Here is a 57,671-nt window from a genome sequence, read left to right as displayed (position 1 = left end):
CGATCGAAGTGGCCGACAACCAGGAAGTCTTCGTTGAACTGGCGTATTATCACCAGGAATCGAAGCGTTTCGGCGTGCCTTCCTACGCGCAGAACGCCGGAAATGCGACGATGCCGGCGGCCAACCCTTACAACGTTTTCCGGGTTCCGGTCATTTTCCTGGGCCGCGCCATCGGAGCGCAGGGCTTCCCGGGCGGGTACGATTACCGCGTCATGCGCGACACGGTGGACAATCAGCATTACGTGCTTGGCGCGCGCGGCGACCTGTTCGCGGGATGGAAATACACGGCCAACGTGTCTTACTCCGGTTCGCACACGATCGCGCGCGACAAAGATACCGACATGAATCTGTTTCAAGCCGCGCTGAACGGATTTGGTGGGCCAAACTGCAATTACCTGTTCAACGGAGCAGGCGGCGGAGCCGTTGCGGGCGCGGGCAACTGCCTTTATTACAGCCCTTTGCAGGGCAACCTCCAACAAATGGATCCGACGCTGATCCACAATCTTCAGACCGACGTCTATTTCGATTTCAAGCGCGAATATTATCTGGCCGAAGCGGTCGTGAACGGAACGCTGGCGACGATAGGCGGCCATAATCTGGACGTCGCCATTGGCGGACAATACCGCCGCGAAAACTCGACAGCGCAGTATTCCGATCTGCTGTTAAGCGGCTTCGGCGGGTTCCTTGGCAAGCGGCTTAACACGAGTTTCCGGCGCAACGTAAAAAGCGGCTTCATCGAAGCGAACTACGAAGTCATCGATGGGCTCAACGTAAATGCCGCCGCGCGGTACGAAGATTACGGCGGCTTCAACACGACCGCGCCCAAGCTTGCCATCAACTGGCGGATCATTCCCGAAATCAGCGTTCGCGGATCAGCTAGCCGGGCGTTCCAGGCGCCGACTATTTCCAATGGTAGCAACAGCCTGATATCAACCGGAGTCGGCAACGTTACCGATCCGACCAAGTCACCGCCTGACACGACCTTCCGGACAATTCAGACCTTCGGAAACCCGGGCCTGCAGCCGCAGACCGCGGACGTCTATAACATTGGGGCGACCGTGCTGCCGGTGCCGCGGGCGCGCCTGTCGGTCGATTACTGGAGCTACAAATACAAGAACCAGATCCAGTTGCAGAGCGCTCAGGCAGTCGTCAACGCTTCCCCCAACGGCCCCGCCGTGATCCGCGATTCCAGCGGCAACATCCAGGCAGTACAGGTGACGTCGTTCAACGCACCCAGCGGGACGCAGACGTCGGGCATCGATTTTGCCGCGGCCTATTCGTTCGATATGGGCGAACTGGAGATCGGCCTGCGCAGCAACCTGACCTACCTGCTCAAATACGACATCGACATCGGTTCGACCACGCCGGGGGCAGCGTCGATCGTCTACAACGGCGTCGGCTTTCGTAACCAGTTCGTGCAGTCTCCCCTGTCTTCGTCGGCCGCGCCGCGCTGGCGCGCCGTGTCGGGCATTGATTTTGGCTACGGACGGCACAGCCTTTCTACGACGTGGCGCTACACGTCCGGGGTGGTCGATGACCAGGGGCTTAGCCTGAACACTTCAGGCACCGGATCGATCATCCCCGCCACCGCTACCAGCAAGATCAAAGCGTTTTCAGTGTTCGACGTCCAATATTCGGTCAAGCTTGGTCAGGACGACAAGTACGAACTGGCTGTGGGCATGATCAACGCCTTCGATACGGCTCCCGGGTTCGCCCGTTTCAATGGCTACCTGCCCAGCATAGCCGATCCTTTTGGCCGCCAGATTTATGCGCGGATCCAAGCGAAGTTCTAATCGACAGCGTATCTGCAGGCCGTCAATTCTGTGTTGACGGCCGCGCAAACAAGATCGGACGGGTCATGATAATTACAGACCGATGGGCCGGCGGCACGGCAGCATCCGCCCTAATCCTTTTTTTTGCCGCTCCAGTCGCGGCACAGACACAGGCGGATGTGGCCGCAGCGGAAAGGCGCGCAGAAGCGACTGTGCGCGCGATGACGGCAGCCGAAAAGACGGTGATGACCCACGGAATCATGGCCCTGCCGTTGACCGCCAATTCGCCGCCAATCCCCGCCGACGCCGTTCCGGGCGCGGGTTACATTCCTGGCATTCCTCGGCTTGGCGTGCCGGCTTTGCGAGAAACCGACGCCAGCTTGGGCGTTGCCTACGCTGGCGGCCTGCGCAAGGATAACGCGACGGCGCTACCGTCGGGACTGGCGATGGCATCATCTTGGAATCCCGCCCTTGTCGAACAAGGTGGCCGGATGATCGGGGCTGAAGCCCGCTCAAAAGGCTATAACGTGATGCTCGCCGGCGGCGTCAACCTGATGCGCGACCCCCGAAACGGCCGCAATTTCGAATATCTCGGTGAGGATCCATTGCTTGCCGGCACGTTGGTCGGCCATGCCATTCGTGGGATCCAATCCAACAAGATAATAGCGACCATCAAACACTTGGCTCTCAACGGCCAGGAAACCGGTCGACACTTCGCTGACGTCAGGATCAGCGAGGATAACGCCCGCGAAAGCGATCTGTTGGCCTTCGAGCTTGGGTTGGAGATCGGCGCGCCCGGTTCGGTTATGTGCGCCTATAACCGCGTAAACGGTGAACAGGCCTGTTCGAGCGATTGGCTTCTGAACCGTGTTCTCAAGCAGGATTGGGGCTTCAAGGGCTTCGTGATGTCGGATTGGGGTGCCGTCCCAAACATCGAGGCAGCACTCAAGGGTCTCGATCAGCAATCGGGAGAGCAACTGGATACTGCGGTTTTCTTCGGTGACAAGCTCGCTCAAGCTGCCAGTGGGAGTGCCACGTGGTCACGCCGCCTAGATGATATGAACAAGCGGATCCTGACCTCGATCTACGCCAGCGAACTCGACAGCAATCCGGCCATGCCGGGCGGGGTGATCGACTATGCCGCCAACGCCAAGATTGCCGAAGAGGTTGCGCGGCAAGGGATCGTCCTGCTGCAAAACCGTGGCAACGCGCTCCCTTTGGGGAAGACTGCCCGAAACATTCTGGTCATCGGCGGCCTTGCCACCACCGGTGTGCTTTCGGGTGCCGGCTCAAGCCAGGTCATCGGTGACGGCGGCCCCGCCGCATCGATCCCGGTAGGCGGTACGGGTCCGTTCGCCGGCTTCATGAACATTGTCTATCATCGTTCATCACCTTTCGCGGCGATCCAAGCGAAGGCCCCGGATGCAACCGTCCGTTTCCGCAACGGGCGGTCCCTCTCCGAAGCCGCCGCGGCCGCGAAGGCGGCGGACGTCGTAATCGTTTTTGCCAACCAGTGGTCGGGGGAAGGATTTGACCAGGCGGACCTGTCGCTGCCTGACGGGCAGGATAGCCTGATCTCCGCAGTTGCTGACGCCAACCGAAACACGATCGTCGTTCTGCAGACTGGTGGCCCTGTACTTATGCCCTGGCTCGAAAAGACGGCAGCGGTGGTCGAAGCTTGGTTTCCGGGTATTCGTGGCGGAGAGGCGATCGCCTCAGTCTTGTTCGGAGAAACAAATCCTTCCGGGCGTTTGCCGATAACCTTTCCCAGCAGTGAAGCGCATTTGCCCCGTCCGAAGCTTGACGGCTTCGCTTGGCTTGAGCCCGACTTTATCGGGCGCAAGCCTGTCGGCGCAGGTCCGTTGCCAGTGGATTACGACATAGAGGGATCGGACCTGGGTTACAGGTGGAACGCACGGCAGGGACATAAGGCCCTTTTCCCGTTCGGTTTTGGCTTGAGCTACACGACCTTTGAAACCAGCGACCTCAAGATGGATGGCATGACCGCTTCGTTCACGTTGCGGAACACCGGAAATCGCGATGGGACATCTGTGGCTCAACTTTACCTCACAGACACGCCAGTCGGACAGAGGCAGAGGCTGGTTGCGTTTGAGCGGGTCGGATTGTCAGCGGGCGAAACACGCAGGATCTCGATGATGATTGAACCCAGGACAGTCGGCGAGTTTGAATCTGGTAACTGGGTGATCAGTAAGGGCAAATACAGCTTTGCTCTGGGTGCGAATGCGGAGGATCTTGGAAAACCGGTCACACTAAGACTGAACCGCAAAGTTTGGAGATAGGATACTTCGGGCTCTGCGAAACTAACCGGGCACTTGCAGGCGGCGACTGATACCCGCGAATCCCGATAGCTGCAGCCACCGTGCCGGTGGCGCAGCTAAGGAAAAGGTCTGTAATTTCGAAGTTGCCATCGTTCGGAACGGAGACGTTAGTCGTCAAACCGTCGTGACGGCAGTTGGGTATGTCGGCAGTCGCTGACATAGCCGACGTTCATGTCGCTTCAGTCCGAGCTCGAAACCGGACATCATTCCGAGCGGCACGATTTGACGGCTCCTGGGCCGGAAACCGACTGGCAGCTTTCAGTGCGAGAAAATGGGAAAGCAGCCTCTCAAGTGGGCGAAGGTTTCTAGAATTTACTAGTCAGCAGTTCGTTTCCATTAGCATGAATACGGGCCTGCAAGCTCCATCACCCGGCTCTGCTACTCCCACGAGATCACGCCGTCCGCCGAACGCCAGCTCGCTGGCCGGATCATTTTCTCATGGGCGATTCGGACTGACCTTATCTCCGCCTCGATCTCGCGCCGCCAATGCGCGAGGAAATCGAACAGCACCGGAAAATCCGGTGCTGCATCGTATTCCTGCCAGGCATAAATCTGCAGGAGCGAGGGGTAATCCGGCATGAAATAGCAGATTTCTGCCGTGGTCAGCCCGTATCCTTCCAGCTGAACCAGGAAAGCGCGGTCGGTCATTGCAGTGTGGGCTGGCTGTCTGGGCCGTCGAGCGAGCGCAGTGCCGCGAATACATCGTCAACGGAAACCGGAGCTTTGAGTTCGGGAGGCTGGCGCATTGCAGGATGATTTTCGACGGCATGCCGATCGGACGCCCAGGAAGCCAGGATGGCTCGCTTCACTTCGGGCTCAAGCGAGGGATGATGCGCTACATCGAACGGATGCAGGTAGCGCGCGAATGGTTGCGACATAGGAACATCCTCCTTTCTGCCTTGCCGCTGATCACTCACTGCGGATTGCTCCGCTCACCATATTTTGTGAGTCCATTTCAGACCGTCAAGACCCTGATAAGGCGTACGGAAAGTGCCCATTGGCAGTCGCAATCGGCGAGTGCCAAAAAATTTGGTTTGGACCTCTTGAAGCCGTTTTCAGCAAAACTAGATCGCGCACTGCCTCCTGCCGATCATCCGGGGGAGGCGCTGTAACTCATTTCGCTTTGTAATGGAGGTTATGCATGCATTTCCGACCTTTGCACGATCGCGTGCTGGTTCGCCGCATCGAGGCCGAAGAAAAGACGGCCGGCGGCATTATCATCCCCGACACCGCCAAGGAAAAGCCGATGGAAGGCGAAGTCGTCGCCGTGGGCCCTGGTGCGCGTGACGATTCCGGGAAGCTGGTGGAACCCGCCGTCAAGGCAGGCGACCGCGTCCTGTTCGGCAAGTGGTCCGGCACCGAAGTGCGGATTGATGGCGAGGACCTGCTCATCATGAAGGAGAGCGACATTCTCGGCATCATCGAAACCACCGCCGAATTCAAGAAGGCGGCGTAAGCAATCTACCCAATCTTCAGTTCAATCGAAAGAAGAGAAAGGAGCAGGCCAAAATGGCTGCGAAGGAAGTAAAGTTTGCGTCTGACGCGCGTGATCGCATGCTGCGCGGCGTGGATACGCTTGCAAATGCGGTCAAGGTAACTCTCGGCCCCAAGGGGCGCAACGTGGTGATCGAGAAGAGCTTCGGCGCTCCCCGCATCACCAAGGATGGCGTCACCGTTGCCAAGGAAATCGAACTCAAGGACAAGTTCGAAAACATGGGCGCGCAGATGCTGCGCGAAGTCGCCAGCAAGCAGAACGACAAGGCGGGTGACGGCACGACCACCGCCACCGTTCTGGCCCAAGCCATCGTGCGCGAAGGTGCCAAGGCGGTTGCTGCCGGCATGAACCCGATGGACCTGAAGCGCGGTATCGACCTCGCCGTCGGCACCGTGGTCAAGGACCTCGAAAGCCATGCTAAGAAGGTGTCGGCCAACAGCGAGATCGCGCAGGTCGCAACCATTTCCGCCAATGGCGACGAAACCGTCGGCCGCATCCTTGCCGAAGCGATGGAGAAGGTCGGCAATGAAGGCGTGATCACGGTCGAGGAAGCCAAGAGCCTTGATACCGAGCTCGAAACGGTCGAGGGCATGCAGTTCGACCGCGGCTACCTCTCGCCCTATTTCGTGACCAATGCCGAAAAGCTGAAGGTGGAACTCGAGGATCCGTACATCCTCATTCACGAGAAGAAGCTGTCGAACCTGCAGGCGCTGATCCCGCTGCTCGAACAGGTCGTGCAGTCGGGCAAGCCGTTGCTGATCATCGCGGAGGACGTCGAAGGCGAAGCCCTTGCTACCCTTGTGGTCAACAAGTTGCGCGGTGGCCTGAAGGTCGCGGCCGTCAAGGCACCCGGCTTCGGCGATCGCCGCAAAGCCATGCTGGAGGATATTGCCATCCTTACCGCCGGCAATGTGGTCAGCGAGGAACTTGGTACAAAGCTCGAGAACGTCACGATCGGCATGCTCGGCCGGGCCAAGAAGGTCATCATCGACAAGGACAACACTACCATCGTCGATGGTGCCGGCAACAAGGCCGACATCGACGCCCGGGTCAGCCAGATCCGTGCCCAGATCGAGACCACGACCAGCGACTACGACCGCGAAAAGCTGCAGGAACGCGTGGCGAAGCTGGCTGGCGGCGTCGCCGTCATCCGTGTCGGTGGTGCCACCGAGGTCGAGGTCAAGGAGCGCAAGGACCGCGTCGACGATGCGCTGCACGCGACCCGTGCCGCTGTCGAGGAAGGCATCCTGCCGGGTGGCGGTATCGCCCTGCTGCGTGCGCTCAAGTCGCTCGAAGGGCTCAAGGCCGCCAATGACGACCAGCAGTCGGGTATCGACATCGTGCGCCGCGCGCTGCGCGCACCGGCTCGCCAGATCGCCGAAAATGCGGGCGAGGACGGTGCCTATATCGTTGGCAAGCTGCTCGAAGGTGACGATTACAACCACGGCTTCAACGCCGCGACCGGCGAATACGAAGACCTTGTGAAGTCGGGCGTAATCGATCCGGCGAAGGTCGTTCGCACGGCGCTGCAGGATGCAGCTTCAGTCGCCTCGCTGCTGATCACCACCGAGGCATTGGTGGCGGAACTGCCTAAGGACAACGCGCCTGCCCCGATGCCGGCGATGGACTTCTAATCGCGAGAGGAGAGCGCGGTATCGTACCGCGCTCTCCAATCCGCGAACACCAGGCAGTTAGCAATGCCAGTTCGGCACCTGCTCACGCGGCCTGACACCGGGCAGGTTCTGAACGGGGCTTAACGGATCAATCGGTCGAATGAGAGAGGAGGAGTCTATGGCCGACAGGTATCTGGAGTATCTTTCACGCGAACATGCACGGCTGGAGGATAAAATCCGGCAGGAAAGCAAACGACCCCGGCCTGACGAAGTTTTGATTGCCCGCCTTAAGAAGTTGAAACTGGCGCTCAAGGACCAGATGCAATCCTGGGCTGGCACTCGCCCGAGTCCCGATCGGCAGACCGCGTAAAAAGGGGCTGGGCTTACTCATTTTTTCTCCTGGAAGAGGACCAGGCGTGCCTGTGTCGGTGCGCCTGGTCCTTGTTTGCAAGATACTGAAAGAACGATTGAAAAACCTTTTTTCGGGAAATCTTGAAACCGATTGAGCGGCTTCTAATTCTATCAGTGCCGGATGCCATAATGGGTCCGGCTGGACAGAGGGCGTCGGCTCTTGGTTCCCGGCGTCTCTCATGCCCAGATTGCTCAACAAGGAGGATTTGGAAATGAGAACTGCATTTGATTTGACCCCCTATCGCCGCTCGACCGTCGGCTTTGATCGCCTGTTCGATGCGCTCGAAAACAGCTTCCGCGCCGAGACGCAGGACAGCTATCCGCCGTTCGACATCGTTCGCACCGGCGAAGACAGCTACCGGATCACCCTTGCGGTGGCCGGATTCCGTCCGGACGAGATCGACATCACCGCACAGCAAAACCAGCTCGTTATCACTGGTCAGAAGACCGAAAAGGACGAGGAAGGTGTCGAGTTCGTGCATCGCGGTATCGCGGCCCGCGCGTTCGAGCGCCGGTTCCAGCTAGCCGATTATGTCGAGGTGCGCGAGGCCAGCTATGAACACGGCATGTTGACGATCTCGCTCCAGCGGATCGTCCCGGAATCGCTCAAGCCGCGCAAGATCTCCATCGGAAGCCGCGAGCATGTCAACGACGACACGCCGCAGCTGACCGAAGACAAGGCGGCCTAAGCCGCAATAATGCTCGGCGGGGTGAGTGTGCGCACCTGCCTCGCTTGATGGGCTGTGCCCCAACCAGTCGGATGAAAGAAGGAATGTCGAGATGGCTATTCGCGATCTCATTCCCTGGAAGATCCAGGGCCAGGACATCGTTCCCCGGCAGGAGGAGCGGGTCGATCATCCGGTGATGTCGCTTCACCGGGATATCAATCGCTTGTTCGACGATATGTTTCGCGGGTTTTCCATGCCCTCGCTGCCGTCCATCGGACGCAGCATTGGCTGGCCGCGTGTGGAGTTGTCGGAGAACGACAAGGAAATCCGTGTCATGGCCGAACTGCCGGGCATGGAGGAAAAAGACATCGAAATCAGCCTAGACGATCATCAACTGGTGATCCGGGGTGAGAAGAAGTCCGAGACCAGCGACGAGGAACGCGGCTATTCCGAACGCAGCTACGGCCGCTTCGAGCGCCGCATCGGTCTTCCCTCGCAGATTGACGAAGACAAGGTCGAGGCCGCTTTCCGCAACGGCGTTCTGACCGTTAGAATTCCGCGTACCTCAGAAGCGGCAAAAGGCCGCAAGACGATCCCGATCAACGCCAGTTAATGGCAGCCAAGAGGGCCGGTCCTGCCCATGGGACCGGCCCTTCTTTGTGCATCAACTTCCCGGTTCGAGTTCGAGCCTGACCGTTCGCACCTCGCCGCCGCGCATCAACGTCAGTTCAACGCTTTGCCCGACCCGAAAGTCGTCAAGGCGGGCGAGCAGGTCGCCGACCCGCGAAACAGGTTTGCCGTTCATAGCGGTAACGATGTCCCCGGGAGCCACGCCGCGCCTTGTGCGCTGCGCTGCGACCAGACCGGCGCGCTCGGCTACCGACCCGGGATCGACCCGCAGGACAAAAACACCCTCGATCCCTGAAGCGCGCTTGAGCCGGTCGTTGATATCGTCGTCGCTTTCGAGGCCAAGGCTGGGCCGCGTATAGCGCCCCTCGGAAATGAGCTGCGGCACAACGCGCATCACCGTGTCGACCGGCACAGCAAAGCCGATTCCTGCCGATGCCCCGGAGGGACTGTATATCGCGGTATTGATCCCGATTAGTCGGCCAGCGGAGTCGAGTAGCGGGCCACCCGAATTTCCCGGATTGATTGCGGCATCGGTCTGGATCAGGTGCCGAATGTCGGGGCCGTTTTCGTTCGGCAGCGAACGATCCAGTGCCGAGACAATGCCCTTGGTCAAGGTCCAGTCCAGGCCGAACGGATTTCCGATCGCGAAGACATTCTGTCCGACCTGCAGGTCGCTGCTCGTGCCTATGGGCACCCGGGCAGGCGCAGTGAAGCCTGCACCGCCAATTTTTAGGACAGCAAGATCGTGTTGTGGGCTCACACCGACCAGAGTGGCGGAAAACTGGCGCCCGTCGGCAAGCTGTATTTGTGCTTCGGATGCACCCTCGATGACATGGAAATTGGTCACAATATGGCCGGCTCCATCCCATACGAGACCGGAGCCAGATCCGCGCGGCACGCTGTAGACATTACGTGTCCAGAAATCGGCAACTCGCTGCCGTGTCGATATGAAGACAACGGACTCTCGGGCATTGCGGAACAGGTCGATAGTGGCGCGTTCATCTGCGCCAAGGTCTCCGCGCGGAGTGACCATGCGTGGCTCGGCCACCGGACCCAATTGGCTGAAGAGTAACGATGCTGTTGCAGCTAGAAGCAGGGCGTTCATTATGATCAAAACCACTATCCACGGACGCGAATTTGACATTGGCTTCGTCAACGTTTGTCTCATCACGGATAAATAGCGCCGGTTGTGCCAGGATCAACGCAATGCCTCGTCATTATTCGATCGACAAGAATGTCGGCAAACCAACCATAATCGGACATTGGCGGTGCGCATAACCAGGGCAAAGCTGCCTGTCCGCTTTCAGGCATCGTTTGGGAGAGCCTGAACGTCCGACATGGGGCGCGTGGCTGCCATCGGACATGGCCGCGACGAAGGGCAGCTATACGCAAACTGCGCCCTAAGACCTGCCGTTCCGGGGCTTTGTCAGACCAATGAGGCACCTGCTAGCGGAAGATGGCTCTGTCTGACCAAGGAGGCACCTGCTAGCGGCGGCTGATGCCCCGCAAATCTCGAGCGTTGCCGCCTAGCCCGTTTCGCCGGTTCAACTCCTCGCCTGAGGTTATCCGCTTGGTGGTTCTGATGTACGTGCGGTTCCCGTTATCACTTCGCAACGTCGAGGACCTGCTATTCGAACGCGGTATCGACATCTGCCACGAGACGGTGCGGTTCTGGTGGAATCGGTTCGGGCCGCTGTTCGCTGCGGACATCCGGCGCCAGCGGGTCAGCCGGATGCGGGGCTACCGGCACTGGAAGTGGCATCTCGATGAGATGTACGTCAAAGTGAACGGCGAGATGGTTTACCTGTGGCGGGCTGTTGACCACGAGGGCGAGGTCCTCGAGAGCTACATCACCAAGACCCGCGACAAGGCCGCGGCTCTGCGGTTCATGAAGAAGACGCTGAAGCGGCACGGCTCGCCCGAGGCGATCACCACTGATGGCCTCGGGTCGTACAAAGCGGCGATGAAGCTACTCGGGAACACGAATAAGCAGGAGCTGGGGAGGTGGGCGAATAACCGCGCAGAATGCAGTCACCTGCCTGTTCGAAGGCGAGAGCGAGCCATGCTCCGGTTCCGAAGGATGAAGACCCTGCAGAAGTTCACCGCGGTCCACGCCTCCTTCACCAACCACTTCAACCAGGAACGGCACCTCGTCGATCGACAGACCTACAAGCAGAGACGCTCGGCCGCCCTGGCCGAGTGGCAAAACCTGTTCGCCTAGGTTGTCGGTGGGTAGGGCAAACTGCGCCAAGTGGAGACCAGTTCGCATTAGACTGACAGCACCGTCGGAAGCTACCCGGGAAAGCCCCTTTGCCAGCGTTCACAGCGCTTCCAAGGCCTGCTCCAGTTCCGCCAATCGGAATGGCTTTGTAAGTTGCGGCACATCGAGGTCGATGTCCCTGGCCGCGTATCCTGTGACGAGCAGGATCGGCACCTGACTTCCCGATTCCCGGATCCGCTGGATCAATTCCGCGCCGGTCATGCCAGGCATGGTGTAATCCGTGATCACTGCTTTGATGCCTGTCCGGCTTGCAAGAAGCGTCAGCGCCTCGGCCCCGCTATTTGCTTCAAGAACCTCGTGGCCCAGTTCTTCCAGCATATCTGCTGTGCCCATGCGCACCAGCGGCTCATCATCAACGAGGAGGAAAAGTGACGACTGCGCGTTCAGATGAGATTCCATTTCGTTACCTGCGTTTTCGATTTGTTTTGATGTGGCGGGAAGGATCAGTTCTGCCGTTGTCCCCTGACCAGCTGAGCTTGTCAGATTGAATGCGCCTCCAGTCTGCGCTGCGAAGCCATGAACCATGCTGAGACCCAGGCCGGTCCCCTTTCCAACTTCCTTCGTTGAAAAGAAGGGCTCGATAGCCTTGGCCAAGGTTTCGGCATCCATGCCGATCCCGGTGTCTATGATTGCAATTGAAACAAAACCCTGATCGTTGGAGGGCAGTCGGGTCGCCGAACCAGCAAATTTCGTGGCCACGATTTTCAGTTGTCCCCCACCGGTCATCGCATCCTTGGCATTGATGCAAAGGTTTAGAATCGCGAGTTCCAGCTGATTTGCGTCAACAAGAATTGCCGGCAAGCCGTCGCTGACTTCGATCGACACGCCCACTGTTGAACCGACCGAGCTGGCGATCAGGTCGGCCATGCCGTGAAGGAGGTCATGCACGTCGACTGCGGTCGTGACCAAGGCCTGTTTACGAGCAAAGCCAAGCATTCGACTGACAAGCGTCTTCGCACGTTCAGCCGACTGCAGAGCCCGGTCGAGCGCGCGCCCTGATCGATCTTCCTTGCCGTGCCTGCGCTGAAGCAGATCCAGTGCGCTGATGATTGGCGCAAGCAAGTTGTTCATGTCGTGTGCAAGGCCGCCTGTCAGCTGCCCGAGGGTTTCGAGTTTCTGAGCCTCACGCAGTTGAACTGTAGCGCTCTCTCGTTGTGCGACAGCCTCGTCGACCCTTCGCTCCAAAGTCGCATTCAGTACCCTAAGTTGATTTTCCGCGATCGCTCGTTCGGTTACATCCTGGAAGAGCACAGCCACTTCGCGGCGGCTGGGAGGCTCGATACGAAAGGCAGAGAGTTCTAGATGTCGGCCCGTCGCGACCAGTTCCTGCTGAAAACGAATCGGAACCCCCGTGAGAAGGACCTCCCGATACGTGGCAACCCAGGAAGCGGCTTCATCTGGAACCATCTCCCGAACTTTCTGGCCGACGACATTTGGAATTCCTGCATGCCGTTCATAGGCGGGATTGGCTTCCACATGGACATAGTCGCTTAAAGGTCCGTCCGCGCCGTCAAGGAAGCGAATGACGCAGAAACCTTCGTCCATTGTATCGAAAAGAGTATGATAGCGTGTCTCACTTTCGTGCAATTCCACGAGCCGCGCACGTGCGTCGTACTGCTTTCGGCGGGCTCGAATTGCCGATTGGGCGAGGCTAATCAGCGTTGTTGGATGGAACGGCCGCTCAACGAAGGTGACGCTTCCAAGGGTTTCGAGATATCGGCCAGCTGATGGGTTTCGCTCTAGGCCTCCCCCCCGAACAGTCAGCAAGATCGTCGGTAAATCAGACCATTCCGGTTGCGCGCGTATCCAGTTGTCGAGATCCCTCAAATCCTTGCCGAATAGCGCTTCCTCCGCAATTACTGAAAATCCGGCGCCTTCTTCAAGGCCTGCAACTAATTCACCAAGGCTTGAACAGACGGTTGTGCGGATACCCTTCTCGCTGAGCATCTGAGCAGCAAGATCGGCATCCCGCCCCGTTGGGGCAAGGATCAAGGCTCGTTCTGAAAACTCGGGGATCATGCAGAGGGATCGGCTAGTAGCATTCCTGCCGGGTCAATGAGTGTCGGTACACCGCGGAGTACCCCCTGAAATTGGGTGAGAGGCTCGCCCAGCGTCAATCCATTCGCATTGATCCGGAACTCGCGTATCGTGTCTTCGTGCGAACCCGTTCGCTTCTTAACAATGGATATTGCGCGACGTACGCGGCCAAGGGCTTCGAAGTATCGGAGCAGGATTACTGTGTCTGCCAAGTACGTCACATCCACGGGTGCCTTCATGTCCCCAACCAGCCCGTGCTGCGCAACCGTAAGAAAGGTGGAAACGCCTTTTCTATTAAGATACTGAAGCAACTCGTGCATGTGCAGGACTAACGCGTTTTCCTCAGGCATTGCTGCCTGAAAGCCGTTAAGGCTATCGATTACAACAGTCTGGGCACCTTTCAATTCAACGCATTCTCGAACCCGCTGCGAGAACTCTCCAGGTGTCATTTCTGCGGCGTCTATCTGTTCAATTATGAGCTGCCCGCAGTCGATCAGCCTTTGAAGATCGATGCCAAGACCAAGCGCCCTTTGTTTGAGCTGGCCAAGCTCCTCATCGAAAATAAATATGGCAGCAGTCTCGCCGCGAGCCACCGTGGCGTTCACAAAGGTCAGACCAAGAAGAGATTTTCCTGTCCCTGCCGGTCCCAGGATCAGGACACTGGAGCCTCGGTCTACGCCTCCGCCTAGCAAGGCGTTGAGTTGATTGCTGTCAGTAGCAATAGTGTCACGGGAAAAGTTCCCGTGATGCTCTAACGATACAAGTCTGGGGTAGACTTCAACGCCACCAGTCTTGATGGCGAAATCGTGGTACCCGCTACGGAAACGCCTTCCGCGGTATTTGACAACGCGTAGCCTTCTCCGTTCAGCCCCATAATCGCGAGACAATTCTTCCAGCTTAACCACGCCATGGGCTACGCTATGAACCGTCCGATCATTCTGCTCGGTTGTCATGTCATCCAGCATGAGAACGGTTGCATTTTGCTTTGCAAAATAATGTTTTAGGGCGAGGATTTGACGGCGATATCGCAGGGAGCCTTGCGCGAGCAGACGAATTTCCGACAAACTGTCCAAAACGACGCGGTCGGGCTGTGCACGCTCAAACGCCTCAAAAATTCGTTTCGTGGTTTCGCCAAGTTCGAGGTCAGAAGAATAGAGAAGGCTCTGCTGTTGTTCGTCGTCGAGCAAGCTTTCAGGGGGCACAAGTTCAAAAATATCTATGTTATCGAGTGACCACCCATGAGAAGTCGCACTCCCCCGTAATTCACTTTCAGTCTCTGATAAGGTTATAAAAAGCGTGCGTTCGCCCTTGGCGGCCCCATCGAGAAGATACTGCATCGCGATTGTTGTCTTGCCGGTTCCCGGACTTCCTTCGAGTAGGTAGACCCGTCCTCGATCAAGCCCACCCGACAATACGTCATCAAGACCGGCAATCCCCGTTTCCGCGTTGTGTCCTTCAATCAAACCACCGTTCATAGTCCCTCGGCCCCTTGGCAACATGCAGAACCGACATGGCGCGATCAAGTCGGTATACTGCAACGTACTGAAATATCACCTTTCTACCGTGTGAACTTTCATGCTGCTGAGCGCCGTTAGAAATGTGAACCGAGCGTTCCAACTACTAGACCGACCTAAAGTTCCTGGCCTCTTTCAGAGGGTGAGTAGGGGTCTCGTTACGCAAGCTAGGGGCTAATCAAGGAGCAGTTCGACCCGGACTGACAGCTCTTGCCGGCAGCATATTCAGCAGCAGAGGGAACCGAGCGCCGACCGGGAGATTTCTCAAGGTAACTCATCAGACTGAACCGGAGATTCTCATGGCCAAGAGGCCGCAGCCATCACCCGCCACCGTCAACACCCTTCGCGAGCATGCGCCCGGCTCCGGCAGGCACGAAGGCACGGTGGCCACCGGCAATGGCGGTGAAACCCATCAGCACATCGCGCATGACAGCGACCATGCCGACGCGCCCGCGCACCTGACCACCAATCACGGGGTGCGGATTTCGGATAACCAGAACAGCCTGAAGGCCGGCAGGCGCGGGCCGACGCTGCTTGAAGACTTCGTGCTGCGCGAAAAGATCTTTCACTTCGACCACGAACGCATTCCCGAGCGTATTGTCCACGCACGCGGTTCCGGCGCGCACGGCGTGTTCGAATGCACAGATCCCATTGCCGAGCTGACCAGCGCCGCGATCCTTTCGGAAAAAGGGGCAACCTGTCCGGTCTTCGTCCGCTTCTCGACCGTCGCGGGCGGTGCGGGCAGTATCGATACGCCGCGCGACGTGCGCGGCTTCGCAGTCAAGTTCTACACCGAGCAGGGCAACTGGGATCTGGTGGGCAACAACATCCCGGTCTTTTTCATCCAGGACGCGATCAAGTTCCCCGACTTGGTCCATTCGGTGAAGATGGAGGCCGATCGTGGCTATCCGCAGGCAGGCAGCGCGCATGATACGTTCTGGGACTTCATCGGCCTGATGCCTGAAGCGATGCACATGATCATGTGGGCCATGTCGGACCGCGGCATACCGCGCACCCTGCGCAATATCGAAGGCTTCGGCGTCCACACGTTTCGGCTGGTGAATGACAAGGGCCAGTCGCAGTTCGTGAAGTTCCACTGGAAGCCGGTGCTCGGCCTTGAATCGACCACCTGGGACGAGGCGGTGAAGATTGCCGGTGCCGATCCGGATTTCCACCGCCGCGACCTGTTCGAGGCCATCGATTCCGGAAATTTTCCGGCCTGGGATCTGGGTGTGCAGGTGTTTGACGAGGAGTGGGCCGGGCAGCAGCCATACGATGTGCTCGACGCGACCAAGCTGATTCCAGAGGAAGTTCTCCCGGTCCGCGTCGTTGGCCGGATGACTCTCAATCGCAATGTCGACAACTTCTTCGCCGAGACGGAGCAGGTCGCGTTCCTTCCGACCAACGTCGTCCCTGGCATAGACTTTTCGAACGATCCGCTGCTGCAGGGACGGCTGTTCTCCTACATGGACACGCAGAAGTCGCGTCTGGGCACGACCAACTTTCACCAGATTCCGATCAACGCCCCCAAATGCCCGTTCCACAACATGCAGCGTGACGGGCTGATGCAAACGCTCGTCCCCAAGGGCCGCGCCAATTACGAGCCCAACAGTCTTGCCGAGGCGGGTGAGGATGGCGGCCCGCGCGAATGCCCCGAAACGGGCTTTACCAGCTTCCAGGCGCGCGATGACAGTTATGCGGAAGACGGCAAGCTGCGGCTGCGCAGCGAAACCTTTGCCGACCATTACAGCCAGGCGCGCCTGTTCTACCGCTCGCAGACCGAGAACGAGCAGGCCCACATCGCCAGCGCGCTCGTCTTCGAATTGAGCAAGGTGACGCTCGAGCACGTGCGAACCCGTGTCCTGTCGCGCCTGCGCAACATCGACGAGGATCTGGCCAAACGCGTTGCCGCGGGTCTGGCAACGGAACTTCCGGCCGCTGCAAAGCCTGCGGTCAAGCCGATCGACATGGACGCCAGCCCTGCGCTGTCGATCCAGCAGCAATCCATGGACACCATGGAAGGGCGCAAGGTCGGGCTGCTCTATGCCGAGGGCTCCGACAAGGCGATGATCGAAAAGCTGAAGAAGGACATCGAGGCAAAGGGTGCCACTGTCTTCACTGTCGCGCCGAAGGTTGGCGAGATCAGGCTAAAGGGCGGCACGATGAAGGCCGACGGGCAGCTTGCCGGTTCGCCTTCGGTCTTGTTCGACGCGGTCGTTGCGACCATGCCGATGGATGCCGCCGAAAAGCTGTCGAAGGACGCTGGAGCGGTGCAATGGTTTGCCGACGCCTATGTCCACTGCAAGACGGTGGCCGGCTGCCCGGGGACGCAGAAGCATCTGTTCCCCAAGGCGAACGTCGAGCCAGGCGAAGGGGTTTGCCTACCCGAAGAGTTTGTCAGCGTCGGTACCAAACGCCACTGGGCCCGGGAGCCAACGGTACGGATGCTCGCGTGATGGGCGGGCAGGTGTAGTCAAAGTAGAGCCGCTGCGTCTTCTTGCGGTTGATCCTCCACGCCCTTCCGCCGCAACAAGATGTGCAGCCGGCGATAGCCGAACCGGCGGCGCTGCTGCGCAAGCTCGCGCAGCTTCGACCGAAGATCGGCATCATCATCCCGTTGCGACCGGTAGCGCATGCTCTTGCGGTCAGCGCCGATAACACGGCACGCCCGCCGCTCGCTCATCCCCAGAGCCATCTGGAGACGAGCGACCGCCTCTCGCTTCGCAGCGGGCGTCACCAACTTTTTTTGCGAGAAGGTCCTTCAGGCCGGCATTGTCCAGCATGGCTTCGTTCAGCAGCCGCTTCAGCTTGGCGTTCACGTCCTCGAGCGCCCTTAGCCGCTTCGCGTCCGACACCTCGAGCCCGCCATACTTGGCCTTCCAGTTGTAGATCGTCGCTTCCGACACGCCGTGCCGACGAGCAAGATCGCCGATCTCCGCACCCGCCTCAGCTTCCTTCAACACGCCAATGATCTGCCCATCCGTGAACCTCAGTCGCTTCATCTGTCCGTCCTTCCATCAGGCCGGGCTCTAATCCGTGCTGGTGGAAATCAGGGGGTCACGTCACGCCGGCGGCAATATGATCGCTGCCTTTTGGCCAGTTGCCACGGTTGCATGAAGCCCTGCTCTCTACGCAATCATGACTTCCGATAACTGCTGGAGGCTCAGCGGCTTGCGGAGGACCGGAATGTCCTCGGTGATTGTCAGGCGTGGATCGTCGGCGTTTCCTGTCATCAGCGCTCGCCGAGCCTCCGGGAGCAGTTCGCCGATCTTTTGCAGGGTCTTGATCCCGTCGAGGCCCGGCATTGCGAAGTCACTAAGTACGAAATCAACAGCCTCCCTATCGCGCTCGATGTCCGCTATCGCGGCATTGCCGCTGGCAAAATCGCGCACAGTTCCACCGGCATCGCGTAGCTGTTCGCCGAGAACAACACGGACTGCATCGTCGTCGTCGATCAAAACGAATGCCTTGCCCTTGATCCAGTCGAGGTTTTCGCCCGAGCCGTGAGCCGGAACGCCTTCGTTCACAGCGGATCTGGTCGCCGGCAGGATAAGTTCGATGCGTGTACCCTTGCCGACCTTGCTGTCGATGCGGATTTCCCCGCCAGACTGGTGGGCGAAGCCAGATACCATCGACAGGCCGAGGCCGGTGCCCTTGCCAGCTTCCTTGGTGGTGAAGAACGGTTCGATGACCTTGGTGAGGATGTCATCGGGTATGCCCGTCCCGGTGTCCGCGACGACGATGCTCAGCATCGGCTTGTCGGGGTCGGCTGTCTTTCCTTCGGAAATCGAGACCTGAATTGTGCCGCCATCCGGCATTGCATCGCGGGCGTTGATGATGAGGTTCATTACTGCTAGTTCCAGTTGGCCACGATCGACGAACAGGTTGTGGACCGCGTCGGGGCAATTCCAGACGACTTCGATCTTGCCGCCGAGGGTGTTGCTGACAAGCCCGGCCACCGATTCGCACAGGCTTGCCGGGTCGATACTGGTCGGGGTCAGATCCTGCTGGCGGGCAAATGCCATCATGCGCCTCACCAGTTCGGTCCCCTGCGTTGCAGCGTGGCGCATCTGATCGACTACAAGCTGCTCGCGCTCGCCCAATTCCAGCCTGCGCTCGAGGATGCTGATCCCGCCCAGCATGGCCGCGAGGAGATTGTTGAAATCGTGCGCGACGCCTCCCGTGAGCTGGCCCAATGCGTCGAGCTTTCCGGCATGGACCAACCGGGCCTCGAGTTCTTTACGCTCGGTAATATCGAGCAGCGACCCGGCCCAGCCATGGGCATTACCGCTGCCGGTTCGCACCCGCTGGTCGAGAATATGGTGGCGTGATCCGCGAGGTCCGATCCATCGGTATTCGACCACGACGCTCTCGTTACCAGGGTCGGCATCTTGTGATAGGCGCAGACGGTCGTCCGGGTGGACCCATTCCTGCCATTCGCGTTCTCCGGTGAGCACCGACTCCGCCTCGTCGCCGAGAAAATGAACAAGATCGCCGCCGCGGAACCGGCGAACCATCTCGCCATTGCGCTCGGTAATCTCGTAGATCGCCATCGGCAGTGCGCGCAGAATCGATGTCTGCCGCTTTTCGCTGGTTTCAAGCTGGCGCCGAGTGCGAAACAAATCGACGAACACGGCGACCTTTGATTTGATGACCACCGGATCGACCGGCTTAAATACGTAATCGACCGCGCCCATCTCGTAACCGCGCATCAGGTGCTCGGTTTCCTTGTTCACGGCAGACAAGAAGATGATCGGTGTCCGCGCGGTCTGCTCACGCTGGCGGATAAGCGCGGCGGTCTCGTATCCATCAAGATCAGGCATGAACACGTCGAGAAGGATGACGGCGAATTCCTCGCGCAGCAACTGTCGCAGGGCGTCGCGGCCAGAGATGGCGCAGACGACTTCGGCAATCGGCGCAAGGACTTCCGACAAGGCGAGCAGGTTGCGGTCGTCATCGTCGACGATCAGGATTTTCGCAGGGCTTTCACTGATGCCGGCTTGGCTCACGCAGCAACCCTCTTGGTGCGGCGACCATTGGGTTGCTTAAGCGCGGCCCTTTCGAACGTCACCCGTAAAAGCGCCATCAGAACGTCGACGTCGACCGGCTTGGCGACATAGTCGTCGGCTCCGGCTTCGAGGCATTTCTGGCGATCTCCGACCATGGCCTTGGCAGTTACCGCGACCAGCGGAATGTCGGCGATGCGCGGCTTGGACCTGATACGCTTAATCGTTTCGTAGCCGTCCATTTCGGGCATCATGATGTCGATCAGTGCGGCATTGATGTCGGGATGGCTTTCAAGCAGATCGATCGCCTCCTGACCGCGCTCCGCGTGCATGACGGCGGCACCGCGCGCTTCGAGCACGCTGGTTAGCGAATAGATGTTGCGGATGTCGTCATCGACGATGAGGATTTTCTTGCCGGCCAATTCGTTGGCCGGGAAGGCGACCTTCTTGCGGGCTTTCGCTGAGCCTTGCTTACGCGGTTTGCGTTGTGCCACGCCCCTGAAGAGTTCTGTCAGACGCTCGCGCTCGACAGGCTTTTCGATAACGTCGGTCGCACCCAAGCTGCGAGCGTCCTCGGCACGGTCCCCACCGGAAATGACGTAGATCGGGATCGCTGCGGTCTCAGAATCGCCGCGGAGCAGATCGAGCAGGACGAAACCGTCCATGTCGCTAAGACCCAGGTCAAGCGTGATGGCGGCAGGTTTGATCTTGCGGGCGAGCGCGGTCGCGCCGCTGCCGGTCGGCGAGATCACTCCCTTGAGTCCTTCCTCATGGACCATGTCGAGCAGGATCGACGCGAAGGCGGGGTCGTCCTCCACGATGAGGACGACGGCATCCTTGCCGAGGTTGCTGCGGTCGTCCGTCGGTTCTGCGACGGGGAGGGGCGCCGGAGCGATGCCAGCCACCGGATGCGACAACGCTGGCGCGCTGGCTGCGCGAAGGGGCAGGAACAGTGTGAACGTGGACCCCTCGCCTGACCTGGATTGAACCTGAAGCTCGCCACCGAGGAGACCGGCAATCTCGCGGCTGATTGAAAGGCCGAGTCCGGTGCCGCCATACTTGCGGCTGGTGGTTCCGTCGGCCTGCTGGAAGGCCTCAAAGATCAGCCGTTGTTTGTCGGATGGAATGCCGATCCCGGTGTCGCTCACGGAGATCGCCAGCGCTTCGGTCACATCTCGCAGGACTGGATGAGTTGTGTTCCATCCCGACGCTGCGATCCTGACATCGAGTTCGACCTTTCCGTGCGCGGTGAACTTGAACGCATTCGAGAGAAGATTGAGCACGACCTGCTGCAGTCGCTTCTCGTCCGTGTGAATCGAACCGGGCAATTCTGGTGAGAAATGCACTTCGAAATCGAGCCCTTTTTCCGAAGCTAGCTGGCGGAACGTGCGCTCCATGTGTTGCTGGAGCGCAGCGAGCGGCATGTCACCGAGTTCGATCGACACCGTGCCAGATTCGATCTTCGACAGATCCAGGATATCGTTGATAAGGTTCAGTAGGTCGCTTCCCGCGCCGTGGATAGTTCGCGCGAATTCGGTCTGTTTCTCGTTGAGGTTTCCGCCCTGGTTATCGGCCAGCAGCTTCGACAGGATTAGTAGCGAATTGAGCGGCGTACGCAGTTCGTGGCTCATGTTTGCGAGGAATTCGCTCTTGTATTTCGAAGTCAGAGCAAGCTGCTCGGCCTTTTCCTCGACCGCGCGACGGGCCATCTCAATCTCGAAGTTCTTCGCCTCGACCTGCTTCTTCTCGTTTTCGAGCAACTGCGCCTTTTCCTGCAGTTCCTCGTTGGTATTGTGCAGCTCTTCCTGTTTGATCGTCAGCTCGGATTGACGTGTCTGCAGTTCCTGGGTGAGGAGCTGCGATTCCTTAAGCAGTTCCTCGGTTCGCATGGTCGCGGCGATCGTGTTGAGTACGATGCCGACTGTTTCCATGAGCTGGGTCAGGAAGCTGTGGTGGGTCTCGTTGAACTCTTCGAAGGACGCGAGTTCGATGACCGCCTTGACCTCGTCCTCAAACAGGGCTGGAAGGATATTGACGTGAGCCGGGCGGCCTTCAACGAGGCCAGAGCCGATACGGATGTAATCGCCTGGGACATTATCGAGGCGCATCGGCCGCTTGTCAGCTGCCGCCTGGCCGATCAGGCCTTCGCGAAACGAAAAGCGCGACTTCATCTCGTCCGCATGGCCTGCGCCATAGCTGGCAACGAGATCGAGTGATCCACTTGGACCATCTGTATCGTTGGCGACGTAGAACACGCCGTACTGCGCGTTCACAAGCGGCGCGAGCTCGCTCATGATAAGGTTGGAGATCGTTGCGAGATCGCGCTCGCCCTGCAGCATGCGGCTGAAACGGGCGAGGTTGGTCTTGAGCCAGTCCTGCTCGGCGTTCTTGAGCGTCTGGTCTTTGAGGTTCACGATCATCTCGTTGATCGTGTCCTTGAGCGAGGCCATTTCCCCCGACGCCTCCACCGAAATGGACCGGGTAAGGTCGCCCTTGGTCACCGCGGTCGCGACCTCGGCGATCGAGCGCACCTGATTGGTGAGGTTCGCCGCCAACTGGTTCACGTTGTCGGTGAGGTCGCGCCAAAGCCCGGCGGCACCGGGCACGCGCGCCTGTCCGCCAAGTCGTCCCTCGACACCCACCTCGCGCGCCATGTTGGTCACCTGGTCGCCGAAGGTGGACAGAGTTTCGATCATGCCGTTGATGGTTTCGGCGAGGGCGGCGATTTCGCCCTTCGCGTCCACGGTCAACTTACGTTTGAGATCTCCCTGCGCGACCGCGGTCACAACGTCGGCGATACCGCGCACCTGATTGGTCAAGTTGGTCGCCATCAGGTTCACATTGTCGGTCAGATCCTTCCACGTGCCGCCCACGCCCGGCACTTCGGCCTGACCGCCCAGCTTGCCCTCGGTCCCGACCTCGCGCGCCACGCGGGTCACTTCGGATGCGAACGAGTTGAGCTGATCCACCATCACGTTGACAGTGTTCTTGAGCTCAAGGATTTCGCCCTTAACGTCGACGGTGATCTTCTTGGAAAGGTCTCCGCGCGCCACGGCGGTAGTCACTTCGGCGATGTTGCGCACCTGGCCGGTGAGGTTGTCGGCCATGAGATTAACGTTCTCGGTGAGGTCTTTCCATGTGCCACCAACGCCCGGCACGGTCGCCTGGCCGCCAAGCTTGCCCTCGGTGCCAACCTCGCGCGCCACGCGCGTCACTTCGGATGCGAAAGAATTGAGCTGGTCGACCATCGTGTTGATGGTGCCCTTGAGCTCGAGAATCTCGCCCTTCACATCGACCGTAATTTTCTTGGATAGGTCACCGCGCGCAACTGCGGTGGTCACTTCGGCGATGTTCCTCACCTGGCCGGTCAAGTTCGCGGCGAGTTCGTTCACATTGTTCGTGAGATTGGCCCAGGTACCTGCGACTCCGGGCACTTCGGCCTGTCCACCAAGCTTGCCTTCCGAGCCGACCTCGCGCGCGACGCGGGTCACTTCAGAGGCGAAGGAGTTAAGCTGATCGACCATCGTGTTGATCGTGTTTTTGAGCTCTGCGATCTCGCCCTTCACATCGACGGTGATCTTCTTGGAGAGATCCCCCAGCGCGACCGCGGTGGTCACTTCGGCGATGTTGCGCACCTGGCCCGTCAAGTTTGCGGCCAGTTCATTCACGTTATCGGTCAAGTCCTTCCACGTACCGCCGACACCTTCCACCCGCGCCTGACCGCCGAGGCGGCCTTCGGTGCCGACCTCGCGCGCGACGCGCGTCACTTCGGAGGCGAAGGAGTTGAGCTGGTCGACCATCGTGTTGATCGTGTTCTTAAGCTCCGCGATCTCTCCGCGCACTTCCACCGTGATTTTCTTGGACAGATCGCCGCGGGCCACGGCGGTCGTTACTTCTGCGATGTTGCGCACCTGGCCGGTCAGGTTGGCCGCCATCAGATTCACGTTGTCGGTCAGATCTGCCCAAGTGCCAGCAACGCCGGGCACTTCTGCTTGGCCCCCCAGCTTTCCCTCGGTACCCACTTCGCGCGCCACGCGGGTCACTTCGCTGGCAAAGGCGTTGAGCTGGTCGACCATCGTGTTGACGGTCACCTTCAACTCGAGGATTTCGCCCTTCACGTCGACGGTTATCTTTTTCGAAAGATCGCCGCGGGCCACCGCGGTCGTCACTTCGGCGATGTTGCGAACCTGGCCTGTAAGGTTCTCGGCCATAAGGTTTACATTCTCGGTCAGGTCGCGCCAGGTACCGGCCACGCCCTTCACCCGTGCCTGCCCACCGAGCTTGCCTTCAGTACCCACCTCGCGCGCCACGCGCGTCACTTCCGAGGCGAAAGAGCCGAGCTGGTCGACCATCGTATTGACGACCTTGCCAATTCGCAGGAATTCGCCCTTGAGGCCGCGGCCATCGATCTCGACCGACATGCGCTGCGACAGGTCGCCTTCGGCGACCGCGCCTATGACGCGGGCGACCTCGGTAATGGGCTGAACCATGTCGTCGACAAGTTCATTAACGGCGTTGAGCTTCATCTGCCAACCGCCAGCCGCACCTTTCACATTGGCGCGCTGGGTGATCTCGCCCTCCTTGCCCACCACCTTGGCGACGCGATTGAACTCGTCGGTGATCGTCTCGTTAAGTCCGACAACCTGATTGAACAGGACAGCGATTTCTTCATCGCGCGGATCGGTGGTATCCAGCGCGAGGCGGACGGTGAAATCGCCTTCTCGCAAACGTGTCAAAGCCGCGATGAGGCTTTCGCGCAGCTGCGCGCAATTTTCGACTTCCTGCGATGACGCCACTTCCCCATCTCCCTGGAGTGTTCGTCCGCACCAACCGGCGAGAATTCATTGCGAACGAATCCCAACGCGATTTTGGCAAGCGCGCGACCCCGATTGGAAAACCAGTTCGCACGGATTAAGTTCCGCTTCGCAGTTCCATCTGCCCCAAAAAACAGCGCAACCTACTCCTAGGCGTCAGCAATGGCTGAGGAGCGATGGCGGTGACATGCAACCGACCGGGACATCGAGGACTTCATTCCGTGGCAGATCTCTGCGCGCTGGGCTGACCGCTTTAACGTCCGAACTCCGCCAAGTGGAAACCAGTTCGCCTTAGACTGATGCTACCTGCGCGCCTGCTGCGTGCAGGGCAGCGATGTAGCCGAAGCACATTGCCGGGCCGAGGTTGATTCCCCCTGCCGGATAATGCCCGCCCATCAGACTGGCGGCGTCGGCTCCGGCGGCATAAAGTCCGGCGATTTCAGTGCCAGTCTGGTCGAGGACCTGCGCGGCGCCGTTGGTGCGCAGGCCTGCGAAACTGCCGAAGCTGCCCGGGATCACCTCAACCGCGTGAAAGGGGCCGTGCTCGATAGGAGCGACGTTGGGGTTGGGGCTGCGGTCCGGATCGCCCTGATAGCGGTTGTAGGGTGTTCCTCCGCGGCCGAATTCGGGATCCAGTCCCTCGCGCGCACCGCGGTTGTAGGCATCGACGGTATCGAGCAAAGCGCGCTCGATTCCGCAGAGCCGTGCCAACGCTTCGACAGATCGGGCCGATTTCAGGTATCCGGTTCTGCGCCAGTGGCTGGCTGGCACCGGATCGGGCTTCACGATGCCCAGGCCCCAGCGGCGTAGAAAACGGTCGTCGCAGACGAGCCAGGCGCGAGGCGCGTCGCCTTCGGCCGTTGCGGAAAACAGGGCGTCGATAAAATCGTGATAGCCGTTGGCTTCGTTCACGAAGCGGCGGCCGTTCTGGAGGACTGCGATCACGCCCGGTTTCCCGCGTTCGACAATGTGCGGGAAGACGCCGCAGGTTCCGTCCGGCCACGTCACGCGCGATACCGGGCACCAGGCGCCGGTTGCCGCCACCTCGGTCGAAAGCGTGCCGCCGATGGCCTGGGCGAGGGCGGCGCCGCTGCCGTCCGCTTCGGGCACGGTTAGCGTTTCGTGCAGGGCCGGGTGCGGAAACAATCGCGAACGCCAGTCCGCAGAAGAGGAAAAGCCGCCGGTCGCGAGGACCACGCCTTTGCGCGCGATGACCGTCGGGCGACCCTCGGCCGATGCCAGGCGAGCCCCCACGACCCGGCCATTCCGCGCGATCAAGTCGACCGCCGAAGTGCCGGTCAACCAGCGCACTGCATGCCGGTCGCCCAGTTCGAACAGCCGGGCAATGAGCGCCACGCCGTTCACGAGGTGCATGGCGCGTCCTGTGGTCAGCAAGTCGCGCAGGTGCAGCGCGACGCGCTTCGCGGCGTGAAACGCAGAGCCTGCCTTGCGCGTCGCGGTCAGGAAGGCCGCCAGATCGGGTCCGGCCTGGATCGGCATGCCGGCAAAGGCGGTTTCGCGCTTGGTTTCCCGTAACAGGGCGATGCGCTTGCCGAGCCGGCGGGCGTCGAACCGTGCCGCGATGAGCGAACGCCCGCCTGTACCCGCGCCGGGCCGATCCCCGTAGATGTCGCAGATCCGGTTACCCGCTTCGAACACGAACCCGTGCTCTGTCAGGAAATCGACCATGTCCGGTGCGGCGGAAAGAAACGCATCGATCCGCTCCGGGTCGAAGCGATTGCCGAGAACGTCGGCAAGATAGGAACGGGGCGCGTTGAGCGGTTCGTCGATCCCGGCGGCACGAGCAAGTGCGTTGCGCGGCAACCACATCCAGCCACCCGACCATGCGGTCGTTCCGCCCAGCACCGCTGCCCGTTCGGCAACGATCACGTCCAAGCCCTTGATCGCGCCGGTCACGGCTGCGCACAGTCCCGCGGCACCCGACCCGATGACCAGCAGATCGCATTCCAGGGCTTCAGGCATCGGCGTGCAGTAACGTGCGCGCTGCGTCGAACGCCATCCGGGCCCGCTCCTGCGCCGTCACGCCGGCGTCGCGGAGCCGGTCGGCCGGCACTTCCAGGCTTATCGGCAGACCTGGAAAACGTGCCAGGAGGGTCGGCAGATCAATATCGCCTTCGCCCGGGAACAGACGGTTCGATCGCGCCTCGTCGAGAATTGCATCAAGATCGGGCACTGGGCCCGCAATGTCGCAAAGCTGCAGGTACGCGACGTCAGGATCGCGGTCGGCAAGATCGGAAGGCGAACTGCCGGAACGAGCAAGGTGGAAGGCATCGATGAGCAGGGCGGCCCCGCGGACATCCTCTATCCGCGCCCGGGCGGCGGCAAGGTTCGGGCTGCAGGTCCAGGGCATGAACTCCAGACACGGCGTGACGCCGGCAGGGCGGGAAAGCTCGGCCAGCTTGGCGAGACTGGCGCTGCTGCGGACCGGATCGGGATCGTTGTCCGCGACGAGCAGCAGTCGGCAACCGAATTCTTGCGTGAAATCAATGACCGCCTGCATCGCGTCCCAGTCGATCGCATCGGTCAGGCGCACGATCTCGCAGTCAAGCACGCCGATGCCCTCGCCATCCAGCAGGGCGCGCAATTCTGATCGCAGGTGCCGATCGGACAGAATGGCAGTGTGCGGTTCGACCGGCGTCGCGGCCACCGGACGCAGGCCGACGTGGGAGTAACCGCAGCGCCGAGCGATCCGGACCTGTTCAAACGGACCCGCTTCGAGAACGGTCAACGCCGCAAGCGAAATCGCCCGTTCTGCAAAGTCAGGCACGGCAACGGCACAGCATCGTGGTGATCAGCTCTTCGCGCTGCCTTTCCACGAAGTCCTTGTCGGTCATGTCGATCGCGAAAACGGTCCCGAAGGTGTGCCGGTTACCGACGAAGAAGAAACTGAACGCACTAATCAGCAGGTGGAAGGTCAGCGCGTCGATGTCGCTGCGAAACAAACCCTCGGCGACCCCGCGATCCAGAATCCGCTTGGTTTTGGTCAGGACCAGGTGACGCTGGCCGGAATGGTCCATCGCCTTGGCATGACGCGCGTTGTCGAGATTTTCCGACATCAGGATCCGGATCGTGTCGGGATTGGCAAGGTGCACGTCGAAGGTGTTGCCGACCAGCAGGCGCAGCGCCTCCACAGGTTCGAGCAGATCGTAATCCACTGCGTTCTCGGCCGATCGAAACCCTTCGTAGGCGCGTTCGAGAACGGCCGAATAGAGACCGTCCTTGCTGCCGAAGTAGTAGTAGATCATGTGCTTGCTGGTGGCGGTGCGGGCGGCGATTTCCTCAACCCTGGCGCCGAACAGCCCTTTTTCCGCAAACTCCTCGGTCGCTGCCAGAAGGATTTCGTCACGCGTAGCGTCTGCGTCGCGAACCTTGTTGCGCCTGCGCCGCGGCGCTCGCCCGATAGATGCCTCTACTCCCATGTTGCAGGCGCTTTATCCAATGCGGCGGAACCTTTCAATAACATTCCAACCAGAATGTTTGTTGTTGACATACCAAACGGTCAGTTTATTAGGAGCGCGGTGATGCCGGCGCCTGACCGGCACGTTTTGAGGGGATAGCCAGATGGCCGATTATTCGCGCATTTCCATGATTTCGCTCAGCGTTGCGCTGGCCTCGGTGGCTACGCCATCGTGGGCGCAGACGGCTCCTGCAGGGGATTCGGCGGTTGAAGCGCCGACAGACGAACTTGCCCCCGGCGAGATCATCGTGACGGCGAACAAGCGCAACGAACGGCTTCAGGACGTGGCAGTTTCGGTGCAGGCAGTCGATGGCGAGACCCTGGCCAACCGGGCGATCACCACGCCCAAGGACTTTGGCCAGATCTCTCCGACGCTCAACTTCCAGGCTGCCGACGAGGCGCGCCTTTTCAACTTCTCGATCCGCGGCATCGGCACCGAAAGCTTCTCGGTCGGCGTCGAACCGTCGGTCTCGACGATCGTCGACGGCGTCGTCTACACCCGCGTCGGCTCGGTTTTCGACGGGCTGGGCGATCTGGAACGGGTCGAAGTCCTCAACGGGCCGCAAGGCACGCTTCAAGGCAAGAATGCGTCGGCCGGTGCGGTCGTGATCACCACCGCGGCGCCCAACCGCGATCGCTTCGCCGGAAAGGCCGAAGCGGGCATCGCCGAGCATGGCGAATACCTTGGCAACCTGATGCTGACCGGTCCGATTACCGATCAGCTCGCGTTCCGCGTCTTCGGTTACTACCACACCGAAGACGGCGTCGTCCGCGACATCAAGACCAACAAGACGATCAACAACTCCGAATCCTATGGCGTGCGCGCCAAGCTGCTGTGGGAGCCGATCGACGGTTCGACCATCACCCTGGCGGGCGACTGGAGCAAACGGACCGCTGACTGCTGCGGCGAACCGATCCGTATTGCCGCGGCATCGGGCAACGTCACGGCCGCCTTTACCGGCACGCCGGTCGGCCCGGACAACACCTTCGTCAACTTCGATACCCTGCAGGAAGGCTATCAGAAGAACCGCGGCGTCTCGCTGACCGGGGACTTCGGCATCGGCGACCATTCGCTGACGACGATCACCGCCTATCGCGTCTACAACGACTTCGCGATCCGCGACCGTGACGGCACCAACGCGCCTTTCGCGGGCGTCACCCCGACGGAACTGTTCCGCGCCACCAATCCCGGAATCACGCCGGCGGCGGCGCTGACCCTGATGGACAACCTGCTGATCAACCCGCTCAGCTTCTCGTGCCGCACGACCACGCGCAGCACGACCGAGCCGGTCTGCGGCGAAAGCCAGAGCTACGAGTTCAACAAGACCTTCACGCAGGAAGTCCGCCTGACCTCTCCGACCGGTGGTCTGATCGACTACGTCGCCGGGCTATTCTACTACAACGCCCTGACCGGCCGCGACCTGACCATTGCCGGGGTGCGCTCGAACATCGCGGGCAACGTGACCTTCCCGACGCCGACGACCGTGGTGGTCAGCCGCGACACGGCCTACGTTCTGGCCGACATGCAGGCGCGGGTTCGCAACATCAACTACGCCGCCTTCGCCAACGTCAATGTCCACCCGACCGATCAGCTGACCCTCACCGGCGGCATTCGATACGTGCGTGACGAGATCGAATTCGATCTGCACAAGGTTACCGGCCCCAACGGCGACCACATCGGTTCGCCCACCGGGGTGAATCCGGCCGGCCAGGTGGCGCCGGGTGCAAATGCCGGCACCCCGCAGTTCAACGCGTTCCGCAGCTATGGCAACGATCACGTGCTTGGCCGCGTAACCGCCAAGTACGAGTTCACGCCCGACGTCATGGCCTATGTGTCGTGGGCCCACGGCTACAAGGGGCCGGCGGTCGATGCCGACATCTTCGTGACCCAGGCCGGTTTCGACAATACGCCGGTCGCTCCGGAAACGTCGAAGGCCTGGGAAATCGGCGTCAAGTCGCAGTTCCTCGACCGCCGCGTCACGGTGAACCTCACCGGCTACAGCACGACCTTTTCGGGTTACCAGACCTCGTCGCAGGGCACTGACGGCTCGGGCCCGCCGGTCCTGCGCTCGGCCGGCAAGCTGTTCACCAAGGGCATCGAAGGCGAAATCGTCGTCCGTCCGATCGATGGGCTGCGACTGTCGGGCAACTTCCTGTTTTCCGACAACAAGTTCGGCGACCTGTTCCTCAGCGCGACCAACAACATCAAGGGCGGAAACCCGCTGAACGCGCCGGAGTCGAAGTGGACGATCGTCGGCAGCTACGATTGGATGATGGGTGATTTCGGGATCAACCTGAACGCCAACTACACCCATACCGGATCGACCCTGTTCACGAACCTGGCCGATGCTACCAACCCGAATTCGATCTGGATCCGCCATCCGTTCGGTGTCGCAAACGCCGCCCTCAACGTCACGCTCCCCGGCGAAAACATCAAGGTCGGCCTCTACGTGAAGAACCTGTTCGACGAACACTATGTTGCCAGCTTGCGCCGCATTTCCGGCTCGGTCGGGGGCGGTGGTGCCGTGGCGCAGGCCCTGCCTCGGGACTTCGACCGCTATGTCGGGGGCACCGTTTCGGTCAAGTTCTGAGCGGCAGGCTGAGGAGGTTCGCCATGACCCGGAACAAGCGTGAACTGCTTCGCGCGGGCATCCTTGGCGGCCTCCTCGGAGGGGTGGTGATCTGGATCTACGAGGCCATGGTATGGGTCGGGATCCAGCACCTCCTTCCGCTTGCCGGCATCCCGCGCAACGCCGTGGGATTGGTGTTTGGCAAGGCCGTCCAGGACCAACTCGGAGCGATCAGCTATGGTCTTGGGACCGCGATCCATTTCGGTTTCGCAGCCGTATGGGGGGCCTTGTTCGCGCTGGCCTGGCCCGGATTGCGCCGCCGCGGCTGGGAAGCGACCTTTGCCGCTCTGCTGATGGCGCCGCTGCTGTGGATCGTAATGCACGTGGCGATTGCCGTGGTCGGTGACGATCACCCCGACTATCTCGATCCGGTGGTCGTGATCGGCGGGTTTCTTTCGCACCTGTTCTACACGGTCCCGATGGCGTTGTGGGTCAAACGAACGACCGGCGAGGCCGAGACTTTCGGTAAGGTTCCACACTGACTGCGGGAGAGCCGCTCGCGACTCTCCCGCTCTTTTCCTGAATGGTGCAGTCACGGCGATGAGCGATATTGGCAGCCATGTGGTGGGACTGATCGGGCGCGGGATCGCTGCGAGCCGGTCGCCGCGCATCCACGAGGATGCAGGCCGCGGGCTGCAGATCCCGCTCGCCTATCGGCTCGTGGATTTCGCCGCCCTTGGGCTGGGTGACGAGGAGTTGCCCCGGATCGTATCGTTGCTGCGCGGCATCGGCTTTTCCGGCTGCAATGTGACCTTTCCCTTCAAGCAAGCGGCCTTGGCGCTGTGCGACAGCCTGAGCTCTGATGCTGCCACCCTGGGTGCGGTAAACACCTTGGTGTTCCGCGACGGAACGGTCCGCGGCGAGAATACCGACTGGGTCGGTTTCTCGTGGATGATCGAACGCGAAATAGGGGACGTCCGAGGCGCGATGGTGGCCCAGGTCGGAGCGGGCGGTGCCGGATCTGCGACGGCCTATGCCCTGGCTCACAAAGGCGTAAAGGAACTGAGGCTGTTCGATCCGGACAGCAACCGGTCGGCCGAACTTGCCAATCGGATCTCCACGGCGTTTCCGGAGTGCCGCCTGACAGTTGCCGATGACGCGGCCGAGGCAATCGCAGGGGCGGCGGGCGTCGTCAACGCAACCCCCATCGGCATGGCCAGCCTGCCGGGAGTGCCGTTCGATCCTGCCTTGATGCACGGGGACCAATGGCTCGCCGATATCATCTATTTCCCGTTGCAGACCCAGTTGCTTTCGGCCGCGAAGGCGAACGGGCAAAGGGTTGCCAACGGGGTGTCGATGGTTATCGGCCAGGCGGCCGAAGCCTTCCGGCACTTCACCGGACTAACGCCCGACCGCGAACACATGTTAGCCCGGATGCTCGGCGTTCTTGACGCCGAACAGCATCCAGGAGCAAGGACATGAAGACTTCCATCGCGACCGTTTCGCTCAGCGGAACACTTGTGGAGAAGCTGGCCAGCATCGCCGATCGCGGCTTCGACGGTGCGGAGATCTTCGAGAACGACCTGCTGTCGGCGCCGCAATCGTCGGCGGAGATTGGCCGCGTCATGGTGGATCTTGGCCTGGCATGCACGATCTTCCAGCCTTTCCGGGACTTCGAAGGGCTGCCACCGGAGCTGTCCGAACGCGCTCTTGAACGGATGCGCCGCAAGTTCGCGGTGATGGACGATCTCGGCACCGACCTTGTCCTGCTCTGTTCGAACTGTTCGCCAGAGGCGAGCGGCGAACGCAACCGGTTGGTCGACGACCTTGGGCGCATCGCGGATCTGGCGGGCAAGCATGGCAAGCGCATCGCCTACGAGGCGCTGGCCTGGGCGCCGCATACAAGCGATCACCGCGATGCCTGGTCGTTGGTCCGCGACGTGGATCATCCCTCGCTCGGGCTGTGCCTCGACAGCTTCCATTCGCTATCGCGCCAGATCCCATCGTCGAGCATAGGCGATATTCGCGGCGAGAAATTGTTCATCGTTCAACTGGCCGATGCTCCGCGGCTCGACATGGACCTGCTTAACTGGAGCCGGCATTTCCGCTGCATGCCGGGGCAGGGCGATTTCCCCCTGGCTGAGTTTGCCGCCGCGATCCGCCGTATCGGTTATGAAGGGTACTGGAGTCTCGAGATCTTCAATGATCGCTTCCGCGCCGGTTCCGCTGGACAGGTTGCCCGCGATGGCCTGCGCGGTCTGCGCGTGCTCGAAGACCAGTCCAAGCGCCTGGCCGGGCTGCCGCCCAGCCTTACGGCGCCGGTCGAACCGCAGCATGTCGAGTTCATCGAATTTGCGGCCAGCCATGCCGAAGCGCAGGAGTTTTCGCGCTATTTTGCCGCGCTGGGGTTTGTCGAGGTCGGACGGCACCGGTCGAAGTCGGTCGTCCGTTGGCGCCAGGGCGACATCAATCTTGTGATCAATTCCGAACCCGAAGGCCTCGCCCACTCCTTCGACATCGTCCACGGGGGGTCGGTTTGCGCCATCGGTCTTGCGGTGAACGACCAGCAGGCCGTGCTGGAGCGAGCTGGCGCCCTCGACGTGCAACGCTTCGAACAGCCCGTCGCGCCCGATGAATGGGCCATCCCGGCCGTGCGCGGCATCGGCGGCAGCCTGTTGTATCTCGTCGACGGATCATCGCGCGAGGCGATGTGGAATAGCGAGTTTCCGGAACCCGTCAGCGCAAGCCAGCCGCGGTCCGACCTCACCAGGGTCGATCACATCGCGCAGACGATGCAGTATGAGGAATTCCTCAGCTGGCTGCTTTACTACACCGCGCTGTTCGACATGACCAAGACCCCGCAGCTGGAGATCGCCGACCCCATGGGCATCGTCTACAGCCAGGCGGTCGAAACGCCGTCGCGCGGGGTTCGCTTCACGCTGAACGGATCGATGGCGGCGAACGCTCTGTCGAGCCGCTTCATTCACAATTATTTCGGCGCCGGTGTGCAGCATATCGCCTTTGCCAGCAGCGATGTGTTCGGCGCAGCCGAACGTGCCGCCGAGGCCGGCCTGCCGATGCTGGAGATCGGCCCCAACTACTACGCCGATATCGAGGCGCGCTTCGCGCTCGACCCCGCATTGGTCGAACGCATGGCCCGGCTTAACATCCTCTACGACCGCGATAAGGACGGCGAATACTTCCAGTTCTACAGCCGGGCGGTGGCCAAGCGCGTGTTCTTCGAAGTGGTCGAACGCCGCGGCTACGATGCATACGGCGCGACCAACGCCACCATCCGCCTCAACGCCCAATCACAACACCGCGAACCGGCGGGACTTTGACAGGATCCATACGATGGCAATCGCTCCTACCGTTTCTGCCGATGACACCCAGCAAGGGGAGTGGACGCGCGAGACGGCCATGATCGTGATCCTGTGCTTCATCCTCAACATGGTTGACGGGATGGATGTGCTTATCGTCTCGTACATCGCGCCGGGGCTGCAGAAATCGTGGGGCGTTTCGCCCGCCGAACTGTCGATCGTGTTCAGTGCCGGGCTGGCCGGCATGGCACTGGGTGGACTAGGCCTGGCACCGATGGCGGACCGGTTCGGGCGCAAGCGGATGATCATGGTGGCGATCGGTCTGATGGCGATCGCGATGTACATCAGCAGCCACGCGACTTCGGTGTCGCAATTGGCGGGGATCCGTTTCTTCGTGGGGATCGGGATTGGCACGGTGCTCGCCTGCATCGCGGCGATCGCGGCGCGCGTTGCGCCTCTCAAGCACCGCAACTTCGCCGTCGGCGTGCTGCAGGGTGGTTATCCGATCGGGGCGATGATCACCGGGTTCGTCGCGGCCTGGGCCCTGCCGATCTATGGCTGGGAAGCCATGCTGGTCGCTACCGCGGTCGTATCGGCGATCTTCGTGCCGATCGTCTATTTCGTCCTGCCCCATTCGGTCACCGCCGCGCCCGAAGGCGCCAAGCACACACTGGCGGAAACCGTCGCCGGTCATCGCCGCAAGGCCTCGCTGCTGCTGTGGATGACCACGATCTGCGGGTTCATGGCGCTTTATTTCATCACCAGCTGGATCACCAAGCTGGCGATCGAGGCCGGCCTGCCCGAGCGCAACGCCCTTATAGCCAGCTCGATCTACAATTTCGGGGCCTTTGCCGGCACCTTCGTCGGTAGCGTCGCTGCAACGCGCATGAGCGTTCATCGCCTCTGCGGCGCCTTGCTGGGTGCGGCCGCGATCGTCTTCCTGGTGTTTGGCGGCGTTGCGATGCCGCTGATCGGTGTGCTGATCACCGCCTTCCTGATGGGCATCACCCTGCAGGGCGGGTTCAACCTCGTCTATCCGATTGCGGCGCAGGTTTACCCCGATGCGGTGCGCGCCACGGGGATCGGCTGGGCCTTCGGGATCGGGCGGATCGGCGCCTTTACCGGGCCGATCGTGGGCGGCTGGGCGCTGTCGCAGAACTGGCCGCTGGTGGCCGTGTTCGGGATCTTCGTGGTGCCGCTGGCCATCGCGGCAATGGGCGCGCTGGCCGTCGGCAGGCTTCACCGCGCCAACTGATTGCGGCGCACAGGCGGCGGCGCCCGGCGCCGCCGCCACGGCATTTCAGGACCAGCCGTCCTGCCGGTCGAGATCGGCGGCCAGCTGCCCGATCACGCGATAACAATCGAACACCTGTTCGACTGAGGAATTGGGCTGACGGCCTTCCCGGATCGCGGCGATGAACTCGCGATCCTGAAGCTCGATCCCGTTGGTGGAGACGGTGACGCCGGCAAGGTCGATCGGCTCTTCCTTGCCGTTCACCAGGTCGTCGTAGCGCGCGATGTAGGTCGCTGTATCGCCGATGTAGCGGAAGAACGTGCCGAGCGGCCCGTCGTTGTTGAACGACAGCGACAGCGTGCAGATCGCGCCGCTTTCGCTCTTCAGCTGGATCGACATGTCCATCGCGATGCCAAGTTCAGGGTGTTTGGGCCCTTGCATCGCATGGGCCTGGACGATTCGCCCGGCCTGATAGGCGAACAGGTCGATCGTGTGCGCCGCATGATGCCACAGCAGGTGATCGGTCCATGACCGCGGCTCGCCCTTGGCGTTGAGGTTCTTGCGGCGGAAGAAGTAGGTCTGGACGTCCATCTGCTGGACGGCGAATTCGCCCGCGACGATCCGGTTGTGGACGTACTGATGCGATGGATTGAAGCGCCGGGTGTGGCCGACCATGCAAGTCAGGCCCGTTTCCTTCGCCTTGGCGACTACCGCCTTGGCATCGGCCAGGCTGTCGGCCAGCGGGATTTCCACCTGCACGTGCTTGCCCGCGTCCATGCAGGCTATCGCCTGGGCGGCGTGCATCTGGGTCGGGGTACACAGGATGACCGCGTCGATATCGTCGCGCGCCAAGGCCTCGGACAGGTCGGTGGTCGAATGACCGACGCCGTACTTTGCCGCAACCGCGGCGGCCTGATCGGCCGATCCGCTGATGATCGAGACGACTTCGGCACCGGCGATGTTCGTCAGGCCGTCGAGGTGCTTTTCGCCAAAGGCTCCGGCGCCGGCAAGCGCGATTCTCATGCTTCGGGTTCCAGTACGATGTGGCCGATGGCCGTGTTGCTGCAAGGGATGTGGTAGTGTCGGTGGAGCAGACGCGTCTTGCGGCCGAGCGCGCCGCGCATGATCAGCCACATGACCATTTCGATGCCTTCGCTGCCGGTTTCGCGCAGGTATTCGATATGCGGGATGCCGCGCGCTTCCTGGCTGTCGCCGATCAGCAGGTCCATGAACCGGTTGTCCCACTCGCGGTTGAGCAGGCCCGCCCGTGGTCCCTGAAGCTGGTGGCTCATGCCGCCCGTGCCCCAGATCTGGACGTTGAGGTCTTCCGGGTAGCTTTCAACTGCACGCGCGATCGCTTCGCCCAGTGCCCAGCAGCGGTTGCCCGAGGGTACGGGATAGGTAACGACGTTGACCGCCAGCGGTATCACCTTGACCGGCCACGCGTCCGGCGTGCCGAACATCATGGACAGAGGAACGGTCAGGCCATGATCGACATCCATCTCGTTGATGATGGTCATGTCGAAGTCGTCGAGGATCAGGCACTGCGCGATATGCCAGGCCATGTCGGCATGGCCGACGACATCGGGCACAGGGCGCGGTCCCCAGCCTTCGTCGGCTGGTTTGTAAAGTTCGCCGCAACCGATCGCGAAGGTGGGGATGATGTTGGCATCGAAGGCAGAGGCGTGATCGTTGTAGACCAGGATCACGACGTCCGGTTTCGTCGCCTTTTCCCATTCGCGGGTCCAGTCGTAACCGGCGAAGATCGGGCCAAAGTAGTCGTCGCGGGTCTTGCCCTGATCGACCGCTACGCCCAGCAACGGGACATGGCTCGAGCCGACCCCGGCGGTGATGCGCGCCATGTCAGTAACCCCCCTTGATCGAGCGGTTGCCGCCCGGTAGCCGCCCGCCTTCGAGCATCATCTGGCGATATTGTTCGAAGGTCATGTCGGTCATCGTCGAACAGGCTTCGGCAAAGGAAATGCCGTCGGTCGAAAAGATCTTGGACATGAAATAGATGTTCCCGCCCAGATCGAGCATCCGGTTGTAATCGCGGGAAAGCACGGCGTCCTTCTGCTCGTCGCTGAGTTTCCATTGTTCGAGATAGGCGCGCTCGTCCGCCCTCCACCGCTCGCGGTTTTCCTCCTTCATCAGGCTCATCGCGAACTGGTTGAGGTGGTAACCCTTGCGCGCTCGCGCGGCGGTGTAGATGCGGGTGCCCGGAATGTCCTCGAACTCGGCGAGATATTCGTGGATGTCCTGTTTCATGATCCTCTTGCCTTGAGCTGGGCGTCGAGCCGCGGGAACACCCGGCGGGCGTTGCCTTCGAAGATCGCGTGCCGTTCCGCATCGGAAATGTCGAGCGCGTCCACATAGCGCTTGGTGTCGTCGAAATAGAAGCCGGTCATCGGATCGATCCCCCGCACCGCGCCAACCATCTCGCTGCCAAACAGGATGTTCTTGTTTTCGATGACGTCAGCCAGCAAGTCGATCCCCGGCTGGTGGTAGACACAGGTATCGAAAAACACGTTGTGCATCAGGTGGCTCGACAGATCGGGCTTCTTGAGCATGTCGGCCAGGCCCCGATAGCGCCCCCAGTGATAGGGCACGGCGCCGCCCCCGTGCGGAATGATGAAGCGCAAGTTCGGAAAGCGGCCGAACAGGTCGCCTTCCAGCAATTGCATGAAGGCGATCGTGTCGGCTGCGATGTAATAGGCGCCAGTCGCGTGCATCGCCGGATTGCAGCTTCCGGAGACATGAATCATCGCCGGCACGTCAAGCTCGCACATCGTCTCGTAGAATGGGAACCAGTACGGGTCGGTAAGAGGCGGATGCCTGAAGTGACCCCCGCCGGGATCGGGGTTGAGGTTGCAGCCGATGAATCCCATCTGCTCGACGCAGCGCCGCAGCTCGGCAATCGAACTGGTCATGTCCGCCTCGGGCGATTGCGGCAGCATGCAAACTCCGGCGAACACCTCGGGATAGAGGCCGACTACGCGACCGATCAGATCGTTGCAGACCTGGGCCCATTTCACCGCGACCGACTGGTCGCCGACGTGCGGTGCCATGGCGCTGGCGCGGGGCGAGAAGATCGTCATGTCAGCGCCGCGTTCCCGGATCAGGCGAAGCTGGTTGGCCTCGATCGTCTCGCGGATCTCGTCGTCCGATATCGCGGGGTAGGGCGGGGCATCGACTCCCGCCTTGAACGCTGCCTTCTGTTCCTCGCGCCAGGCGTCGTGGGCCTTGGGCAGGACGGTATAGTGGCCGTGGCAATCGATGATCATGCGGGTGTCTTTCCTGCCGCGTCGCGCTGACGCTTGATGGTGCCCTGGGTCATCACGGGCTGTACGCCGAGCGCGAGGAGCGTCCTGGCGCTTTCCTCCATTTCGGCGGCGCGGCGCGCGCCATGGGTGGTCATGCGCTCGATATTGTAGGCGGCTCGTACCGGCCAGGGCTGCGCCTTCTCGCTGGCGTCGAGCGAGGCGAGCACTTCGTCCTCGACTTTGGCCGCGCGGGCGGCTGCCATCATTTCATCGGTCAATGCCTCGACCCCCTTGACCATGACGGAGCGGATCATCTTTATCGCGCTGGCCCTGCCGATCTCGGTTCCGACCACCCGGATATTCGTGAAGCCCAGCGCGGCAAGGCGACTTTTCGTCTCATCGGCATCGGCCCCGGAAAGAAGCATCGGGACGGTCAGGCGTGCGGGTTCGACCGGGGCCAGCACGGCGACATCGACGTAGCGACCGCCCGCCGCCTGGATCGCGTCGGCCGCGCTCCGCTTCGTCTCCGGCGCTACGGAGTTCATGTCGCACCATATCGCATTGGCAGGGAGATGCGGTGCTGCAGCTTGTGCCGCAACAAGCGCCTGGTCAGCGGTAACCAGCGAAAGGACAAGGTCTGCCTCAGAAACGGCGCGTTCGACACAATCGTCGTGCTGCACGCCCAGATCAGCCATCGCGCGGGCGCGGGCCGGAAGGATATCGAACGACCGAGCGCGACCGGCCCATCGCGCCGCGCGTGAGAAGGTCGACGCGGCCTCGCCAAAGCCGATGAGAGTGACGTCCGTATGCACGCGTTCTCCCTGACCCGTTCGGCATCGATCAACAAATCGAAAGGTGCCCAAAGATATAATATGATGCTAATTGTGTTTCAAAGACAGAGCCGGGGAACGAGCCGTGCGGGCAATTTGATCGAGATCAACGCGGCAGCGCTGCTTTGCCGGAAATCCTTTGCGCGAAGGAGACCTGCGATGACGATTGCTGCGATGATCGGGAAGCCCGGCAAGCCGATCCCCGGTACCACGCTGTTCGACGGCGAGGCCGCACGGAAGGGCTACGCGCTGAACGCAATGTGCTATTCATTCAACGAAGCAGCGAACCGGCAAGCCTTCCTCGCGGATGAAGAGGGCTACTGTGCCAGGTACCGCCTGACTCCCGGGCAGAGGCGGGCCGTCGCCGAACGCGACGTGCTGGGGATGATCGCAGCGGGTGGCAACATCTATTACCTTGCGAAGCTTGCCGGGATCTTCGGCCTGAACGTGCAGGACGTCGGCGCAATGCAAACCGGAATGAGCGTTGCGGCGTTCAAGCAGATGTTGCTCGATCAGGCCTGAAGAACCGAACGAAGGAGACAAGCCATGGCGGAAGTCGTCGGCGCCTATTTCACCAGTCACGTCCCCTCGATCGGTGGAGCGATCCACCGGGGGGCGCAGGACGATCCCTACTGGAAGCCGTTCTTCGACGGTTTTCCGCGCGTTCACGAATGGCTCGCCGAAATGAAGCCCGACGTGGCCGTGACGTTCTCGAATGATCACGGGCTCAATTTCTTCCTCGACAAGATGCCCACCTTTGCGGTCGGCGCGGCCGAGGAATACCACAATGCCGACGAAGGCTGGGGTCTGCCGGTGTATACGTCGATGAAGGGCCACCCTGCGCTCAGCTGGCACGTCATAGAGCAGCTGGTCGCGGACGAGTTCGATCCCGTGACCTGCCAGGAAATGCTGGTCGACCATGCCCTGTCGATCCCGTTCGAACTGGCTTGGCCGGGCGCCGACCAGTGGCCGGTGCGGGTCGTGCCAATCGGGATCAACACCGTCCAGCACCCATTGCCTTCGGCCCGGCGGTGCCTGGCCCTTGGCCGATCTGTCCACCGCGCGCTCCAATCCTGGCAAGGCGCCGAACGGATCGTGATCATCGGGACCGGGGGCCTGTCGCACCAGCTCGATGGCGAACGGGCCGGGTTCATGAACCGCGAATACGATACATTCTGCATGGACAAGCTTGCTGCAGAACCCGACGCCCTGACCCGCGATTCGATCCACGAAATCGTCCGCCAGGCCGGCACCCAGGGCGTCGAGGTGCTCAACTGGATCGCGGCCCGTGGCGCTCTGGGGCCCAGCGCCCGGGAAATTCACCGCAACTACCATATCCCGATCTCGAACACCGCGGGGGCAACGATGCTGCTCGAACCGGCCTGACCGCTCAGCCCATTTCGGCCGCGACAGCGTCGAGATCGGCCATGAACTCACGCTGGACCTCGGTAAGTCGCCACGATGCACGCGTCGTCACCCCTATGGTGCGGCCAAGCTCGGGAGGAAGGTCGGCGATCCTTGTCAGCCAGCCCGCTTCCAGTTCGACCGCGAGCTGGTCAGGCGACAGCATCGTCAGGAAATCGCTGTCGACCAGGATCTGGCGGATCATCATGACCGATCCGGACTCGATCGGCACGCTGGGCGGTTCGACACCGGCGACCGCGAAAAAGCGGTCGAAGCTGTCGCGCAGCGGCGCTCCCTTGCTGGGCACAGTCCACGGATATGCCGCAAGGTCTGACACGCCCGCCGGACCGGCGGCGAGGGGGTGGCCCTTGCGGCCGATGACAGCCGGCAGATCGGTGAACAGCGGTTTCTGCACCAGATCGGCTTCGAGCAGCGGCTCGCGCAGGGCGCCGACCATGAGGTCGAGCGCGCCATTGCGCAGCGGCTCGACCAGTTCGGCGCGCGATCCTTCGGCAATCGCGATCCGCACTTGCGGGAAACGGCGCAGGAAGCGCGTGACCGCCGCGGGCAATATGCGCGCCCGCGACAACGGCATGGCGCCGATCGCGATGCGGCGCGTCTCGCGGCCCTTGAGCGCTTCAAGCTCGGCGAGTCCGGTTTCCAGTTCGACCCGCGCCAGCCGGAACGACCGGGCCAGCGATGCGCCGGCATCGGTAAGCGCCACGCCCTTGCCGCGGCGTTGCACCAGTGTTCTGCGCATCGCCAGGGAAAGATCGTTCACGGCCCGGTGCAGCGAAGGCAGGGAAAGACCGGTGAGCGCGCTTGCCCCGGCGTAGCTTCCCGCGTCGGCGAGGGCGAGCAAGGCACGCAACCGGGCCATCGTGACATGCGGGCTGGCAATATGGCCCATCGCCGCTTCGATACGTGGGATCAGGGCATCGGCGGCCCGGGTCGCCGTCATGCCGTCGAAGCGCCGTTCGAACAGCGGCAAGCCGATCTCCCGCTCCAGCCGTGCTAAGGCCTGCGTTATGGCGGGCTGGGTCAGAGCGACAGCCTGCGCCGCCGCATTGATGGTGCCTAGTCGCGCGATCTGCGCGGTTGCGCTCAAGTGACGGAGGTTTAGGTCCCAGACTTGCATCAACCAATCTTAGCGAAAACTAATTGCCGGGTCACACATTCTCTTTCCCTATCCACGGCGCCTCGGGCATCACCAATCTTCGAATTGCTGACAGGAGAGCGGGCGATGGGTGTTGTGGTGCAGAAAATCGAGCGTGCCGCGCCCGAGGTGGTCGACGGTCTCGCACGCTGCGGCGTGGCGACGGTCCACGAAGCCCAGGGGCGCACCGGCCTGCTCGCCAGTTACATGCGCCCGATTTACTCCGGCGCGCGCATTTCCGGCAGCGCGGTGACGATCAGCGCGCCTCCCGGGGACAACTGGATGGTTCATGTCGCGATCGAACAGCTCAAGGCGGGTGATGTGCTGCTCCTTGCACCGACTTCTCCGTGCGAGGACGGATACTTCGGCGATCTGCTGGCAACCTCGGCGCAGGCGCGGGGATGCCGCGGCCTGATCATCGATGCAGGCGTGCGGGACGTGCGCGACCTGACTGAGATGCAGTTTCCGGTCTGGTCGAAGGCGATCTGCGCGCAAGGTACCGTCAAGAACACGCTGGGATCGGTCAATGTCCCGGTCGTCTGCGCCAATGCCCTGGTCAACCCCGGGGACGTAATCGTGGCCGACGACGACGGTGTTTGCGTGGTGCCGCGCGCCAGGGCAGCCGAAGTCCTTGCCGCAGCACAGGCGCGCGAGGCGAACGAAGGCCAAAAGCGCGAAAAGCTCGCGTCCGGCGTACTCGGGCTCGACATGTACAAGATGCGCGAACGTCTCGAAAAGGAAGGCCTCAAATATGTCTGACGGCGGCGTACGCTGCATGTGGATGCGGGGGGGCACGTCGAAGGGAGGCTATTTCCTGAAGGACGACCTGCCCGGCGATCCGGCCGCGCGAGACGCACTTCTGCTCGCCATCATGGGCAGTCCAGATCCGCGCCAGATCGACGGGATGGGCGGGGCTGACCCGCTGACCAGCAAGGTCGCCGTGGTCAGCCGATCGGAGCGCGACGGCATCGACGTGGACTACCTGTTCCTCCAGGTGTTCGTGGACCAGGCAATCGTCACCGACGCGCAGAACTGCGGCAATATCCTGGCTGGGGTCGGCCCCTTCGCGATCGAACGCGGGCTGGTAGCGGCACGCGGGGACCAAACCCCCGTGACCATCTATATGGAGAACACCAGACAGGTCGCAGTCGCGACCGTGCAGACCCCTGGCGGAACCGTGACCTACGCCGGCGATGCCGCGATTGATGGCGTGCCGGGATCTCACGCCCCGGTTCCGACCGAATTTCGCGACACGGCCGGTTCGTCCTGCGGCGCCCTCCTGCCGACCGGAAACGCGGTCGATGTGGTCGAAGGCGTGCCGGTTACCCTGATCGACAACGGCATGCCCTGCGTCGTCATGAAGGCGGCGGATGTTGGTATCACCGGTTACGAGGATCGTGACTGGCTAGACGGCAATTCCGAACTGAAGGCACGGATCGAAACGATCCGCCTGGCCGTAGGCGAGCGGATGAACCTGGGCGATGTCCGCGAAAAGTCGGTGCCCAAGATGATGCTCGTGGCGCCGCCTCGCGGCGGCGGGGCGGTGACTGTCCGCAGCTTCATTCCCCACCGCGCCCACGCCACGATCGGCGTGCTGGGCGCCGTCAGCGTTGCGACCGCCTGCCTGATCGAAGGGTCGCCTGCCGCCGACGTGGCCGTTGTCCCTGAAGGGCAGCGCAAGTCGCTTTCGGTCGAACATCCCACTGGCGAGATGACCTGCGTTCTCGAGACGGACGAGAGGGGGGCTGTTGCAAGCGCCGCCTTGCTGCGCACGGCGCGCAAACTGATGGATGGAGTGGTGTTCGCATGAGCGACCGGATCACAAGCTGGCACGCGGCGCCGTCGAAGCCGCGCTACACGCCGCCTGCGGGGGCCGTCGATGCGCATTGCCACGTGTTCGGGCCGATGGCGCAGTTCCCGTTCAGCGGCAAGGCCAAGTACCTTCCCGAAGACGCCGGACCCGAGCAGCTGTTCGCGCTGCGCGACCATCTTGGCTTCGATCGCAACGTTATCGTCCAGGCAAGCTGCCACGGCACCGACAACGCCGCCACGCTTGACGCGATTGCCAGGTCGAACGGCAAGGCTCGCGGCGTGGCAGTGGTCGATCCGGCGATCGGAAAGGCCGAATTGCAGAAACTGCACGATGGCGGCATCCGCGGTATCCGGTTCAACTTCTTGAAGCGCCTTGTCGATGACGCGCCCAAGGACAAGTTTCTCGAGGTTGCCAGGCATCTTCCGCAGGGGTGGCACGTCGTGATCTATTTCGAGGCCGATATTCTTGAAGAGCTTCGTCCTTTCATGACCGCGATTCCCGTTCCGTTGGTGATCGATCACATGGGGCGCCCTGATGTGTCGCAAGGCACCGATGGCCGCGACATGAGGGCCTTCCGCGCTCTGCTCGAGACGCGCGACGATATATGGTTCAAGGCGACCTGCCCCGATCGGCTCGATTCCTCAGGCGATCCGTGGAACGATTTCGCAAGGTCGGTCGCGCCGCTGGTCGCCGACTACCCCGACCGCTGCTTGTGGGGCACGGACTGGCCGCATCCCAACATGCAGGATGCCATCCCGGACGATGGTCACCTCGTCGACATGATCCCGCGCATAGCACCGACTGCAGACCTACAACGGCGGATGCTTGTCGAAAATCCGGCGCGGCTTTACTGGGCCGACAAGGGCACCTGACGGTTTCGCCGGAAACTTTTCACCTGGAAGCGGCTCAGCCAGGCGCAGGGGACTGTTTGATGCCTCGATACGCAAGCTGGGACAGTGAAACCGGCAGGGTCCGTTATGAAGCGGAGCAATTCTGGGCGATGTAGTCGGCGTGGCTCGGCATGGTTTCGGCCGCGCGAGCCAGTGCGCCTTCCAACTTGCGCAGATGGTCTGCGTGATCGATCCCGCGCAGGGCCAGAAGGGGATCGGCACTTTCGGGCTGGTTGCCTTGGCCGATGTGGACAGCCAGCCAGCTCGGCGGACCGAACAGGTCGGCGTCGCGCTGCATCAATCGCCCGCTGCGCCGGAAATGCTCGATCTTCCAGGTCACCGTGTCAGGGACCTCCATTGCGCTGCAATAGCGCCACAGCTCGCTGTCGGTGCGACTTGTCAGCTTGTAATGGAGGATGATGAAATCGCGGATCCGCTCGAATTCGTTGATGGCGATGCGATTGTATTCCTCGATCACCAGTGGATCAAACGATCGGTCGGGGAAGAAGGCGATGAGTTTCGAAATTGCAGCCTGGATGAGATGGATCGACGTCGATTCCAGCGGCTCCATGAACCCCCCGGACAAGCCGACCGCAACGACATTCCGGTTCCAGAACAGGTTGCGCCGCCCGGTTACGAACGACAGCTTGCGCGGATCCGCAAGGGCCTTTCCGTCGAGGTTGGCCATCAACACATCGGCGGCGGCTTGATCCTGGATAAAGCTGCTGCAATAGACGTGGCCATTGCCGATCCGGTGCTGCAGCGGAATGCGCCATTGCCACCCGGCATCGCGTGCGATCGAGCGGGTGTAGGGCGTGAATTCTCCGGACCGTTCGCACGGCACGGCCATGGCGCTGTCACAGGGCAGCCAGTGCCGCCAGTCCTGGTAGCCCGTTTTCAATGCACCTTCGATCAACAGCCCGCGAAAGCCCGAACAGTCGATGAACAGGTCGCCTTCTACCCGGCGCCCGTCCTGCATGGTCACACAGCTTACATGGCCGCTTCCACCATCGAGCGTGACATCGCCGACCTTGCCCTCGAGCCGCGTGACGCCTCGCGCCTCGGCATAGCCGCGCAGGTAGCGGGCATAGAGCCCGGCATCGAAATGATAGGCATAGTCGAACGTGGAAAGGACGCTGCGCTGGTCGTGCGAAGGCTGGCAGAACTTCCCGCGCTGCGCCGCCGCCCAGGCCATGCACAGATCGTCCAGCCCGGGTGCGTCGCCGCTTGCTCGGGCAGCCAGCCAGTACTGGTGGAGCGGGAGAAAGTCGAAATTGCGGCCATAGGTGCCGAAGGGGTGGAAGTAGCTGTGATCGAGCTTGCCCCAATTGACGAACTGGATCCCCAGCTTGAAGGAGCCCTGGGTCGCGGCGACAAACTCGTTCTCGTCGATGCCCAGCGCTTCGTTGAACGTCCGGATCGGAGGAATTGTTGCCTCGCCAACGCCGACAGTGCCGATCTCGTCGCTTTCGACCAGAGTGATCGTGCAACCGGTGCGAATGGCGTTGGCAAGCGCGGCCGCCGCCATCCAGCCGGCAGTGCCGCCGCCCACGATGACGATTGACCTGATCGAATTATCCTTTCGCGTCATGGTTTTGTGGGCTTTCCGATATCGAATGCAATGACAAGGCGCTCGCCCTCGTCGAATGGCACCGTTCCATGCCACATGGTGGAGGGAAAGACGGCAAGCCGTCCAGCCAGCGGGGCGATCGTTCGATAGGGTTCCAGGTCAAGGCCCAATTCGACAGGGGGAGCGCCGAACGCGATATGGCCTGCCGGCGGTTGCCCCATCCTTTCGGGATCGGGCAGGGCAACGTAGAAGGCGGTCGACAACCAGCCCATCGCATGGGTGTGCGGGACGTTGTAGCCCTGGCTGGCGAGGCGCACCGACCAGCTTCCCGTGATCGGCAGGCGTCCAGCTCGAGGCGCGCTCAGCAAGGGGTGGCCGGGATCGTGTGGCGGAAGGCTGCCGATATAATCGCGCATCAGGTCGAGCAGCCGTGCCTTGATATCCTGGAGCGCCGGTTCGTGTCGCAGCAGTACAGATCGATCGGTCTGGGTTCCGCCGCGTACTGATTGCTCGATGTAGGGTTCCTGCGCCGTGTGCAATGCGCGCAAGGTCCGGGCGAGATTCTCGAGTTCTTCGGTGCTCCACCCGCAGTCGAACGTGCGGATCAGTTCGTCCGGCCGGTCAAGCCACTGCGCACGGGGATCGTTCAGCAACCGCCAGGCCAGCGACAGGTACGGCCAGTAGAGCGCTGCCGACGCACCGCTGGTCAGCGGCAGCGCTTCGGCCTCGGCACGGTGTGGCTCGCCGCGGCGCAGGGCGTGGCGGATGCGGCACAGGCTGGCAATGTCGCCGCGGTACTGCGCCGTTGAATCAATTCGCGCCTGGGCATCGGCGGCTTCGCTTTCCACTGCTACGAACAACCGAGAGACTTCGATTGCTGGCAAGGCACCAAGGTGCCGCTCGGCCTCGTCCAGCACCTGTTCGGCGGCCAGCCAGGCACGGGCCTGGGCAAGATTGCCGAACCAGGCCATCCACAGCGGTTGCGCGTGCGGCATGGCGCGGCACGCTGCGGCCAGATGGTCGGTGAAGCCGGTCTTGTCACCGCTGGTCCAGTTCAACGTGGCAAGCGCCTTGTGACCGTCGAGCCAGTCGGGATGGCGGGCCAGCCGGGATTCCAGCAGGTCCCTTGCTTCGGCCTGGCGGCCTTCCGAGATCAGCGCCAGCGCGTGGTTGCGCACGATGTCGGGGTGGTTCGGCACGAGGCTTTCGGCCCGCGCAAACAGATCCGCGGCGTCATGGCCCAGTTCGTACCGGGTCTGCGCCAAGCCGAAGGCCAGCGCGGCGTCGTTGGGCAAGGCAGCGGACCCAGCGGCAAACAGTCTCTCTGCCGCGACGTAGTCCTGGCCCTCGCGCAGAGCGAAAGCGCTCGCGCGGAGGCTGGCACCATCGAGGGAACGGCTCGCGGACATATCTGATTCTAGTCGTTACGCTCCCTTCCGGACAAGTGCGGAGAGGCAGCCAACGGCTGCCTCTCCTTCCTTGCGCATGCCCTTCGACGGAGCATTGCGACCCGATCAGAAGCTGTACTTGACCGATGCGGTCCACGTGCGACCAAGCGCCGGGCCAGTGCCCAACACGATCGGACTGGTCGATCCGTCCGCGATGTTTCCGCTTCCGCGCAGGTCGTAGCGGTTGAACACGTTGTAGCCTTGGATGCCCAGTTCGATGTTGCTCAGCGGCATGACGCGCAGGTTCACGCCGACCACTGCGCCGCCGGGGTATTGCCGGCCGGCATCGTCGATGATGCTCGTCTGGCCGGTGACATTGAGACCCAGTGTCGCGGCATCGAGAATGTCGTAATTGGCCTGCACCGTGTAGACCAGATCAGGCATGTAGGGCGCGCGGGTGAACGGCGTCGGAGTACCGCCGGAGCCGACGCCCGAACGGGTCGCCTTGGTCCAGGTGGCGTTGCCGACCAGCGTAAATCCGCCATTGTTGTAGGTGCCGTAGAATTCGGCGCCATACGACTTGTACCGCGCGTCGATCACGCAGCCACCCGATCCGCCGGGGCAGCGGGTTGCCGAAAGTTCGAAGGTCGATTGCTTGAAGTTGCCCTTCAGAGCGGTGATTTCGACGGTGTAGCGCCCGCCAGCAAGATCGCCGCGGTTCTTCAGGCCAAGCTCGTACTGCTTGACGAAGTCGACCGACGGCGTGACCCCATCGGCCGAACAGCCCATCGTGCCGGCCGCCGCCATCGCCCCGGTGCAGAGCGCGCCGTTGCTGGCGATCTTTCCGCCGAAGGTCTGACGGTCCCCGTTAAAGCGCCCGCCGCGCGATGCTCGGACGAAGAGGCTCGTATTCGAATTGGCCTTCCACAGCGCGCCAGCCGTCCAGCTGACGTAGTTGCGGCTGTAATCGAGCACTTCGCTTGCGCCGTTCGCCGTCATGGTCGGGATCAGCACGCCGTTCGAGTTGACGTTGAATTCCGCCCCGCCGGTACGGCCGCCACCCGATGCCTTGATGTTCTCGAAGCGGACCGAACCGTCAATCGCGAAATCGTCCGAATCCAGTTCGAGCGCCGCGTAAGGCGCGGTGTTGGTGTAGGACAGGTCATAGTCGCGGGCGCAGCAGTTGCCCCAGTTGTTGTTGTAGCCCGAGATGCCTTCGACCGTCATCCGCGCGCCAGCGGTGTTGTACAGGTCGAGTTGCGAGGGATTGTTGCCGCTGACCTCGCGCAAGGACTTGTTCACGTGCCAATCCATCGCGATGTCCTGGTTCATGTAGAAGAAGCCGCCACGCGCCGTCAGGTCGAACGCACCCAGTGCGAACTTGCCGGCGATCGTCAGGTCGTTGGCAAGGCTGCCAAGGTCGCGGATATTGGTGCGCACGTTGACGTTGTCGTCGACATAGGTCCCGGTGAAAACCTGGCCCGCGTTGGGCCCGCTGGCATAGCGGATGGAGCCGACCACCTGGCCGTTGACGGTCGAACCGACGATTCCGGCTGCGCGACGCACGTTGAGGAAGGGGGATGCGAAGCTGCCGCTGAGCTTCGACCAGCGGAAATTGTTGTCGACCGTGACGCCGCCGTCGAACTCGTAATGAAGCTGGCCGCCGAGCTGGGTCTGCTTGGTGCTGATCCCGCTCATCTCGACGCGCTCAAGCTGCCCGGTCCGATTGTAGATCAGGAAGTCCCGGTTGTAGATCGAATAGTTCGAGCTGTTTCGACCATCGAAGCCGGGGAAGGGCTGGACATTGCTGATCTTGTTGCCGCTAAGGGTCGCGAGCGCCGGTGCTCCGGTGTAGTTCGGCTCCTGCGTGTCGGCGACCTTGAACAGCAGGCGGAAGTAGCCATTGCCGTCGGCGATGTCCTGGGTCACGTTGCCCTTGACCTGGATCGAATCGGAGACGTTGAAATCGGCGCCAAGGGGACCGCGACCGGTCTTGAACTGACCGCCGAGGTGGAAGCGCAACGTGTCGTTGATCGGACCGCCGTAGCGGAAATCGACCTTCGTTTCATCGTAGTTCACGCCCTTGGAAAGCGAGACAAAGCCCCCTTCCTTCTTTCCGGTATGGCTGATGTAGTTGATGACGGCACCCGGAGCCTGCGAGGCGAAGGTCGTCGAGCCGCCGCCGCGAACCGATTCAACCCGCTCGACGCTGGCGTCGAAGCGCGTCCAGTAGTCGTTGTTGCCGAACTGGATATCGCCGAACAGCACGACCGGCAGCCCGTCCTCCTGGATCTGGACGAACGGCGAGCCCCCGGTTGCGACGGGGAGGCCGCGCACCGCGATGTTCGAGTTGCCGCCCGGACCGGACGTACCGGGCACCTGGATGCCGGGAATCATGCGGAACACTTCGGCTTCGGAGCTCGGCTTGAACGCGTCGACCAGTTCAGCATCGACGCTGGTTACGGAAACGGAGCTGTCGAGCCGGCTCTTGTCGCGTCCCGATGCGGTGACGACGATCTCGTCGAGACCGGTTTCCTCACTGTCAGCCGGCGCCGCCGCGTCTTGTGCGAAAGTCGGCGCGGCGATCGATGCTGCGGCCGCCAGTGCTACGGCAGACGCGCAAGCGCGCAGAATGGATTTCTTCATACCCTCTCCCCTTCGTTCAGGATCGTGCTCACCTGAGGCAAGTCGAGCGTCTCATTGACACGCATAACAAACGTTTGCAATCAATTTTTCGCAATCGTTTGTTTGTGTTCGGGAACATGGCTTATAGCGGAGCCGAGCGGTGACCATCCAACACCCAGCGCAGTCCGTATCCGACGCCGATTCTCAGGGAGTCATCCAATGCCCGCAAGTCCGTCCCGATCAGTCAGACGGCGGCCCAGTCGATGAAACGCGTGCGCAACCTTACGCAGCTTGCGGCCCTTGCCGGGGTGAACCCCGGCACCGTCTCGCGTGCGCTTGCCGACAGTCCCTTGGTGAAAAGGGAAACGCGAGAGCGAATTCAGGGGCTGGCGCGCGACCACGGCTATCGTCCCAATCTGATGGCGCGGCGCCTGCGCGTTCAGGAGACAGGCGTTATCGGCATCGTCGTGCCGTTGGGGCACGAAGAACGGCAGTATCTGTCCGACCCGTTCTTCATGACAATCGTCGGTTGTCTGGCGGGTGCCCTGTCGGAGAAAGGGTACGATGTCATGCTCAGCCGCGTGATCCCCGACGACGAGGACTGGTTGGATCGGATCATCGGTTCTGGCATGCTTGATGGCGTTCTGATCATCGGCCAGTCGAACCAGTTCGACACGATCGAGAGAGTCGCCGCCGGGTATCGGCCGTTGGTGGTCTGGGGTGCTCATACACCCTTGCAACGTCATTGTTCGGTTGGCGTTGACAATCGCATGGGCGGACGGCTGGCGGGCGAATGCCTGATCGCAGCGGGACGCAAGCGGTTGGCATTCATGGGCGACTCGTCCGCTCCGGAATTGCGCGAACGCTTTCTCGGACTATGCGAAGCCGCGCAAGCGGCCGGACTTGCCGCTCCGCTGGAATTGGGTGCCCATCTTGCGATCGACGGGATGGCTGACGAAGTGGCCGCGCATATCGATCGGGTCAGAGAGCAGGTCGATGGCATTGCCGCCGGGTCGGATTTGATCGCCATGCATTGCGTTGCGGCACTGGCCGATCGAAGACTGGTCGTTCCACGCGACGTTTCAGTCATCGGCTTCGACGACGTTCCCCTTGCCGAGCAGACGGTGCCGCGGCTGACCACCATCAGCCAAAGCATTACGACCGGAGCGCGCACGATGGTCAACCTGCTTTGCGATCGTATCGCCGGCCGTGAAGCGCAATCGGTCGAGATGCAGCCTTTTCTCGTCAGAAGGGATACTGTCTAGACAGTAGTCGTCGCCAGTTGCTCGAATTGCATTGCCAGGGGGTCGCCGATGAGGCGGTGCTGCAAGGTCAAGGCGGTACAACCGTCGCCCGTCAGCAATTCGAGGCTTCCGAAATCGAGCAGAAGAAGCAGCAACCCATCGGCTGGCAGGGTCGCGGTCCGATCGGCGTCCAGAAATGGCGCTGAAGGATCGCGGCGGACAACAGACAAGAAACCGGCCTTGCGCTCGATCCGCAAGTACCGGCCATCGCCATCGCTGATGGTCAAAGCAAAATCCGTCGCCAGGTCCAGTTCGAGGGCCGCGGCCTGGGAAATGGCAGCGGACTGCAAGACTCCTGCCGGAACGGCTGCGCGTGCGGCGGGCTCGATTTCCTGGCGCAAGCAATAGCTCGTTCCGGTTCGCTTGAAGGAAAGCCGCCGCGGCAGGCTCATGGCGCCGCGCCAGCCGATGCGGGGAAGGCGGCCTTGGTAGGCGTGATTGCCCATCCACCCGATCCAGGCCGGGCGACCGGCTGCATCGCGCGGCTCGTGCCAGGCAATCGCGGCGTAGAAGTCGCTGCCGTGATCGGCAACTTGCCACCTGTCGGCTGAAGGCGATTCATCCGGCTTGAAGCAGTGCCCATCGAAGGTGCCGGTCTGGTAGATCGCGCCCGAACCGGGGCCATCGTGCAGCGCGTCAACCTTGAAAAGCCAACGGGTTTCGCTGGATCCGTCGACGGGCAACTCGATAAGCAGGGGGCACTCCCAGACACGACCCGGCGCATCGACGCCGTCGATCACCGACAGTTCCGTCCATTCCTTCAGGTCTCGCGACGCGTAGAGCAAAGCGCGATTTTCGGCGGACAGCGCGACGGCCATGATCCAGCGGCGGGTCGGCTCGTGCCAGAAGACGTTGGGATCGCGGAAATCGGCCAAATCGCAATCGATGACCGGATTGCCGGCGAATTGCAGCCAGGTCCGACCATCGTCGGTGCTGAAGGCCATGGCCTGGGTTTGCCGGGGAGGGCCGCTTGCCGCCGACGCCGTGTAGAGCGCGATCAGCGCGTCACCGCCAAAACCGGCGGCGTTTTCCGGGTCGCTGACCGCAGAGCCCGAGAATATCAGGTCAGTGGATGTTTCGGCTATTGCGACCGGCAATTCGGTCCACTGGACAAGGTCGGTGCTGACGGCGTGGCCCCAGGACATATGCCCCCAGTCTTCGCCGTAAGGATTATATTGGTAGAACAGGTGCCATTCGCCTTTGTGGAACACAAGGCCATTGGGATCGCTCAGCCAGTTGGCTGCGGCAGCATAATGGTATTGCGGTCGCACGAATGTCTTCCAGTCAGGCGATGGTCACAAGGTCGCCGGCAAACGCCAGCCGAAATATCGGCGCAGGCGTCCCGCCGAAGTGGCTGCGCAGCAAGTCGGGGTGCTCGGAAAAGCTCCGGCCGCGCATTCCCCAATGGTCGATGAAGCTCCAAACGTTGCCCTCGCCTGTGACCCACCAACTGTACCCCTGGGTCGGTTCGCTCTCGGGGTTTCCGGCGACCAGCCCGTTGCCGTTGACCGGCCGATAGGGGCCGGCAAGTCGGTCTGCGACCATCGCGTACAGCCCGTTGGGGCCATTGACGCTGGCGGGATCGAAGGTGCGGCGCTGGGTCGACCAGAACAGGTAATATCGGCCATCGCGCACGAGCACGTGGGGACGTTCCAGCTCGTTGTTGACGCCGACCGCTTCGACCAGGGGGTCTTCCAGCTTCCAGTTCCCCCCCGCCGACAGGGTGGCAAGGCCGATCACCCCGTTGAACGCGGCGTCATCCCATCCTGCGCTGCCGGTGAAAAGCAGATGCGCCTGGCCGGTCGCCGGATCGCGCAGCCAGGCCGGATCGCGGAAAGCCTTGATCATGCCGGGCGTTCCTGCGCCTTCGTTGGCGACAAAGTAACGGTGGCCGTCCGGACGCAGCAATTCTTCGCAGCTTGACCAATTCGACGGGCCCGTTGCGCTCATGACTCCGCGTGCGGCAAAAAGCCGCTGTTCGAAACTGTGCGCTTCGCCGCGACGTCCGGCGGCGGTGAAGAACAGGGTTGCCGAATTGCCATCGTCATGCAGCACGGCGCTGCCGGCCCATTCGCGCGATCCGGGGCTGAGGGCATCGGGCAGGCAATTGCCATGGTCCTGCCAGCCATCCGCGCCGAGCGATGCCAGTCGTATTTTCGCGGCGTTGTGACGGTCGCCGGGATCGTCAAAACACGCCGCGCTGAGGAAGAACCAATATTGGCGTCCCTCAACCTCAACCGTCCGCCCATCTTCATGCGCAAGGGGCCAGCTGTCCCATAGGTCCAGGCCGGGCAAGATCGGCGTGACGTGATCGGCGCCGATCAAGGCGATGCTTGCGCCCGAAAGCGCAGCCGGTTGCCAGCGGCTGGTGGCGGAGGGTGCCGCGCCCGTGCGGCGGAGGTCTGGCTTGTTCATCGCATCGTTCCCGCAGGCAGGGTTCCTGCCCTTTCAATCATGATCTGGATCGCGGCACCATCTGGCGAGCGATAGTCTCGTTCGAGCTGAGCGCGCACTCGGACCGCGGCGTCGGAAGGAAGGATGGCGACGACCGCCCCGCCAAATCCGCCGCCCGTCATCCGTGCGCCGCCGTCCTGTCCGATCGCCTTGTTGAGCTGATCGACCAGTGTATCGACCGCCGGCACGCTTACCGCGAAAAGATCCCTGAGCGATGCGTGGCTGGCGCGCAGCGTGGCGCCAAGACCGGTCAGGTCGCGTGCCTCGATCGCGTCGACTGCGGTTCGCACGCGGGCGATTTCTTCAACCACGTGGATGGCGCGGCGGCGAACCACAGGGTCCAGATCGGCGGCTCCGACCATGGCCGCATCGGCATCGCGCAACGATGCAACGCCCAGAGCAGCGGCTGCGGCTTCGCAATCGCGTCGGCGCGCGTTGTAGTGACCTTCGACTAGGCCGCGTACCACTCCGGATTGGACGATCATCACGTCCCAGTCCTCGGGCAGGTCGATCCGGCGGGTTTCCAGCGATCGGCAGTCCAGAAGAAGGGCAGCGCCGGGCTGACCCGCTGCGATAGCCATCTGGTCCATGATGCCGCAGTTGACGCCAGCCCAGCGATGCTCGACGTGTTGCGCCGCGCGCGCGATTTGCAAGGGATCACAGGCGGACGGACCTCGCGCGGCGGCTAGCGCCTGCCCCACCGCGACGCACAGCGATGCGGAAGATGACAAGCCCGATCCGCGTGGGATCGATCCTGCGATCGCCAGCTTGACCCCGGCGTGGCCTGACAACTGGGCCATGCCGCGAACGTAGGATTGCCAACCGGGCAGCGCGGGCTTTTCGGCGGTCTTGGGATCGAACCGGTCGCGTGCCAGGCCGTAGTCCAGGGCAAGAGCCTCGACGTCTGCGTCGTCCGTCAAGCTCCACGCAACCGCCGTCCCTGCAGCGATCGGCATGGGCAGGACCAGGCCGTCGTTGTAGTCGACATGTTCGCCGATCAGGTTGACCCGGCCGGGCGCAAAAGCCACGCCGCTCGGCGAATGGCCGTAGGCTTTGGAAAAACCGGTGCGGGTGCGTTCGATCAAGGACATCAGTCGATCGTCACCTCGCGCAGCCGCTGCGCGGCCGCTTCCGGGGTCAGGTCGCGCTGCGTTTCGCCGAGCAACTCGAACCCGACCATGTGCTTGCGTACGCTGGCCGAGCGAAGCAGCGGCGGCAGGAAATGGGCATGGAGCCGCCAATGCGCTGTGTCGCCGTCCAGCGCATGCGGCGCGCCGTGCCAGCCCATGGAATAAGGGAAATCGCAGCCGAACAGCCCGTCATACCGGCGTAGCAGACGCGACAGGATCAGGCTGAGATCACTGCGCATGGCGGCCGACAGATCCTCGAGCCGCACAACGGGTTCACGGGCAATCAGAAGGACCTCGAACGGCCAAGCTGCCCAGTGCGGCACCACTGCAAGCCAGCTGGCGCTTTCTTCGACAACGCGCGTGCCTGCTTCCAGTTCTGCCCTGGCCACGGCATCCAGCAGGACAGTCGCGGTCCGGTCGTAGAACGCGCGCTGGGCGCCATCCTCGCGGCTGACCACCTGGGGCACGAAGTCGCTTGCCCAGACCTGCCCATGCGGATGAGGGCTGGACGCACCCATCATCGCGCCCTTGTTTTCGAACAGCTGGACATGCGCCCAGCGGGCTCCAAGCTCTGCCGACTGGTCGCACCAGCAATCGATCACCGCGCCCAATTCCGGTGCCGAAAGACGAGCGAGGGTCGCCCCGTGATCGGGACTGAAGCAGATAACACGCGCTTCTCCGCAGGCCGGCGCACTCTCGAAGAGTGGATCGTCGTCGCCCGAACCGCCTTCGCCAAGCAGTGCAGCGAAATCGTTCGCAAAGACGAAAGTGCCCGCGTAATCGGGATTCTGCGTTCCGTTAGCCCGGATGTTCCCCGCACACAGGTGGCAGTCCGGATCGTGCGCAGGCGCCGGCGGTGCGGGCGGCGGTGCAGCTTCGCCTTGCCACGGCCGCTTGGCGCGGTGCGGTGAAACGAGCAGCCATTGTCCCGTCAACAGGTTGCGGCGCCGGTGCGGCAGATCGGACTGGCTCATCGCGCAACTCCGTGAAACACGGCGACGGTTTCAGCTTTCAGCGGCGGCAGGGGCAGTCCTGCGTGCGCCAGCCAGGATCCGGTGAACGCCTGGGGGATGGTCCGCATGGCATCGAAGAGCGGCGCATGGGCCATGGCGTGCCCGCCTGCGCCGCCGCCCATGCGCAGTAACTGCAACGTTACCGCGTCATTTTCGGCCAGGAATGGAAGGCGGAGGGGCTGGGGACGGCGATTCATCGGCGGGGCAACGCGGGCGGCGATCAACAAGAATTCGGCCGTGCTGCCTGCGGCCTGCCAGACAAGGCCATCGGCCGCTTCACCCAGCCAGGTCTGTCCGCCGTGCAGCACGTGACGCCATTGTTTGTAGAACGCGATCCAGTCTGCCAGTTCGGCCCTCTCGTCCTCTTCCAGCGTACGCGGATCGAGTTCGACGCCGAGGTGGCCGGCGATCGCGACGCCAGCGCGAAAGCCCAGCGATTGTGTGCGTCCCGTGGCATGGGCCGGGCTTGCCCCGATGTGCGAACCCATCACCTCGGGGGGCAGGAAAGCCAGGAAGCTGCGTTGCATCGGCACCCGGCTGGCAGCATCGATGTTGTCGCTGGTCCAGAACCGATGGACGAACCTGGCCATTCCAGCGTCGCTGCGCCCGCCGCCGCCTGCGCAGCCCTCGATCTCGACGGCCGGATGCGCCGCTCGCAGCCGCGAGAGAAGCTCATAGGTTCCGGCGACTTGTGCCGCCCCGCCGGCCGGTGCGAGGTCACGGTTGTGATCCCATTTGAGATATGAAATCGGCACCTCGAGCAGCAGCGCGTCGATCGCTGCGAACAGGTGGTCGCGCACCTCCGGAAGCGCCATGTTGAGGACGAGCTGGTTGCGCGCCGTGGGCCGGCTCCGGCCGGGTGCGTGGAGGGGCCAGTCCGGATGGGCGCGGCACAGATCGCTGTCGGGGTTGACCATTTCCGGTTCGACCCACAGTCCGAACTCCATGCCCATTGCGCGGATCTTGTCGGCGAGCGGACGGAGGCCGTGAGGGTATTTGATCGGGTCGCAGGTCCAATCGCCCAGCGCGCGGGTGTCATCGCTCCGGCCCTTGAACCAACCGTCGTCCAGCACGAACCGTTCGATCCCGATCGCAGCGGCCGCCTCGGCCAACTCGGCGATCCGCGCTTCGTCATGGTCGAAATAGCAAGCTTCCCAGCTGTTCAGATGGACCGGCCGCGGGCGCATTGTTCCGCCGTGCCAGCCAAGACTGGCGCGGACAGCGGCGTGATGCTGCGCCGCCGCGCCGTTGCGGCCCTGCGTTGACACGGCGAGAACGGCCTGCGGCGCCCCATGTGACTGGCCCTCTTCGAGCACCACTTCGCCGGCCTGCAGCACGGCGCCCGCGCTCAGCAACCAGTACCCCTCGTCATCGCGTTCCACTGCGAGGCGGCTGTCGCCCGACCAGGCCAGTTGCAGCGAGAGCGCCAAGCCACGATGGCGTGAGGCACCCTCGCTCAGGACGACCACCCCGGGCGGGCCGCCGTGTCCGGAAATGCCCCGCCGGCCTTCGCGCCGCCATGCATGGTCCGGCAAGGCCTCGATGCATTCGACAAGTTCGGCGTTATGGCGCCCGCGCCATGAAACGAGCGCGGCAGAATTGTCAGCCAGAGGGAGGAGCGCGCTCGCCAGCCAGTCCACCGCGAGAGG

Annotated in this window: 45 protein-coding genes and 1 pseudogene (2 of these 46 cut by a window edge); 21 read left to right on the top strand and 25 right to left on the bottom strand. The window is 62.1% G+C overall.

Features of this window, described 5'->3' with window-relative positions; translation table 11 throughout:
* Both B0I00_RS16405 and B0I00_RS16400 read left to right on the top strand, forming a co-directional pair.
* Positions 1-1,793 carry the 3' portion of a TonB-dependent receptor plug domain-containing protein gene (locus B0I00_RS16405; protein ID WP_157812612.1) on the top strand. Its footprint begins 967 nt before the window's first position, so the window shows 1,793 of its 2,760 coding nt (coding positions 968-2,760); its start codon lies beyond the left edge, outside the window; the stop codon is at positions 1,791-1,793.
* 65 nt (positions 1,794-1,858) lie between these two features.
* Positions 1,859-4,072 carry a glycoside hydrolase family 3 C-terminal domain-containing protein gene (locus tag B0I00_RS16400; protein WP_100868482.1) on the top strand — a complete coding sequence of 738 codons (2,214 nt, stop codon included), beginning with the start codon at positions 1,859-1,861 and terminating at the stop codon, positions 4,070-4,072.
* Positions 4,073-4,489: 417 nt separating this feature from the next.
* Here the strand turns inward: B0I00_RS16400 and B0I00_RS16395 are convergent, their stop codons facing one another.
* The gene (locus tag B0I00_RS16395; RefSeq protein ID WP_100868481.1) at positions 4,490-4,759 is read right to left on the bottom strand and encodes an usg protein; all 270 of its coding nucleotides are present in this window, start codon (positions 4,757-4,759) and stop codon (positions 4,490-4,492) included.
* Positions 4,756-4,965, bottom strand: coding sequence for a hypothetical protein (locus B0I00_RS17335; protein ID WP_232730328.1), 210 nt, complete (start codon positions 4,963-4,965; stop codon positions 4,756-4,758). Before B0I00_RS17335 ends, B0I00_RS16395 begins: the two co-directional genes overlap by 4 nt.
* Here B0I00_RS17335 and B0I00_RS17225 point away from each other — a divergent pair.
* The 6 genes from B0I00_RS17225 (at position 4,864) to B0I00_RS16365 (ending at position 8,911) form a co-directional block, all read left to right on the top strand.
* Positions 4,864-5,223, top strand: a complete 360-nt coding sequence (locus B0I00_RS17225; RefSeq protein WP_198519286.1) for a hypothetical protein — start codon at positions 4,864-4,866, stop codon at positions 5,221-5,223. The genes B0I00_RS17335 and B0I00_RS17225 overlap by 102 nt on opposite strands.
* A 29-nt stretch (positions 5,224-5,252) precedes the next feature.
* The gene (gene groES, locus B0I00_RS16385; RefSeq protein ID WP_100868479.1) at positions 5,253-5,567 is read left to right on the top strand and encodes a co-chaperone GroES; all 315 of its coding nucleotides are present in this window, start codon (positions 5,253-5,255) and stop codon (positions 5,565-5,567) included.
* Between the two features lie 53 nt (positions 5,568-5,620).
* Complete coding sequence (gene groL / locus B0I00_RS16380) at positions 5,621-7,240, top strand: chaperonin GroEL (protein WP_100868478.1); 1,620 nt, start codon at positions 5,621-5,623, stop codon at positions 7,238-7,240.
* A 157-nt stretch (positions 7,241-7,397) separates the two neighbouring features.
* The gene (locus B0I00_RS16375) at positions 7,398-7,589 is read left to right on the top strand and encodes a DUF465 domain-containing protein (RefSeq protein ID WP_100868513.1); all 192 of its coding nucleotides are present in this window, start codon (positions 7,398-7,400) and stop codon (positions 7,587-7,589) included.
* Between the two features lie 253 nt (positions 7,590-7,842).
* A complete protein-coding gene (locus B0I00_RS16370) occupies positions 7,843-8,319 on the top strand; it encodes an Hsp20 family protein (RefSeq protein WP_198519285.1) in 477 nt (158 codons plus the stop codon).
* Positions 8,320-8,410: 91 nt separating this feature from the next.
* Positions 8,411-8,911 carry an Hsp20/alpha crystallin family protein gene (locus B0I00_RS16365; RefSeq protein ID WP_100868476.1) on the top strand — a complete coding sequence of 167 codons (501 nt, stop codon included), beginning with the start codon at positions 8,411-8,413 and terminating at the stop codon, positions 8,909-8,911.
* A gap of 51 nt (positions 8,912-8,962) precedes the next feature.
* Here the strand turns inward: B0I00_RS16365 and B0I00_RS16360 are convergent, their stop codons facing one another.
* Positions 8,963-10,033, bottom strand: coding sequence for a S1C family serine protease (locus B0I00_RS16360; protein ID WP_232730322.1), 1,071 nt, complete (start codon positions 10,031-10,033; stop codon positions 8,963-8,965).
* 393 nt (positions 10,034-10,426) lie between these two features.
* On the opposite strand from B0I00_RS16360, the gene B0I00_RS16355 reads away from it, so the two are divergent.
* Entirely contained in the window at positions 10,427-11,149 is a 723-nt protein-coding gene (locus tag B0I00_RS16355) for an IS6 family transposase (RefSeq protein WP_100868474.1), read from the top strand.
* A 99-nt stretch (positions 11,150-11,248) separates the two neighbouring features.
* Here B0I00_RS16355 and B0I00_RS16350 read toward each other — a convergent pair whose 3' ends face one another.
* Both B0I00_RS16350 and B0I00_RS16345 read right to left on the bottom strand, forming a co-directional pair.
* Complete coding sequence (locus B0I00_RS16350; protein ID WP_100868473.1) at positions 11,249-13,228, bottom strand: response regulator; 1,980 nt, start codon at positions 13,226-13,228, stop codon at positions 11,249-11,251.
* On the bottom strand, positions 13,225-14,721 hold the full coding sequence (locus B0I00_RS16345; RefSeq protein ID WP_198519284.1) for an ATPase domain-containing protein: 1,497 nt from the start codon (positions 14,719-14,721) through the stop codon (positions 13,225-13,227). Before B0I00_RS16345 ends, B0I00_RS16350 begins: the two co-directional genes overlap by 4 nt.
* Positions 14,722-15,059: 338 nt before the next feature.
* On the opposite strand from B0I00_RS16345, the gene B0I00_RS16340 reads away from it, so the two are divergent.
* Entirely contained in the window at positions 15,060-17,216 is a 2,157-nt protein-coding gene (locus tag B0I00_RS16340) for a catalase (RefSeq protein ID WP_100868472.1), read from the top strand.
* A 22-nt stretch (positions 17,217-17,238) separates the two neighbouring features.
* On the opposite strand, the pseudogene B0I00_RS16335 reads toward B0I00_RS16340, so the two are convergent.
* The 6 genes and pseudogenes from B0I00_RS16335 to B0I00_RS16310 all read right to left on the bottom strand — a co-directional run.
* Positions 17,239-17,762: pseudogene (locus B0I00_RS16335) on the bottom strand (transposase); the annotation flags it as partial.
* A 126-nt stretch (positions 17,763-17,888) separates the two neighbouring features.
* Positions 17,889-19,769, bottom strand: a complete 1,881-nt coding sequence (locus tag B0I00_RS16330; protein ID WP_232730321.1) for a response regulator — start codon at positions 19,767-19,769, stop codon at positions 17,889-17,891.
* Positions 19,766-24,562, bottom strand: coding sequence for a HAMP domain-containing protein (locus tag B0I00_RS16325; protein WP_100868471.1), 4,797 nt, complete (start codon positions 24,560-24,562; stop codon positions 19,766-19,768). The genes B0I00_RS16330 and B0I00_RS16325 overlap by 4 nt, the downstream gene beginning before the upstream one ends.
* Before the next feature lie 309 nt (positions 24,563-24,871).
* Positions 24,872-26,563 (bottom strand): FAD-dependent oxidoreductase, encoded by a 1,692-nt coding sequence (locus B0I00_RS16320; protein WP_100868470.1) that lies wholly within the window; start codon positions 26,561-26,563, stop codon positions 24,872-24,874.
* Complete coding sequence (locus tag B0I00_RS16315; RefSeq protein ID WP_198519283.1) at positions 26,556-27,329, bottom strand: sugar phosphate isomerase/epimerase family protein; 774 nt, start codon at positions 27,327-27,329, stop codon at positions 26,556-26,558. The genes B0I00_RS16320 and B0I00_RS16315 overlap by 8 nt, the downstream gene beginning before the upstream one ends.
* 31 nt (positions 27,330-27,360) lie before the next feature.
* Entirely contained in the window at positions 27,361-28,020 is a 660-nt protein-coding gene (locus B0I00_RS16310) for a TetR family transcriptional regulator (protein WP_100868468.1), read from the bottom strand.
* 142 nt (positions 28,021-28,162) lie between these two features.
* Here B0I00_RS16310 and B0I00_RS16305 point away from each other — a divergent pair, with 142 nt between their 5' ends.
* The 5 genes from B0I00_RS16305 to B0I00_RS16285 are packed head-to-tail and all read left to right on the top strand — an operon-like array spanning position 28,163 to position 35,203.
* Positions 28,163-30,649: a TonB-dependent receptor gene (locus tag B0I00_RS16305; RefSeq protein ID WP_100868467.1), complete on the top strand. Its 2,487-nt coding sequence runs from the start codon at positions 28,163-28,165 to the stop codon at positions 30,647-30,649.
* A gap of 23 nt (positions 30,650-30,672) precedes the next feature.
* Positions 30,673-31,170 carry a hypothetical protein gene (locus B0I00_RS16300; RefSeq protein WP_198519282.1) on the top strand — a complete coding sequence of 166 codons (498 nt, stop codon included), beginning with the start codon at positions 30,673-30,675 and terminating at the stop codon, positions 31,168-31,170.
* A gap of 58 nt (positions 31,171-31,228) precedes the next feature.
* The gene (locus B0I00_RS16295) at positions 31,229-32,110 is read left to right on the top strand and encodes a shikimate dehydrogenase (protein ID WP_100868466.1); all 882 of its coding nucleotides are present in this window, start codon (positions 31,229-31,231) and stop codon (positions 32,108-32,110) included.
* The gene (locus tag B0I00_RS16290; protein WP_100868465.1) at positions 32,107-33,969 is read left to right on the top strand and encodes a bifunctional sugar phosphate isomerase/epimerase/4-hydroxyphenylpyruvate dioxygenase family protein; all 1,863 of its coding nucleotides are present in this window, start codon (positions 32,107-32,109) and stop codon (positions 33,967-33,969) included. The genes B0I00_RS16295 and B0I00_RS16290 overlap by 4 nt, the downstream gene beginning before the upstream one ends.
* 13 nt (positions 33,970-33,982) lie before the next feature.
* On the top strand, positions 33,983-35,203 hold the full coding sequence (locus tag B0I00_RS16285; RefSeq protein ID WP_157812611.1) for an MFS transporter: 1,221 nt from the start codon (positions 33,983-33,985) through the stop codon (positions 35,201-35,203).
* A 45-nt stretch (positions 35,204-35,248) separates the two neighbouring features.
* Here the strand turns inward: B0I00_RS16285 and B0I00_RS16280 are convergent, their stop codons facing one another.
* The 5 genes from B0I00_RS16280 to B0I00_RS16260 are packed head-to-tail and all read right to left on the bottom strand — an operon-like array spanning position 35,249 to position 39,257.
* Positions 35,249-36,205 carry a Gfo/Idh/MocA family oxidoreductase gene (locus tag B0I00_RS16280; protein WP_100868463.1) on the bottom strand — a complete coding sequence of 319 codons (957 nt, stop codon included), beginning with the start codon at positions 36,203-36,205 and terminating at the stop codon, positions 35,249-35,251.
* Positions 36,202-37,044, bottom strand: a complete 843-nt coding sequence (locus B0I00_RS16275; protein ID WP_100868462.1) for a class III extradiol dioxygenase subunit beta — start codon at positions 37,042-37,044, stop codon at positions 36,202-36,204. Before B0I00_RS16275 ends, B0I00_RS16280 begins: the two co-directional genes overlap by 4 nt.
* A gap of 1 nt (position 37,045) precedes the next feature.
* Positions 37,046-37,450, bottom strand: a complete 405-nt coding sequence (gene ligA, locus B0I00_RS16270) for a protocatechuate 4,5-dioxygenase subunit alpha (protein ID WP_100868461.1) — start codon at positions 37,448-37,450, stop codon at positions 37,046-37,048.
* Positions 37,447-38,466: an amidohydrolase family protein gene (locus B0I00_RS16265; protein WP_100868460.1), complete on the bottom strand. Its 1,020-nt coding sequence runs from the start codon at positions 38,464-38,466 to the stop codon at positions 37,447-37,449. The genes ligA and B0I00_RS16265 overlap by 4 nt, the downstream gene beginning before the upstream one ends.
* Entirely contained in the window at positions 38,463-39,257 is a 795-nt protein-coding gene (locus B0I00_RS16260) for a DUF1932 domain-containing protein (RefSeq protein ID WP_100868459.1), read from the bottom strand. Before B0I00_RS16260 ends, B0I00_RS16265 begins: the two co-directional genes overlap by 4 nt.
* Before the next feature lie 114 nt (positions 39,258-39,371).
* Here B0I00_RS16260 and B0I00_RS16255 point away from each other — a divergent pair, with 114 nt between their 5' ends.
* Positions 39,372-39,797, top strand: a complete 426-nt coding sequence (locus B0I00_RS16255) for a protocatechuate 4,5-dioxygenase subunit alpha (protein ID WP_232730320.1) — start codon at positions 39,372-39,374, stop codon at positions 39,795-39,797.
* Positions 39,798-39,821: 24 nt separating this feature from the next.
* Positions 39,822-40,661, top strand: coding sequence for a class III extradiol dioxygenase family protein (locus B0I00_RS16250; RefSeq protein WP_100868458.1), 840 nt, complete (start codon positions 39,822-39,824; stop codon positions 40,659-40,661).
* A 4-nt stretch (positions 40,662-40,665) separates the two neighbouring features.
* On the opposite strand, the gene B0I00_RS16245 is transcribed toward B0I00_RS16250, so the two are convergent.
* Positions 40,666-41,817 carry a LysR substrate-binding domain-containing protein gene (locus B0I00_RS16245; RefSeq protein WP_100868457.1) on the bottom strand — a complete coding sequence of 384 codons (1,152 nt, stop codon included), beginning with the start codon at positions 41,815-41,817 and terminating at the stop codon, positions 40,666-40,668.
* A gap of 105 nt (positions 41,818-41,922) precedes the next feature.
* Here B0I00_RS16245 and ligK point away from each other — a divergent pair, with 105 nt between their 5' ends.
* Genes ligK through B0I00_RS16230 form a run of 3 tightly spaced genes read left to right on the top strand, consistent with a single transcriptional unit; the run spans position 41,923 to position 44,520 of the window.
* Positions 41,923-42,594, top strand: a complete 672-nt coding sequence (gene ligK / locus B0I00_RS16240; protein ID WP_100868456.1) for a 4-carboxy-4-hydroxy-2-oxoadipate aldolase/oxaloacetate decarboxylase — start codon at positions 41,923-41,925, stop codon at positions 42,592-42,594.
* Positions 42,587-43,645: a 4-oxalomesaconate tautomerase gene (locus B0I00_RS16235; RefSeq protein WP_100868455.1), complete on the top strand. Its 1,059-nt coding sequence runs from the start codon at positions 42,587-42,589 to the stop codon at positions 43,643-43,645. The genes ligK and B0I00_RS16235 overlap by 8 nt, the downstream gene beginning before the upstream one ends.
* Entirely contained in the window at positions 43,642-44,520 is an 879-nt protein-coding gene (locus tag B0I00_RS16230; RefSeq protein WP_100868454.1) for an amidohydrolase family protein, read from the top strand. Before B0I00_RS16235 ends, B0I00_RS16230 begins: the two co-directional genes overlap by 4 nt.
* Positions 44,521-44,623: 103 nt before the next feature.
* Here the strand turns inward: B0I00_RS16230 and B0I00_RS16225 are convergent, their stop codons facing one another.
* The 3 genes from B0I00_RS16225 to B0I00_RS16215 form a co-directional block, all read right to left on the bottom strand.
* A complete protein-coding gene (locus B0I00_RS16225) occupies positions 44,624-46,129 on the bottom strand; it encodes a tryptophan halogenase family protein (RefSeq protein WP_100868453.1) in 1,506 nt (501 codons plus the stop codon).
* On the bottom strand, positions 46,126-47,517 hold the full coding sequence (locus B0I00_RS16220; protein WP_100868452.1) for a putative 2OG-Fe(II) oxygenase: 1,392 nt from the start codon (positions 47,515-47,517) through the stop codon (positions 46,126-46,128). Before B0I00_RS16220 ends, B0I00_RS16225 begins: the two co-directional genes overlap by 4 nt.
* A gap of 105 nt (positions 47,518-47,622) precedes the next feature.
* Positions 47,623-50,142, bottom strand: a complete 2,520-nt coding sequence (locus B0I00_RS16215; RefSeq protein ID WP_100868451.1) for a TonB-dependent receptor — start codon at positions 50,140-50,142, stop codon at positions 47,623-47,625.
* Between the two features lie 242 nt (positions 50,143-50,384).
* On the opposite strand from B0I00_RS16215, the gene B0I00_RS16210 reads away from it, so the two are divergent.
* Complete coding sequence (locus B0I00_RS16210) at positions 50,385-51,386, top strand: LacI family DNA-binding transcriptional regulator (RefSeq protein ID WP_100868450.1); 1,002 nt, start codon at positions 50,385-50,387, stop codon at positions 51,384-51,386.
* On the opposite strand, the gene B0I00_RS16205 is transcribed toward B0I00_RS16210, so the two are convergent.
* The 5 genes in view from B0I00_RS16205 to B0I00_RS16185 are tightly spaced (at most 13 nt apart) and all read right to left on the bottom strand, a layout consistent with a single transcriptional unit that may run on beyond the window.
* Positions 51,383-52,696, bottom strand: a complete 1,314-nt coding sequence (locus B0I00_RS16205) for a glycoside hydrolase family 32 protein (RefSeq protein WP_100868449.1) — start codon at positions 52,694-52,696, stop codon at positions 51,383-51,385. The two genes, B0I00_RS16210 and B0I00_RS16205, sit on opposite strands and share 4 nt — an antisense overlap.
* Before the next feature lie 13 nt (positions 52,697-52,709).
* Positions 52,710-53,840 carry a glycoside hydrolase family 68 protein gene (locus B0I00_RS16200; RefSeq protein ID WP_100868448.1) on the bottom strand — a complete coding sequence of 377 codons (1,131 nt, stop codon included), beginning with the start codon at positions 53,838-53,840 and terminating at the stop codon, positions 52,710-52,712.
* Positions 53,837-54,970: a galactokinase gene (galK, locus tag B0I00_RS16195; RefSeq protein WP_100868447.1), complete on the bottom strand. Its 1,134-nt coding sequence runs from the start codon at positions 54,968-54,970 to the stop codon at positions 53,837-53,839. Before galK ends, B0I00_RS16200 begins: the two co-directional genes overlap by 4 nt.
* The gene (locus tag B0I00_RS16190; protein WP_100868446.1) at positions 54,970-55,983 is read right to left on the bottom strand and encodes a UDP-glucose--hexose-1-phosphate uridylyltransferase; all 1,014 of its coding nucleotides are present in this window, start codon (positions 55,981-55,983) and stop codon (positions 54,970-54,972) included. Before B0I00_RS16190 ends, galK begins: the two co-directional genes overlap by 1 nt.
* On the bottom strand, positions 55,980-57,671 hold the 3' portion of the coding sequence (locus B0I00_RS16185) for an alpha-galactosidase (protein ID WP_100868445.1). The gene runs 408 nt beyond the window's last position; 1,692 of the gene's 2,100 nt are visible here — the last part of the coding sequence; the start codon falls outside the window, past its right edge — the gene reads right to left on this strand; it ends in the stop codon at positions 55,980-55,982. The genes B0I00_RS16190 and B0I00_RS16185 overlap by 4 nt, the downstream gene beginning before the upstream one ends.

Origin of the sequence: Novosphingobium kunmingense, from assembly GCF_002813245.1 — a bacterium.
Taxonomy (GTDB): Bacteria; Pseudomonadota; Alphaproteobacteria; order Sphingomonadales; family Sphingomonadaceae; genus Novosphingobium; species Novosphingobium kunmingense.
The sequence above is the reverse complement of the archived record's forward strand: the minus strand, read 5'-3'. Positions and strand labels throughout refer to the sequence as shown.

Coding starts and splice junctions, on each gene's coding strand:
- B0I00_RS16320 (WP_100868470.1), bottom strand. CDS start 26,563: ATGCCTGAAGCCCTGGAATGCGATCTGCTGGTCATCGGGTCGGGTGCC.
- B0I00_RS16200 (WP_100868448.1), bottom strand. CDS start 53,840: ATGAACAAGCCAGACCTCCGCCGCACGGGCGCGGCACCCTCCGCCACC.
- B0I00_RS16360 (WP_232730322.1), bottom strand. CDS start 10,033: ATGAACGCCCTGCTTCTAGCTGCAACAGCATCGTTACTCTTCAGCCAA.
- B0I00_RS16350 (WP_100868473.1), bottom strand. CDS start 13,228: ATGATCCCCGAGTTTTCAGAACGAGCCTTGATCCTTGCCCCAACGGGG.
- B0I00_RS16290 (WP_100868465.1), top strand. CDS start 32,107: ATGAAGACTTCCATCGCGACCGTTTCGCTCAGCGGAACACTTGTGGAG.
- B0I00_RS16395 (WP_100868481.1), bottom strand. CDS start 4,759: ATGACCGACCGCGCTTTCCTGGTTCAGCTGGAAGGATACGGGCTGACC.
- B0I00_RS16400 (WP_100868482.1), top strand. CDS start 1,859: ATGATAATTACAGACCGATGGGCCGGCGGCACGGCAGCATCCGCCCTA.
- B0I00_RS16285 (WP_157812611.1), top strand. CDS start 33,983: ATGGCAATCGCTCCTACCGTTTCTGCCGATGACACCCAGCAAGGGGAG.
- B0I00_RS16345 (WP_198519284.1), bottom strand. CDS start 14,721: ATGAACGGTGGTTTGATTGAAGGACACAACGCGGAAACGGGGATTGCC.
- B0I00_RS17225 (WP_198519286.1), top strand. CDS start 4,864: ATGATTTTCGACGGCATGCCGATCGGACGCCCAGGAAGCCAGGATGGC.
- groES (WP_100868479.1), top strand. CDS start 5,253: ATGCATTTCCGACCTTTGCACGATCGCGTGCTGGTTCGCCGCATCGAG.
- B0I00_RS16375 (WP_100868513.1), top strand. CDS start 7,398: ATGGCCGACAGGTATCTGGAGTATCTTTCACGCGAACATGCACGGCTG.
- B0I00_RS16210 (WP_100868450.1), top strand. CDS start 50,385: ATGAAACGCGTGCGCAACCTTACGCAGCTTGCGGCCCTTGCCGGGGTG.
- B0I00_RS16230 (WP_100868454.1), top strand. CDS start 43,642: ATGAGCGACCGGATCACAAGCTGGCACGCGGCGCCGTCGAAGCCGCGC.
- B0I00_RS16295 (WP_100868466.1), top strand. CDS start 31,229: ATGAGCGATATTGGCAGCCATGTGGTGGGACTGATCGGGCGCGGGATC.
- B0I00_RS16235 (WP_100868455.1), top strand. CDS start 42,587: ATGTCTGACGGCGGCGTACGCTGCATGTGGATGCGGGGGGGCACGTCG.
- B0I00_RS16215 (WP_100868451.1), bottom strand. CDS start 50,142: ATGAAGAAATCCATTCTGCGCGCTTGCGCGTCTGCCGTAGCACTGGCG.
- B0I00_RS16225 (WP_100868453.1), bottom strand. CDS start 46,129: ATGACGCGAAAGGATAATTCGATCAGGTCAATCGTCATCGTGGGCGGC.
- ligK (WP_100868456.1), top strand. CDS start 41,923: ATGGGTGTTGTGGTGCAGAAAATCGAGCGTGCCGCGCCCGAGGTGGTC.
- B0I00_RS16370 (WP_198519285.1), top strand. CDS start 7,843: ATGAGAACTGCATTTGATTTGACCCCCTATCGCCGCTCGACCGTCGGC.
- B0I00_RS16305 (WP_100868467.1), top strand. CDS start 28,163: ATGGCCGATTATTCGCGCATTTCCATGATTTCGCTCAGCGTTGCGCTG.
- B0I00_RS16275 (WP_100868462.1), bottom strand. CDS start 37,044: ATGGCGCGCATCACCGCCGGGGTCGGCTCGAGCCATGTCCCGTTGCTG.
- galK (WP_100868447.1), bottom strand. CDS start 54,970: ATGTCCTTGATCGAACGCACCCGCACCGGTTTTTCCAAAGCCTACGGC.
- B0I00_RS16310 (WP_100868468.1), bottom strand. CDS start 28,020: ATGGGAGTAGAGGCATCTATCGGGCGAGCGCCGCGGCGCAGGCGCAAC.
- B0I00_RS16265 (WP_100868460.1), bottom strand. CDS start 38,466: ATGATCATCGATTGCCACGGCCACTATACCGTCCTGCCCAAGGCCCAC.
- B0I00_RS16220 (WP_100868452.1), bottom strand. CDS start 47,517: ATGTCCGCGAGCCGTTCCCTCGATGGTGCCAGCCTCCGCGCGAGCGCT.
- B0I00_RS16300 (WP_198519282.1), top strand. CDS start 30,673: ATGACCCGGAACAAGCGTGAACTGCTTCGCGCGGGCATCCTTGGCGGC.
- B0I00_RS16355 (WP_100868474.1), top strand. CDS start 10,427: ATGCCCCGCAAATCTCGAGCGTTGCCGCCTAGCCCGTTTCGCCGGTTC.
- B0I00_RS16245 (WP_100868457.1), bottom strand. CDS start 41,817: ATGCAAGTCTGGGACCTAAACCTCCGTCACTTGAGCGCAACCGCGCAG.
- ligA (WP_100868461.1), bottom strand. CDS start 37,450: ATGAAACAGGACATCCACGAATATCTCGCCGAGTTCGAGGACATTCCG.
- B0I00_RS16365 (WP_100868476.1), top strand. CDS start 8,411: ATGGCTATTCGCGATCTCATTCCCTGGAAGATCCAGGGCCAGGACATC.
- B0I00_RS16250 (WP_100868458.1), top strand. CDS start 39,822: ATGGCGGAAGTCGTCGGCGCCTATTTCACCAGTCACGTCCCCTCGATC.
- B0I00_RS16280 (WP_100868463.1), bottom strand. CDS start 36,205: ATGAGAATCGCGCTTGCCGGCGCCGGAGCCTTTGGCGAAAAGCACCTC.
- B0I00_RS16190 (WP_100868446.1), bottom strand. CDS start 55,983: ATGAGCCAGTCCGATCTGCCGCACCGGCGCCGCAACCTGTTGACGGGA.
- groL (WP_100868478.1), top strand. CDS start 5,621: ATGGCTGCGAAGGAAGTAAAGTTTGCGTCTGACGCGCGTGATCGCATG.
- B0I00_RS16340 (WP_100868472.1), top strand. CDS start 15,060: ATGGCCAAGAGGCCGCAGCCATCACCCGCCACCGTCAACACCCTTCGC.